Origin of the sequence: Glutamicibacter sp. (genome assembly GCF_050701915.1) — a bacterium.
Taxonomy (GTDB): domain Bacteria; phylum Actinomycetota; class Actinomycetes; order Actinomycetales; family Micrococcaceae; genus Glutamicibacter.
Genome location: NZ_JBOGEG010000004.1, coordinates 1 through 55,615 on the forward strand (window position 1 = coordinate 1; position 55,615 = coordinate 55,615).

Here is a 55,615-nt window from a genome sequence, read left to right on the forward strand (position 1 = left end):
CGCCACTGCTGGCAGCAATTGCTAGATGGAGTATTCCGGAGCTGCCCAGACAACAACTTCCGGGTGCTCGTAGAAGCGGTAGCCCTGGCCGCGTACGGTGCGCACGGTATTGGCCAGGCGTCCCAGCTTGGAACGCAGGCGACGGATATGCACGTCGATGGTGCGCTCGTTAGGGACTTCTTCGGCATTGCGCCACAGGTTTTCCAGCAGCTCTTCGCGGCCTACGGTGCGGGTGCCGTTTTCCACGAGGAAGTTCAGCAGCTCGAATTCCTTGAAGGTCAAGTTCAGGGTTTCGCCATCCAGGTAGACTTCGCGGCGCGAGAGGTCGATCAGCACGCCCGATGGGCGCGGGGTGGATGGGCGAGCTTCAGCGCGTGGCCGGCGGGAAATCGTCGGATCGCCCAAAGCCTGGCGAACAACATCGATTGGCTCGCCCTGCGCGCTGGTTGGAGCCAATGCTACGGCGGCGTGGGTCTGCGCTTGCGGCGACAAGGTAGCCAGGAAGGCGCGTACCTGGGTGGCAAGCTTGCCCAGCGAGGTACCCTGCGCCTGGGCGGCAGTTTCATCCAGGCCCACGTAGAGCACGAAGCCACGTGCGGAGGTGTCGGCGCTTGGCTGGCTGGTTGGCTGCACTGGAGTGCTAGTCGGCTGATGCGATGCATCACGAGTTTCATGCACATTGGAAACTGCGCGCAGTGGGCGGTAGCCCGCTGGTGCATAGCTGCCAGAAGCTGCACGCTGCGCAGCTGCTGCGCGGTTCTGCGCATTGCGAATTGAAACGTGGACGTATCCGGAACCAGCCGACATAATCTTTTCCTCTTTTAGTGCGAAGGCCAAGTGGTTTGGCGCTCATGCTTCGGGTTTTGCTTGCGCTGTTCGCGGCCTTCGTCCACGTTCAGCAGTTGGGTTTCCCGTCAACAACTCCCAAATTCGGATTACAAATCACTCATAATTCGGCTTGGGAGCCATGGACGCCGAGCATTCGTTGAGAACGATCTTGGGCAACTCGAAGTTGGAATCCGAGGTGCTTTTACCGTTCTGCGCCGTACTCACACCTCTAGTTTCCTCGTAACATTGGCAACTTGCAAGTAACAATGAACACCTGCGTCCACATAGTGAGACGAATGTTTCCAAACGTGACGCACGCCACTTTAGACAATTCTGGGCTACCTAAGCGCTTAACTAAACAATATGCTCAACGTATCAATAGAACTTCGTCATTATGTCCGGTCCATTCATTGTCCTGAATATTCATTCACCACTATGGTCCGTCCACGCTTCAATCATTCGTCGTTCTTAGGGGTTGACCAAATTAACCACTATCGGTTCGGGTTTTCCCCGCATAAAATCGACTTATAGTCATAGCTGGCACACAGGAAAAACATATTCTCGGCCCATGGCAATAGGACAAGCTGATAAACATGAATGAATCTCGATTTTCACCTTCGCAATTGCCTCGGCTGACGCACCCTGATGGCACGGCAATCAAAGTTCTCGTGGTCGATGATGAACCTTCATTGGCGGAATTGGTCGCCATGGGAACCCGCATGCTCGGCTGGGAAGCCACGATGGCCCACGACGGGCCAGAAGCAGTAGCCACCGCACGCGCCCTGGCCCCTGACGTACTGGTTCTGGACTGGATGCTGCCAGGGTTCGACGGCCCCGAGGTGCTGCGCAAGGTACGCACCCATTTCCCTGAAATCCCAGTCCTTTTCCTCACCGCCAAGGACGCGGTTGAAGACCGTATCGAGGGTCTGGGGGCCGGGGCAGACGACTACGTCGCCAAGCCTTTCAGCCTCGAAGAGGTCCTGATCCGGCTGCACCGACTCGTGGAACGTTCCGGCGCGGCCACCGCAGATTCCGCTGAATTGGTGGTCGGCGACCTGGTGCTGAACATGGACTCGCACGATGTATCCCGTGCAGGCCGCGAAATTTCGCTGACCGCCACCGAATTCGACCTGCTCAGCTACCTGATGAACAACGCCCGCCGCGTGGTGTCCAAGTCGCAGATCCTGGACAACGTCTGGCACTACGATTTCGACGGCCAGGCAAACATTGTCGAACTGTACATCTCGTACCTGCGCAAGAAGATTGACATTGACGCAGAGCCGATGATCCATACCGTGCGTGGCGTCGGCTACGTGCTGAAGCCGGCTGCATGAGTTTCTTTTCCCCGAATACCAGGGTGAGCTCGCCGCACGCGCTGCAGCGCAAACTGCTGCTCATCCTGCTGACCTCGGTCACCGCAGTATCTGTCTTGCTCGGCCTGCTCTATAACGCGGGCATGCGCCAGACCTTGATGGACCAGCTCAACAGCCAGCTGCGGCTCACCACCGAACGCGCGCTGAATTATTCACAGGGCGCACCAGCGGTGAACTCCCGGCTTGATGCCCCCGGCCAGTCCGCCGGCACGCTGACCGCACGATTCGTCGACAAATACGTCTTCAACGGCGGCGTGCTGGATGAACGCACCGGCGTGCTGAAGCAGCTGAGCCAGGAAGATGCCATCCCGATGGTGGATCTGGAGCTGAGCACGCTGCGTGCCGGCGGGCAGTTCAAGCCGGTACGTGCCCACCTGACAGTGGGCGACTACTACCTCGTCGCAGTCAAGGACTCGGGCTCCAACGGCATCCTGATTGTCGGATTGCCCTTGCACAGCACCGATCTGGCGTTGCGCGGCATGGCCTGGCTGACGCTGTTCATTGCCTTGATCCTGATCGCCGGTGCGGGCCTGGCCGGCTCGTGGCTGATCTCCCGCTCGCTTGCCTCGCTCAAGCGCGTGGCCACCGTGGCTGCTTCGGTTGCCGCCGAGGAACTTGATTCGGGCAAGGTGGACCTGACCCAGCGCGTACCGGCGCAAGATGCAATCCCCGGTACCGAGGTGGGCAATGTCGGCAATGCGTTGAACGCGATGATCAGCAACGTCTCCACCGCACTTACCGCCCGCGAGAAGTCCCAAGCCCAGATGCGCCAGTTTGTCGCCGACGCTTCGCATGAGCTGCGCACTCCGCTCTCGGCGATCCGTGGCTACACCGAGTTGCTCTCCGCCACCGAGCATTTCTCCCCTGACGGGCAGCGCTCGGTGGACCGGGTTCTGCAGCAAAGCAGCCGAATGAGCTCACTGGTGGAAAATCTGTTGCTCCTGGCTCGCCTGGATGAGGAAAATGCGTTCAAGCGCAGCAAAATCGATCTGTGCTCCCTGACAGCGGATATCACTGAAGACTTCAAGCTAACCGCGAGCGACCACCATTGGGAGTTCGACTGCCAGGCGCCGCAGACCTTCGTCCACGGTGATTCGGCTTCGCTGCGCCGGGTGATTACCAACCTCTTGGCCAACGCACGCAAGCACACCACCGCCGGGAACACCGTCACGGTATCGGTGGACCGCGATGAAGACAGCGATGAAGCCCTTGTCCGGGTGCACGACACCGGTGAAGGCATTGCGCCAGAATTCCTGCCCCGGGTCTTTGAACGTTTCACCCGCGCCGACAAGGCGCGTTCGGGCTCCGATGGCACTACCGGGTTGGGCCTGCCGATCGCCAAGAGCATCGTCGAGGCCCACGGTGGCACCATCTCCGTGACCTCCCAGCCAGGAGATACCGTCTTCGAGGTCCGACTGCCGCTGAGCGTGCCCGAAACTGATGAAGAAACACCGAAGGCTGCGGTGTAGTCACCGCAGCCTTCGGGCACATCGCTTAGCTAGTGCTAGGCAATAGGTGGGGTCACGCCATAAAGGCGGTCACCGGCATCGCCCAGGCCTGGGATGATGTAGGACTTCTCGTCCAGCTTCTCGTCCATCGCCGCCAGCACGATGTGCACGCGATTATCGCCACCGTGGATTTCCTTCAGTCGCTCGATGCCCTCAGGAGCAGCGATCAGGCAGATGCAGGTGACGGATTCTGCGCCGCGCTCGAAGATGAACTTGATGGCCTCGGCCAGGGTGCCGCCGGTGGCCAGCATCGGATCCAGCACGAAGACCTGGCGGCCGGCCAAGTCATTTGGCACGCGGTCAGCGTAGGTGATGATGTCCAGGGTTTCCTCGTTGCGGGCCATGCCCAGGAAGCCAACCTCAGCGGTCGGAACCAGGCGGGTCATGCCTTCGAGCATGCCCAGGCCTGCGCGCAGGATGGGGACAACCAGCGGGGTTGGCTTGGCAATGGAGGTACCGGTGGTGGCGGCGACCGGGGTCTGCACCTCAACGTTTTCGGTTTTCACCTCGCGGGTGGCCTCATATGCCAGCAGGGTGACCAGTTCGTCGGTCAGCTGGCGGAAAATCGAGGATGGGGTGTTCTTATCACGAAGAACCGAAACCTTGTGTGCCACCAGTGGGTGGTCGACTACCTGTACGCGCATAAGTAGAAATCTATCAGCACCGCCTCAGGCAAATCGAGAGATATCCCCGATTTCCCGCCGTTAAAGCACTTTGGTGTGCCCAAGGAAACAGCAAACTTCAGTGCAGTGCGCAGTGCACCACACTCCGGACGCCCGGCAACCGTCCCAATACACGTAAAGTGAAAGGCACTATGGTGCACGAATTTGATGCTTGGATGGACCTCGCCTTGGCTGAAGCGCGCAAAGCGCTGGCCACCGATGACGTTCCCATCGGCGCCGTCATCCTCTCCCCCGAAGGAGAAGTCCTGGCCACCGGACGCAACGAGCGCGAGGCAATCAAGGACCCCACGGCGCATGCCGAGGTGGTCGCCATCCGCAATGCGGTCAAGGCCTTGGCAGCCAAGGGACAAGATGATGGCTGGCGCCTATCCGACTGCACGCTGGTGGTGACCCTTGAGCCCTGTGCCATGTGCGCCGGGGCAATAGTCCTTTCACGCATTCCCAAATTGGTCTTCGGAGCCTGGGACGAGAAGGCCGGCGCGTGCGGCTCGGTCTTCGATATCGTCCGTGAACCGCGCTTGAACCATTGGGTCGAGGTGTACTCGCGGGTCAAGGAAGAAGAATGCGGTGACCTGCTGCGTGAATTCTTCCGGAGCAAGCGCGGCTAGAAGCCGACGTTGATGTGTTTCGGAACACTTCGGGCCAAAAACAGCGCTCTCGTTTTTGTTTTCACCTGATGTTCGTTATAGAGTTATCAGGTCTGGTGACGTGTCCGAGCGGCCGAAGGTGCAACACTCGAAATGTTGTGTACGGTAACCCCGTACCGTGGGTTCAAATCCCACCGTCACCGCCAGAAAAACCCCGGTAATCAATGATTACCGGGGTTTTGCTTTGCCTAGAACTAGTTCGCGAAGGTATCGGTGAGCTTGCCCTTGGCATCCCACAACGCCAGCGAGTCGCCACCGTTGTTCAAGATTCCTGGTCCGTCCACGTAGTAGGCTTCATCGCTGTTGGTACCCGGACCCGAGTACACGCGCAGCTTCTCCCCTGGCTCCAGCTCATATCCTTCGCCAATTTCCAGGATGTTGTTAGCGGCATCGCGAATGATGTAGCCGCTGACATCGATGGTGCGCTTTCCGGTGTTCTCCAGGATCACGTGCTCGCCATTTTCTGGGGCGATGTCATCTCCCGGCACATCATTGATCGCGTTGGCAATCACCACGCCATTGTTGGCAGGGAAATCTTTCTGGCCAGCGACGTGGCGGTTCACCTGCGCTGGGAAGTCGCCGGTGATTCGCTCGACACCCAGGGCCAGTGCAGCATCGGCTGCTTCGACGGCGTTGACAGTGTAGACGCCCAGGCCCAAGCCTGCGTCCTTCACGCGCTGTGCACCGGCGGCATCAAGGGTGCGGTAGCTAGTGCCGAAAGAATCCGCGTAGGTCGCGTAGATTGCCAGTTCGGCGGCAGAAGGCACGGTTCCGGTCAGCTGCTGCAGTGGTACTTCCGGCGCCAGCTGGGCAAAGATCTGGTTGGATGCTGCGTCGAAGCTGAGGACCTCGATCTTGTTCGCCTCTGCGAGTGCCTTCCATTCAGGATCCTCAGCCAGCGCGTCGGCTACCAGCTTCTCTACGCCAGGGGACTTGGCTGGATCCTTGATTTCGATGAAGACACCCGTTCCACCGGTCAGTGCACCTGGAACCTCATCGAAATGGGGAATCTTGGTTCCCTCGAACTCGTCTGAGAAGTAGGAACCCGCATCGAGCTGCTGCAGTTCTTCCCAGGTAAATGACGTGATGGGGTCATTGACGCGGTCAGGGAAAACCTCTGCCACGTTCGTGGTGCGGGAGGGCGTTCCGTCATGGAAGATGAACGGTACCCCGTCCTTGGACAGCTGCACATCGATCTCGATGAATTCGGCGCCGGACTGGCTGCCTGCCTTGATGGCCGCCAAGGTGTTCTCCGGTGCCACACCTGCGGCTCCGCGGTGGCCGATAATCAGTGGATCAGATCCAGTCGGTTCAATCTGAGCAGCTCCGGCAGGAGCGGCCAGGGTGACGGCCAAAGCCAGGGTTGCCGTGCCAAGGGTGATATTGCGCAGTTTCATGGAGCACTTCCGTTGGTGTCATGGGTGTACACCGGCCATGTTTCCGCGCGCTGATGACAGCGACCCCACACTGAGCTGAATCAGAGATTAAGCTTTTCTACTCAATCTCATGCGTGCTGAATTGGGTTTCCAGATTCGTCCCGTTCAATTCAAGGTAGATTTGCCCCTCAGTCACCGAGACGGACATGGTATTGCGGCGGGTCAATGCTTGGGCCGCTGCATCAATGAATTTGGGGTCGAAGGAGCGCACCATGATCTCCTGCGACTGGTGGATCGTCTTGCCACGCCAAGAAGCCAGAAGCTTGGCAGGATCGCGGTGCGTGTAGACGGCGGTGCGGTCTGCCCGCTTGCTGCCCAAATGCAGGCGCTGGGCATCAGGAGCGCCCACTTCAATCCACGCGGTAATGAGTCCGGTCAGGTCCTTTACCAAAATGGCTGGCTCTTCCCCTGTAGAAACGCCTCCGGCCGAGAAAGCAATGCCTTCTTCATGTTCGAGGCAGTAGGCCAGTACACGGGTGACCATGTAGGCATCGGTTTCGGAAGGATGCTGTGCAACCCGCAGCGAAAGATCCTCGTAAACCCCGCGATCCACATCAGCAAGTTGAATTTCAAAGGTGTGCATAGTCGCGCCGATAGCCATAGTTCACGAGTTTACCGCGAACGCCAGGGCTTCATCGACGCGCGGCTTGTTGGCTAGGCTTTCGCCTCGCGGCTTCGAGCCACGAAGAAACCTGCCAGAGATGACAAGCTGGCCACGGCCGCAAAGATGCCAACCATCGGATTCCCGCTAAAGGAAAGTACCGAACACGCAGCAAAAAGAATGGCAGAAACAACGAATAGAGTCTTCATAACTAAATCCTATTTGATACAGCTCGCAGATAAAAGATTTATTTAGCGGGTGGCAACTTTCCACTCAACCCCTTGAGCCAATGGAAAAAGAGCTCAACGGTATCCGGCATATAGCTACCCCGATTGCGCTCGATATCTGCCAGCAACTCACTTTGCTCCATCCATCGTCCGCTAGCGACTTCGTCAGCTTGCAGGCTGAGCTCTCCGCAGGCAATCGTCCAATACCGAAAGGCCCGGTATCGGGTATGCGCATCTGCATAGTTCGATTGATCCAAGGGCACGAGATCGCTATCGATGCCCAATTCTTCCTGGGCTTCGCGTCTTGCCGATGCATCGGGATCTTCGCCTGCTTGAATCACACCGCCAGCGGCGAAGTCGAGAAGTCCGGGGTACACGTCTTTGGTCATCGTGCGCTGATGCACAAAGACCTCGCCTTCCGGGTTGAACACCAAAATTCCGGTAGCGCCGTGACGCAAATTTTCCGCTCTGACGCGCGAGCGCGGCGCCTGCCCGATCTCCCGGCCGCGCTCATCAAACAACGCCGCTTGTTCTTCCACGATCTATATTCCATCACGAGCCCTGGTGCCGCGCAGCATGCCGGCAATCACCAAAGCGAAAGTTCCCACGAGCACAAGCAGCCAGAGGCCCAAAGCGTAGGAGTTGGATTCAGCCTGGTAGGTAGCACCCATGGCCAGCGGCGGGAAGTATCCTCCCAAGCCACCAGCAGCCGCCACGACGCCGGAAACCGCTCCAACCTTTTCCGGGGGTGTCGACGGGCCTATCCAGGCGAAGACCGCACCCATTCCTAGGCCCATGGCCGAAGCCATCAGGATGAAGGTCACACCGGTCAAGATGCCTTCAGCAGGTTGCTGGCCAACGATATAGGCGAGCGAAACGATGCCGGCTAGCGAGATCAAGGCGATTATCTTCGCGCCGAACTTATCGGCCAAGACGCCCCCGATAGGACGGGCAATTACCGCTGCCACTGCGAACAACGCGGTACGCGTACCCGCGCCAATCGGGTCCACATTTTCCGGATAGATGGTCATCAGGTATTTGGGCAAGAAGGTCGAAAAAGCGACAAAACCGCCAAAGACTATGCCGTAGAGGAAGGACATTTCCCAAGTTATAGCCAGCTTCAAAGCGCCGAAGACCTTCGGGAACAACGGTTGACTACTCGGCTTCCATGCCGGGGACTCGCGCATGAAGAGCCACACCAAGATCGCGACGACGAGCAGAAGCCCCGCCAGGAATAGGTGTGTTCCCCAGTAGCCGGTGTCTTGCAGCAGACGCGGAGTCTGGAAGGCCGAAATGGCGGTACCAATCATGCCCATGCCAAAGATGCCGTTAGCGAAGCCACGCTTATTGGCCGGATACCATGCACTGGCGAACGGAACGCCAACGGCAAAGATTGAACCGCCAACGCCAAGGTAGGTTCCGGCGATAATCAGCAGCACAAAACTGCCCAGGCTGCCGGCGAGCGCCACCAGCAGCACCGCCGGAATCGTTGCCAGCAGCACTGCGGTGAACATTTTCCGGGCACCAAAGCGGTCGGTCAGCGCGCCGGTGAAAATGCGTCCAATAGCGCCTACGAGCACCGGTGTTGCAAGCATCAGCGACACCTGCCCCTCGCTCAGGTCCATCCCCTCGGCATAGAAACGCTGGATCGGTGAAATGAGCATCCATGCCCAGAAGCCCACCGCGCTAGCAAAGGTGGCCAACATCAGTTGGAGGAATCCTCCCCGTAAATCGGGCTCATTCACCGCGATGCTTGCGGCAGATCCTGCGCTCATTGGGCCCCCTGATGGCACGGTTCGCTTGACGGTGGCAAGCCTTTTAAGCCAGTAGTCTATTCCTCTCCACCAAGGAATTGGAAGTGTTATTCAGATTTATTATTTGTCGAATGACAGGGGCAAACATTAAGGAATATTTTGAATAACACTCTTGAAACTCGCGCCCCAAAGGACGAAGCTTGGAATACTAGCCACAGTTAGAGAGAGCCAGCAATGAGCGATAGGCCAAACCACACACAGCCTGCCACTGATGGACCGCTTGCTGATTCACTGCTTTCGATGGGAAAATTCCTGCGCCGCGGTGACACCAGTGACGACTTGCGCGCCATGTTCCTATCCGGCGGGCGCAAGGGCGATGTCTTCTACCGCGACCGATGGTCGCACGACAAGGTGGTGCGCTCGACCCACGGGGTGAACTGCACCGGTTCCTGCTCATGGAAGGTCTACGTCAAGGACGGGATCATCACCTGGGAGACACAGCAGACCGACTATCCCTCGGTCGGCCCGGACTCCCCCGAATACGAGCCGCGCGGTTGCCCGCGCGGCGCTGCGTTCAGCTGGTACACCTACTCCCCCACCCGCGTGCGCTTCCCCTACATCCGGGATGTACTCGCCGAGCTGTACCGCAGCGCGAAGAAAGAGCACCCGGATCCGGTAGACGCCTGGGCATCGATTGTCGAGGATCCCGCCAAAGCCAAGCGCTACAAGAAGGCCCGTGGCAAGGGCGGGCTGATCCGCACCACCTGGGATGAAGCATTGGAAATCGCCAGTGCCGCCCAGGTCTACTCGGTAAAGAAGTACGGACCGGACCGCATTGCAGGCTTCTCCCCCATCCCAGCCATGTCCATGGTCTCGCACGGCGCAGGTTCGAGGTACATGAACCTGGTCGGCGGCACCATGCTCTCCTTCTATGACTGGTATGCCGACCTTCCTGTGGCCAGCCCGCAGGTCTTCGGCGACCAGACCGACGTGCCGGAATCCGCTGACTGGTGGAATTCGCAATACCTGATCATGTGGGGCTCAAATGTTCCGGTTACCCGCACCCCGGATGCGCACTTCATGGCCGAAGCGCGCTACAAGGGCACCAAGGTGGTCACGGTATCCCCGGACTACACGGACAACACCAAGTTCGCCGACGAATGGGTAGCCTTGCAACCCGGCACTGATGCCGCCCTGGGCTTGTCCATGGGGCATGTGATCCTCAAGGAGCACTATGTAGATAAGCGCACCAAGGCCTTCGAGGACTACATGCGCGCCTACACCGATTCCCCATTCCTGGTCGAGATCGATGCGGCCACCGGCATCCCGATTCCGGGCAAATTCCTCACCGCGGCAGACCTCGGGTTATCCGAGGAGGAGAACGCCGACTTCAAGCCGGCCCTGCTGGATCTCGATGGCACCGCCCGCGTCCCGCGCGGCACTCTGGGCCACCGCTACTCCGAGAAGGACAAAGGCAAGTGGAATCTGGACCTGGGCGATATCACCCCCGCCCTGTCGGTGATGGACCTGGAAAGCTGGGATGGCGCAGCGGCAGAGATCAGCCTGCCGCGCTTCGACCTGGCCGCGGAACCGGGCCAGGAGCATGCCGGAGGCTCGGGCGTAGTGCAACGTGGCGTCCCGGTAGTGCAGCGTGCCGGCAAGACGCTGACCACGGTCTTCGACTTGATGCTCGCCCAGTACGGTGTGGGCCGCGAGTCCCTTCCCGGACTGTGGCCAGAGGACTTCCTGGACGTCTCCACCCCGGGCACCCCCGCCTGGCAGGAGGAGCACACCGGGGTGCCGCCAGAGCAGGCAATCCGCATTGCCCGCGAATTCGCCGATACCGCAGAGAAATCCGGCGGGCGTTCGATGATCCTGATGGGTGCCGGCACCAACCACTGGTTCCACTCGGACACCATCTACCGCACCTTCCTGGCGCTGACCATGATGACTGGCTGCCAGGGCGTGAACGGCGGTGGATGGGCCCATTACGTCGGCCAGGAAAAGGTCCGCCCGCTCACCGGCTACCAGCAATATGCCTCAGCCGGAGATTGGAACCGCCCACCGCGCCACACCATCGGTACCGCCTTCTGGTATCTTGCCACCGACCAGTGGCGCTACGACGGGCTGCCGGCCAACCAACTGGCTTCCCCGCTGGCTCGCGGCCAATTCGATGGGCGAACCACCGCGGACTGCTTAGTCGATTCGATCAAGCGCGGCTGGATGCCGGACTATCCGACCTTCAACCGCAACCCGCTGGACCTGGTGGACGAGGCCGAGGCGGTTGGCAAGGACCCGGCGCAGCATGTGGTCGATTCGCTGAATGACAAGTCGCTGTCCTATGCCTGCGAGGACCCGGATTCCCCGCAGAATTTCCCCCGTGTGGCGCTGATCTGGCGGGCGAACATCCTCGGCTCCTCCGGCAAGGGCAATGAGTACTTCCTCAAGCACTTGCTGGGCACCGACGCGTCGGTGCGCGCCCCGGAAACGGCCGACGGGCACCGCCCGGTGGACATGGCCTGGCACGATGAGGCCCCGGAAGGAAAACTGGATTTGCTGGCCACCGCGGATTTCCGGATGACCAGCACCACCTTGTTCTCGGACCTGGTCTTCCCGGCGGCCACCTGGTACGAGAAGTACGACCTGTCCTCCACGGACATGCATCCGTTCATCCACTCCTTCAACCCGGCCATTGCCCCGCCGTGGCAGACCAAGACCGACTTCGAGCTCTTCGGCCAGATGGCCAAGCGCTTCGGCCAGTACGCCGCCAAGCACCTGGGCAAGCGCAAGGATTTGGTGGCTTCCCCGCTGCAGCATGACACTCCCGATGCCATGGCCACCGTCAAGGGCCGGGTCGCCGACGGCGCCCCGTTGGTGCCGGGGGTCACCATGCCCAAGCTGAAGGTCGTGGAACGCGACTACCCGAACCTCTACGAGCAATGGAGCACCTTAGGTCCCCTGACGCAGAAGCTGGGAATGGTCACCAAGGGCGTCAATTACCAAGTGGGTCCGGAGATCGAGGTGCTCAAGCATGCCAACGGCGTCTCTGCCAAGGGCGCGGTGCTACTGGATACCGACAAGAAGGCCTGCGAGCTGATCCTCGCCTTCTCCGGCACCTCCAACGGGCGCCTGGCCACCGCGGGGTTCCGGCAGCTCGAGGAGCATACCGGGCAGAAGCTGGCTTTCCTCTCCGAGGAGCATGAGGGTTCGCGGATTTCGTTCCAGGATGTGCAGGTCCAGCCGCGCAGCGTGATCACCTCCCCGGAGTGGTCCGGCTCCGAGCACGGCGGCCGGCGCTACACCGCGTTCGCCATCAACGTGGAGCATCTGAAGCCATTCCACACGCTGACCGGGCGCATGCACTTCTACCTGGACCACGACTGGATGTCGGAGCTGGGCGAGAATCTGCCGATCTACCGTCCGCCGCTGGACATGCACCGGTTGTTCAACGACGCGAAGCTGGGCACCACCAGCATGCACGAGTCGGGCAATGCCGAAGTAGCGGTGCGCTACCTGACCCCGCACTCCAAATGGTCCATCCACTCCGAGTACCAGGACAACCTGTTCATGCTCTCCCTGTCCCGTGGCGGGCCGACCATCTGGATGTCGCCGCAGGACGCGGCGAAGATCGGGGTGCGCGATAACGAGTGGATCGAGTCCTACAACCGCAACGGCGTGGTGGTGGCCCGTGCCATCGTCTCGCACCGCATGCCAGAGGGCACCGTGTTCATGTACCACGCCAAGGACCGCACCGTGGACGTGCCGCTGGCAGAGACCAGCGGCAAGCGCGGCGGCATCCACAACTCGCTGACGCGCATCCTGATGAAGCCCAGCCATTTGATTGGCGGCTACGGCCAGCTTGCCTGGGCATTCAATTACCTCGGCCCCACCGGAAACCAGCGCGACGAGGTCACCACGATCCGCCGCCGCAACCAGGAGGTGCAGTACCGATGAAGGTCATGGCCCAGATGTCCATGGTGATGAACCTGGATAAGTGCATTGGCTGCCACACGTGCTCGGTCACGTGCAAGCAGGCATGGACCAACCGCACCGGCGTGGAATACGTGTGGTTCAATAATGTCGAGACCCGCCCCGGCGTCGGCTACCCGCGCACCTACGAGGACCAGGAGAAATGGCGCGGGGGCTGGACGCTGAACAAGCGCGGCCGGCTGACCCTGCGCGATGGCGGACGCTTCAAGAAGCTCAGCCGCATCTTCTCCAACCCGAAGCTGCCCGAGATCCACGACTACTACGAACCGTGGACCTACGACTACGACATGCTGCTGAACTCGCCTTCCGGCGAGCACACCCCGGTGGCCACACCGAAGTCGCTGCTCACCGGCAAGGACATGAAGATCGGATGGTCGGCGAACTGGGACGACAACCTCGGCGGCTCGCTGGAGACCATGGACCAGGATCCGCTGCTGGCCAAGATGAGCGAAGAGGTGAAGGCCGAGTACGAGAAGGCGTTCATGTTCTATCTGCCGCGCATCTGCGAGCATTGCCTGAACCCCTCTTGCGTGGCCTCCTGCCCATCCGGGGCGATGTACAAGCGCGCCGAGGACGGCATCGTGCTGGTGGACCAGGACGCCTGCCGCGGCTGGCGCATGTGCGTCTCGGGCTGCCCATACAAGAAGGTGTACTTCAACCACCGCACGGGCAAGGCCGAGAAGTGCACCTTCTGCTACCCGCGCATCGAGGTGGGCCAGCCAACCGTCTGCGCCGAAACCTGCGTGGGCCGGCTGCGCTACCTGGGCCTGGTGCTCTACGACGCCGATGCGGTGGCTTCCGCGGCCAGCGTCGAGGACGAGCACGAGCTGCTCGATGCCCAGCGCGGTGTGCTGCTCGATCCGCACGATCCTGCGGTGATCGATGCCGCTCGGGCCGAAGGCATCCCGGAAGACTGGATCGAAGCCGCCCAGGCCAGTCCCATCTGGAAGCTGATCCGCGATTACCAGATCGCCTTGCCGCTGCACCCGGAGTACCGCACCATGCCCATGGTCTGGTACATCCCGCCGCTATCCCCGGTGGTGGATGTGGTCTCCAATTCCGGCAACGACGGCGAGGATGCGGATACCCTCTTTGCCGCCATCAACAAGCTGCGCATCCCCATCGGCTACCTGGCCGAGCTGTTCTCCGCGGGCGACACCGCACCGGTGGACCTCTCGCTGCGCAAGCTCGCGGCGATGCGCTCCTACATGCGCGGGGTGTCGCTGGCCGATACCCGCGACGAGTCGATCGCCAACGCGGTAGGAATGAGCGGCGGGCAAATGGAAGAGATGTACCGCTTGCTGGCCATCGCCAAGTACGAGGAACGCTACGTCATTCCGCCAGCCCATGCCGAGCAGGCCCACGACCTGGAGGAAATGGGCTGCTCGCTGGACTTCGAGGGAGGCCCCGGCATGGGTGGCGCCGGGCCCTTCGGTTCCTCCTCGGGCGAGTCGGTTCCGGTCGCGGTGGAGAACTTCCAATCGCTGAAGAACCGCCAGACCGCGGACCGTCCTTCATCTGCGGGACGGGTCAACCTGCTGAACTGGGACGGCAATGGCACCCCGGATGGCCTGTTCCCGCCGGAGGATGGAAAGTGATTCCCCAGCTGTTCAACCGCGCGACCCCGCGCCGCCGCCTGCCTGGCACCCTCGAACCGGTGTCCATGAAGCGCGATGCGCGCGCCCGGGTCCACATGCTCGTTTCCTTGCTGCTCGATTACCCGGACCAGGCATGGTTCGACCGGCTCGATACGCTCGAATCGCATCTGCCGGAAGTTCCCGTGCAGATCGCGCAGCCGCTCGGCTCGTTCATCGTCCAGGCGCGCGGCTTGGGCCCCACCGAGGTGCAGCGCTTGTACGTACAGACCTTCGATCTGAAGCGCAAGTGCAGCCTCTATCTGAGCTATTTCGCTACCGGGGACACCCGCAAGCGAGGTACCGCCCTGGTGACCTTCCTGGAGGCCTACCGGGCCACCGGCTGGGAATTCAATGCCGATGAACTGCCGGACTACCTTCCGGCGGTGCTGGAATTCTCCGCGCGCTGCGATGACCCGATCGCCGAGGCGTTGCTGTCCTCGCATATCGAGGGCATCGAGGTGCTGCGCGCGGCGCTGGAATCCATGGGCAGCCCCTGGGCCCCGCTGATCCGCAGCATCACGCTCTCGCTGCCCCCGGTCGACCTGGAAACCCGGGAGCGCGTGTTGGCTCTGGTCAGCGAGGGACCGCCGACCGAAACGGTCGGATTGTCCTTCCTGGGCAATCTTCCGCCATTCAGCCCGAGGGGGAACGCATGAGTACGTCAACGATTCTGCTGTGGGTAGTGCTTCCCTATGCCTGCGCGGTGATCTTCATCGTCGGGCATATCTGGCGCTACCGCTACGACAAGTTCGGCTGGACCACCCGTTCAAGCCAAACTTACGAGAACCGCCTGCTGCGCTGGGGTTCGCCGATGTTCCACTTCGGCATCCTGATGGTGATCGCCGGGCATGTGGTGGGCCTGCTGATACCGCGCGAATGGCTGTATGCCATCGGCATCACCGAGCACATCTACCACCTCGTGGCGACCTGGATGGGGACGGCCGCCGCGATCCTGACGCTGGCCGGGCTGGCAATCCTGATCTACCGCCGGCGCACGGTCGGCCCGGTTTTCCTGGCCACCACGGCCATGGACAAGGTCATGTACGTATTCCTGGGCGCAACGTTGCTCTTCGGCACCTTGGCCACGTTGGTGTACCAGGTCTTCGGCCCGGGTTTCTCCTACCGCGAGTCCATTTCCCCCTGGGTGCGCAACATGATCATCTTCCAGCCGAAGCCGGAAATGATGCTGGAAGTTCCGGTCTTCTTCCAGCTGCATGTGGCTACCGCCTGTGTGCTGTTTGCGCTGTGGCCCTTTACCCGGCTGGTCCATGTGTTCTCGGCGCCGATCCCGTACTTCTTCCGCCCTTACATCGTCTACCGTTCCCGCGATGAGTCGCGCGGGGCTGGTTCGCGCCCAGTGCGCCGAGGCTGGGACCCGGTGGCCGCGCCGCCGCAACCGCGCGGCAAGCGCGGTGGCAAGATCAAAAGCTAATCCGCTGCTGGGGATCCGGCCCGGAGAGTTGCTGGATAGCTTTTCGCCGGTAACAGTACCCGGGGCCGCGTGTACGATTCTGGGGTGAAGACTGTGCATTGGCCGCTGGCCGGATTCAGCTGGGACGCCGTATCCGCTGCGGTGCTCATCGGCTTGTCATTCGTCTCCGGGGTGGCACGGCAGGGCCTTGAACTGGCGGACTCCCCCAATCACCCGCTGAATCTGCTTGGCATAGTGCTCATCGTGTTCCAGGGCGGCTCGGTGGCGGTACTGCGCCGCTGGCCGCATTGGTCTTTGGCCCTCGCCTTTTCGTCGTTTGCCGCTTACCAATTGCTCGGGTTCCCCACCACGTTCGCGGCGCTCGGCCTGCTGGTGGCCCTGATAGGCGCCGGCGCGCTGGCGCAACGGCACCGGACGCTGACCGTATCGCTGCTCCTAGCCGGCTACGTCCTGCTTGTCGCGGCCCTGATTCGGATTGACCCCACGCTCACGGGACCCGACGCCTTCGCCTTCGGAGCGATGCTGGCGGCGCTGTGGATCTTCGGTTCCTGGCTTCGGGCGCAGTCCGCGATGCGCCGGCGCCACACCGAAATGCTGGAAAGGGAGATCATCCTGGCCGAGCGGACGCGCATCGCGCACGAACTGCATGATGTGGTCACCCACCATGTCACGGCGATGGTGGTGCAGGCCGAGGCCGGAGGGTTCCACCCGCAGCTCGATGCCAAGACGCAGCAGCTGCTGGCTTCCATCGCCGACGGGGGCCGGAAAACGCTGGCGGACTTGCGCAGCCTGCTCGGGGCACTGGACGGGAAAGCGGAAAAGCCGCGGGTGCCCGCCGAGCAGCAGGCCGCCGAGGTCATCGCTCGGGCACGGGCTTCTGGCCAGAATGTGGAATTCGCGGAGCAAGGCGAGCCCTACCCGCTCACCGGGGCTACGGGACTGGTGGTTGTCCGGGTAGTCCAGGAAGGCCTGACGAACGCGCTGAAGCATGCGCTCGATGGCGCTGCAACGGTAGGCATCAGCTACGGCGAGGATGAGATCATGGTCGAGGTGGCCAGTTCTGGCCGCCGCGCCAAGGGCTCGGCATCGAACTCTGGAGGCCGGGGGATCATCGGGATGCGAGAACGTGTGGAACTGGCCGGTGGCCAATTGCAGGTCGAACAGCTCGCTGAGCAGTTCGTGGTCAAAGCGAGGATCCCTCGATGACCTCCACTCCAACGAACATGCCAATCCGCGTGGTCATCTGCGATGACCACGAACTTGTGCGCGCCGGATTTTCCACCATCATCAACGCCCAACCCGATCTCGTGGTTGTCGGCGAGGCGGCGGATGGAGAGGAAGCGGTACGAGTCACCCGCCGCGAGCGCCCGGATGTCGTGGTGATGGATATCCGCATGCCGCTGCTGGACGGAATCGAAGCGACCCGGAGAATTGCCGGGCCGCAGGCCTCCGACGCGGCGCGAGTCCTGGTGGTGACGACCTTTTCCCTGGACGGCCTGGTGTATGACGCACTGCGCGCCGGCGCGAGCGGCTTCCTGCTCAAGGATGCCCGGCCCGCGGAGCTGGCCGCGGCCATCCGGAGCATTGCCGCCGGTGACTCGCTGATCGCCCCGGCGCTGACCCGCTCCTTGATCGGCCGCTTCGGCGACCGGCTGCGGCCCTCGGCAAAGGACGCCGCCATCTTCGAGGCGCTAACCGCGCGCGAACGCGAAGTGCTGCAGCTGATCGCCGAAGGCCTGTCCAACGCGGAGATTGCAGCGCAACTGGTGATCAGTCCCGAAACGGTGAAAACCTATGTGTCTCGCATCTTGTCGAAGCTGCAGGTGCGCGACCGGGTGCAAGCTGTCGTGCTCGCGCACAAAACGGGATTCGCCGACTGGTCCTGACGCGCTGGTCCCCCGAACGGGGGATCCCAAGTGCCTGCCCGCGGGTGATTTGCCCCGCGCCCCAACGCCGTAGCGTCTTGTTCACACCCACTATCGGGTAGCGAACAAGGAGCAAGAATGACAGAAGCTACGCAGAATTCCCCCTCCCTCAGGCAAAAAACCTGGATCTCCACAACCCTGATGGTCACTGGAATGGCCATAGCAATGCTGATGGCCAATGCCCTGGCCGCGTGGCCGCGCAATCCGGTGGCAGCCTTGATCATCGGACCCATCCTGGCCGTGGTGATGATCGGCCTGTTCAGCATTGCGGGACAACGAGTCGAACGCCGCAAGGTAGAAGAATTCCCGAGGCGCAACGGCGTCCGCCATGTGCTGGTCGGAACGGGGCTCGGGGTGCTGATGTCCGGCGCTACAGTAGGCATCCTCGCCCTCTTCGGCGCGTACACGATCACCGGCTGGGGCTCCGTTTCCGGCATGCTGGCCGTCGCCGGAATGATGTGCGCGGTTGCGGTGTCGGAGGAAGTGTTCTTCCGCGGTGTGGTCTTCCGCCTGCTGCGTGGCCGTTGGGGTACCACGGTGGCGCTGAGCGTCTCGTCAATCCTCTTCGGGCTCGTCCACCTGGTGAATCCGGACGCGTCGCTGTGGGGTGCCTTCGCTATCATGATCGAAGCTGGAATCATGCTCGGCGCCGCCTACCTCGCCACCGGATCGCTATGGCTGGCGATCGGCGTGCACTTCGGCTGGAACTTCGCGACCACCGGCCTTTTCGGCTCGGTCACCTCGGGATCCGAGGCCCGCGAGTCGCTGGTCACCGCAGTGACCAGCGGGCCGGACTGGCTGTCCGGAGGAGCCTTTGGACCCGAAGCCAGCATCGTGGCAATCGTGGTCTGCTCGGTGGCAACCCTCGTGTTCTTCGCTGTCGCCCGTCGCCGTGCCGCAACCGTCTGAAGATTCCCGGCCTGCACCCCAATGCGCGTCACGCATTCGGGCTGCAGCCGAGGATCCACCCGTACAGCTCAAGCTGGCTCGGGACAGCCTGAGGGCTACTTGCGCTCGGGATTTTGCGGATCAAACACCGTTTGCGACAGCGGCGCATAGGCGTACCAACCAGGATGCTCCCCACGCAGAGCCCTTTCCCGGACTTCCGCAATGTCCGCTTGGAACTGGTTGTTTTCCACGACAAAAGCCTCGAAAGCTTCAGCAGCCTGCGGATTCTGAGCTGTACCGCTCGCCTGGAAGCTGCGCGCAGGGCAGTCATCGTCTTGAGCGCTCAAATCGATGATGAATTTGTTGCCGAGTTCATCGGCTACGCGCTGTGCCAGCAGTAAACCTTGGGCATAGAACTCGCGACCGAGCTCCGCTAAGTTCCATTCATAGTCGCGGTCCAGGCCTTCATAGAAGAGCTCTTCCCATCCGATAAGATCGGCTGCCAGTTCAGGTGACAGCCCTGCCGCGTCATAGGGAACCGGGTCTGGAAACCATAAAACCGTATCCGCATGGTCCGGAAACATTCGGACCGTGCGGGACTCGGATTCGTCCATGGAACTGTTCATGGATAGATCATACCGATGACGATGCGGCGTTCCTGCTCAGCTGAGAACAGGGTTCAACTGGTCGCTGAGTTTCCCGAGCATGGCACCGAGCCCGGCTGCCAGGACGTGCGCCTGTGCCAGTGGTAGCCACCAGCATTCCCAGGACTCGGGTGTGCCGCCATGCGAGGGATCTTGTTCACCGGCTATCCAACGCCGTGAAAGATCTTGCCGGGGAACACTGAGTTCGAAGTAGTGCCGGTTAGCAATTTCGACTCTCATGGGCCGTAAGTCATAGGCCATCGTTCCAAGGTCTCGTGTAACGAAGCCTTCTATTCCAGTCTCCTCGAAGAGCTCACGTACGGCCGCTCGACCGGGGGTTTCACCCGGCTGGAGGGTTCCAGCCGGCACTTGGACTCCGGTGACATGCATGGGGTGCTGCAAATGCGTGAAGACCAGCAGGTGATCGTCTTGGACAACGTAGCAAACTGCTTTTTCTATCACGCTCGGCATTGCTTGATAATACCAACAGCACCGGCTGGCCTAGCCGGGAGCACAGTCCGTCCCTCATCGGTTTCGCGCCAGGAGCCATGCATTCAGCATCGGGCATTGCCGCTAGCGCTAGGTCGATGTTGGGTTTGAGCTGCACGTGGTTCCTCACCATTGCAGCCGCTCAATCGACGAACTGAAGTGCCGGGGAGTCACAGGTCCCTTATTTCAAAATATCCAGCAGGGTTCTGGTTCGGGGATCTCCGCCGCAAGCCTGCCGGACGACAGAATCAGCACGCCGGTAGAACTAGGCGTTCTCGGCTAGCTTTTTCATCTGCAAGCGTTGTTCTTCCCACTGGTCGGCAGTGAGCTCTGGCAGGTTAGGTGCCGATGGCCGTAGACCGACGAAACCGTCCAGCTGCTCCCGGACGATATCCAAGTGCCCGGCATGCCGGTGCGACTCTGCGATCATATGCACCAGGAGCCGTTCCACCGTGGTGTGCCGATGCTTTCCCCACCATGGCACTACAGCCGGTGAACCCAGCTCCAGCTCGTCAAGCACTCCATCGGCTGCGGCAATCGCTTCCTTGTAGAACGTGACTGCATCATTCAGAGTCATCCCCGGTGGCGGGAGGAAGTCTGCTTGCGCGTCATCGGAATCGGAGATGCTCCGGATAACCGGATTCTGAATTTCGCGGCCCAGGCATTCGATGAAGTACCCGGATTCGGTGACGGCCAGGTGGAGCAGCAGCCCCATGGCGTGGGTACCTGTCGAGGTCATGGGCGTTCGCGCTTGGGCATCGCTCAGCCCTTCGCATTTCCACAAGATGGCTTCGCGGGCCTCGTTGAGATATTCGCGCAGCAGCGCGCCGCGGTCACTTTTATCAATTGGCATGAGCCGAGTCTAATGCCGCGATGGAAGCAGGAACATAGGCCGCTGCAGGACGGTGCACAGCAGTGACTGCTCGCTCTAATGCCTAGGTAGCAAGCCCGAGCATCAAGGTGACGTTCGCAGGACGGTTTCAGGGAAATCCGGCTACTTGCAAGATCGAAAGGTGGGGACATTACGCCATTATCCAGTCCGGCCTCGGGTGCAGGTCCAAGGAGAGCCGTGGTTTCCCCGTAACGGCGGCTACAGGTTGCACGCGCAAACGCAGAATACGAATAGGAGTACATCCCGTATGTACAGCATTCGCAACTCCCAGGACAGGATGGATATCGCATTGCCGTGTCAGTTGCCATCAGCTTGCCCAACCACCGGTGCCAAGCCTTCCTTGGCCGTTGGGCCGCTTCCGCGCCAGCGTTGTTCAGCACGTGCACCCCACCACGTGGCCCCCAGGAGTACAGCGGCGCCCGCATATCCGAGTGCGCCTATCGGATCTGAGGCCAGGAGCACTCCTGCCAGCAGTGCCCATCCTGGTTCTGTGCCAAGAAGCATGCCCGCACGTGACGCCGAGGTGTGCTTAGTGGCCCACAGCTGCCCAAGAAAAGCGAAGATGGTGCAGCCCAGGCACAGATAGGCGATGGTGAGCCAATTTTCGATGCTGAAACCCGGAAGATGCTCGAGCAACGAATTGCCACCCCACGCGGCGAAGATCGCAGCTCCGAACACTATCTCGACCGTGGTTAGTCCCAGCACATCAGCGTTCCTGCCAATGGTAAACCGTGCCTCGGCAACTCCGAGCAGGGCCCGGGTTACCGCCGCAAGGAGCATCAGGCCATCGCCAAGATTGGCCCCGGAGAACCCCTGCCCACCCACGAGCAGCGTAATCCCGACCAGTGCAAGAAGAACGCTGGAGACCAGAGATGGGGAAAGCCGTCTTCTCGTGAGTGCGGATTCGATCAACGGGGTGAAGAGAATGGAAAGGGCAATGATAAGTCCGGCATTGGTGGCACTTGTGAGCGTGACACCAATGGTTTCCAAAGCGATAGTCGCCGCTCGCATGGTCCCGAGCAGGACTCCGGGCAAAGTCGAGTCCCGGAGCCGCATGTTGGAGCGGGCGAGATTCACGCAGAGCAAGATTGCCGCTGCGGGCAGGAAACGGGCGCACATCACCGCGGCAGCAGACGAGGCCATCGCGAGATCTTGGGTTGCCAGGTAGCTCCCGCCCCACATGATTGCGATGATCATCAGGATTATATCGGGAAGAAAGCGATGGGTCGCGCGGGGATTTTCTGGCATGCTTTCACTTTAGGAAGGCAAACCATGCAGAACAACGGCCAGTGTCTTCACTATCCCGTAAGCTAAGCTTCATGGAAGTGCATCACCTGCGAACCCTGCGCGAGCTCAGGGACCGGGGCTCGGTAACTGCAGTAGCCCAGGCTCTGCACCTTTCGCCGTCTGCCGTATCCCAGCAGCTTGCAGCGCTGCAACGCGGGATGCCAGTTGCCCTGACCGAGCCGCGCGGCCGCGTGCTGGTGCTCACCCCCGCTGGGGAGCGGTTGGCCGACGCCGGCGGAGAAGTACTGGAGTCTCTCGCACGCGCAGAGAATTCCGTCTCCGAATACCTGCTGGCACGTCAAGAGCCCGTTTCGGTCACCGCTTTCCACAGTGCCGGACTGGCCTGGTTTCCGCCGCTCATCGCCAGCAGCCTGAGCGATCCAGACGGCCCCATGGTGCATTGCCGGGACGAAGACGTGTCTATCAACGGGTTCGTCGATCTGGTCGGGAACCATGATCTGGTCATCGCCCACCGCCCGCTGGCCTCAGCTGCATGGCCGGGCAACAGGGTGCACGTCACGCCCGTCCTGCAAGAGCCGATCGACGTGGCACTCCACCGGGAACACCCGTTAGCGCAGCAGGAAACGGTGCGCTTGGCCGATTTGGTGGGCGAAACCTGGGTCGCAGCACACGAGGGATTCGCACTGGAACCGTTGCTGGTCCAAGCGATGTTTGCCAGTGCCGGAAACCCGATTCAGATCGCGCATCGCGTCAATGAATTCAACCTGGTGGCGGCGATCATCGCCGAAACCCGCATGCTTGGGTTGCTGCCTCGATATACGGGGCTGACCCCATATTTCCGCGAGCACGTAGTGCTGCGTCCCCTGGCAGACCTCTCCCTCGGCCGCCATATCGACATCTTGACCAGGCCCGAAGCACGGACCCGGGTGAGCACGCGCACCGTGATTGACCGGATCATCAAGATTGCCGACCGGACTCGCCTCCACGCGGAAGAAGCGTTGCCGAAAGGCCACTAGCCTCGCTGCAAGCAAATAGCGCATTCTGGTCGTCTGCTCGTCCTGCGAGAAAATCGCGACCAGGAATCGGGCGATTACTGAATCCCGGGTATTCAAATTATCGAAGCTTCCTTGATTCCCTGCCTAAGTCAGGGCTCGGCGAAAAGGCGCACGCCCCGAAGCACTCCCAGGATCTGTAATTAGCGGTCAGTCCGGCAACAAATCGAAAAGGGCCTCTCTTCAATTCGCTCCAACCGTACGCACAATCTCACTGGTATTGCACTGCGGTCTCAAAGGATTCATGGCTTACGTTGTTCCTTCAGGATGCTCATCAGCCCAGCGGTGGGCACGCGAGACCAGTTGCTCGGACAAGCCGGACAAGTCTCCCTTGCCGCTGCCCATGGCCAGGCCGAGCAGGAAAGTGCTCAGGGGCGCTGCAGGCCGGGCCACCTCGTGAGCTACATGCTTGGCAACATCAAGCATGGTAGCGATATCCACCTCGCCGGAGTCCAAGCCCAGTTCCTTGGCGGCTGCTTCCAGCCAATCGTTCAATGCTTCTGGCGGCAGATGCTGTGCCATGGCTTTCCTTTCATTCCGGCGGGCGATTTCCAGCGCCTGCGGCGTATCAATATCACTGCTGGTTTCATCATCCACCGGGACCCGCGCCAATTGCAGCTGATTCAAGGCTCGGCGCACCGGGGCATTGACCACGTTCTCGCCCAGCTCTGCGCAGACCGAGGCCAGTGCCGCGGTGCGATAGATTCCAGCCAGCCACTGGGCATGCCCTTCAGCGTCAACCAGCAATAGGCCATCGGCTGCGCGTTGTCCAAAGCCATTGATCAACGCGCTGGCCACGGCGACCGGCCGTTGCAGGTCGCAGGCCAGGACCATGGTCCATTCGCTGTTTTCACTGCCAGCAAGTTCAGCAAGCCCGGCAGAGATACCCGCCAAGGGGCCGGCGAATGGCGGATCCTCCCTGATGACCGAATCAGCCTTGGTGCCGGTGGATTCCGGGCCGACCACAACTACCCGTTCTGCGCCGGTCTTGCGGGCCGCGGCGACCACGCGGTCAACCAGGCGCTGGCCGTGCAGCTCTATTTCGGCTTTGCCTTCGCCACCAAGGCGAGTGCCCCTGCCACCGGCCAGCACCAGGGCATCGAAGCCGACGAGCACCGGGGCGCTCATGGAATCATCCTCAGTACTTCGACTTCATCGCCCGGGTGGACCTGGCCGATGCCAGCCGGGACCAGCGCGTAGCCTTGGGCAGCGCCGAAGCCGCCCACCGAATGGGAAATGCTGCTGGCTTGGACCGCCGGGGCGCACCGCAGTTGTTCCCCATGCTCGAAGACTACCGGGATGACCTGCATGCGTCCGGCTGCGGCTTTCCATCCCACCGCGGCGATGGCGCGCAAAGTTGGGCGCAGCACCTCGCGGTGGCCTTGCATGGCCCGCAGGCAAGGGCGCACGAACAGCTCGAAGCTGACCGCCGCGCTGACCGGGTTGCCCGGCAGGGCGAAGACCATCGCACCGGCCTCCAAACGGCCTGCGCATTGCGGCTGCCCGGGGCGGATCTTCGCCCGGGCTGCCTGCACCCCAGGCTCTGCTTCCAGCACCTGGCGCATCACATCATAAGCACCGGGACCAACTCCCCCGGTGCTCAGGACGACATCATGGGTTGCTCCAAGCAGGTCCAGCTGTTCGCGTACCGCTGCGGTGTCATCCACGCAGTGCACCACGGTAGCTGCCTGGATGCCGGATTCGGACAGGAGCCCTGCCATGAGCAGCGAATTGGTTTCCGGGATTTGCCCGCGCGACAGCGTTTTTCCGGGCGCAAGCAGTTCCGCCCCGGTGACCAGCACCGCCACCTTGGGCATGACGCGCACCGCCAACGTGCTGGCACCGGCTGCAGCCAAGGCAGAAAGACGGGCGGCGGTGAGCTGCTCGCCGGCATAGGCCACCAGGTCTCCGGCGGCCTTGTCCTCGCCGCTGCGGCGGATGTCCTTGCCTGCTGGCACCGGCACATGGATCTGCACGGTAGAGGCATCCCAGCCCTCTGCCGCGGCTGAAGTATCCTCGATGCGCACCACGGCATCGGCATCCGTCGGGATCGGGGCACCGGTCATGATCTTCACGCACTGGCCCGGTCCCAGCTTCGGGTCCCAGCCGCTGCCCGCCGGCACTTCGCCGATGACTTCCAGGGCAACTGGCGCCACAGCGGTGTCATCCGAGCGCACCGCATAGCCGTCCATCGCCGAGTTGTCCCACAAGGGCAACGGGTGGGTGGAGGTGACGTCTTCAGCCAGCACCGCCCCGTGCAGGGCGGCAAAACCGCCAGCCAACTCGATCTCCTGCGTGGCCAACGGCACGACCTGCGACAATAGCCGAGTACGGTGCACTTCAAGTTCTACTGGTTCATTGCGGGTGCTCATGATTGCTCTTCCTGGATGCTCCTCGGGTGCTGCGCTGGCAGGGTGGCCACCACTGCGCGCACAAAGCGGTTGGCCGGGTCGGCGAAGACCTGCTCAACTGTTCCCTGCGCAATAATTCTTCCCCGCTCCAGCACCAACAGGTCATCGGCGAGCGCCAGGGTATCGGCGGCCGAATGCGAGACGACAATGGCGCTGGTCGCCGTGCGTTCCAGTTCTTCGCGCACCAATGCGCGCATATCCATGGCGGCTTCGACATCCAGCGAGGCGAAGGGCTCGTCGATCAGCAGGATCTTGGGCTGGGCGGCCAATGCCCGGGCCAGCGCGATGCGTTGGCGCTGCCCGCCGGAGAGGGCCTCTGGCCGGTGCGCGGCGATTTCTTCCAGTCCCAGCCGCCTGATCCATTCGGCGGCCACGGCCTTGGCGGCAGCCTTGTCCAATCCCCCGGCCCGGGCGCCAAAGGCGATATTCTTCAGGGCATCCAGATGCGGGAACAGGTGCGGGTCTTGGCCCAGCAGTCCGACTTCGCGCAGGTGCGGCGGGCGGTGCTGCTTCGCATCGGCCAGCAGGGAACCGGAAAGCTCGATGCGGCCCCCGGCAATCTTCTGGATCCCGGCAATGGCATGCACAATGGTGGACTTGCCCGAGCCGCTGGGGCCCATCATCGCCAGCGTGCTTCCGGCAGGCACCTGGAATTCGACGTCTACGTCGAATCCGGTGCGCGGCACGCGCAGCGCAACCTTCAATGTCATTTCAACGCCCCCGGACGCCAGGCGCGCACCAGCAGCAGCACCACCACTGCGGTAGCCAGCAGCAAGAGCGAGAGGGCAACGGCCGAGTCTCGCCCGGTTCCGGCCCCGTTGAACGCGGTGTAGATAGCCAGCGGCATGGTCTGGGTGATCCCCGGAGCGTTGCCGGCGAACAGCGCGGTGGCCCCGAATTCGCCGATGGCCCGCGCGAAGCACAGGATCACTCCGGCCACTAGGCCCGGTGCCGCCAACGGCAAAGTGATGCGGGTGAGCACCATCCAGCGCCCGGCACCCAGGGTGGCGGCGGCCTGTTCGTACCCGGCGCCGGCGGCACGCAGCGAGCCTTCCACGGAGAGCACCAGGAACGGCAGGGCCACGAAGCTCTGGGCGATGACCACCGCGGCGGTGGAAAAAGGCAGGGTAATCCCCCACATGGAATCGATGAATTGTCCGATGGGGCTGGTGCGCCCAAAGAGGAAGAGCAGGGCCACGCCGCCGACCATGGGCGGCAGCACCAGCGGGACGGCGATCAGGGCCCGCAATAGCTGAGCCACCCGGGCCGAGCTGCGGGCCATCAGCACCGCCAGCGGCACGCCGAGCAGCACGCACAGGGCGGTGGCCGCCACCCCGGTGCGCAAGCTCAGCCAGAGCGCCGAGAGGGCTTGAGGACTGGTGGCATCGGCCACCAGCGTGGACCAGCTGGCACGGGTGACCAATGCAAGCAGCGGCAGCACCAGCAATCCCACGCCCAGCAAGGCCGGCGCAATAGCGAAGCCTGGAACCCGTACCCCGGTGTCGCTAGCCATTGGCCTGCGCAGCCCCGGTGCCGAAACCGTGCTCTGCCAGGATTTCCTGGCCCCGCTCGCTGATCACGAAGTCCACGAAGGCCTGCGCGCCGGGGTTCTGACCCAGCGTGGCGATCGGATAGGTGTTCACGACCTCGTCAGCTCCTTCCGGAACGATCGCGGCGACGTTTTCGTCACCCAGCACATCGGTGGCGTAGACCAGTCCGGCATCCGCTTCGCCGGCGGCCACCTTCTGCAGCACCGCGGTGACATTCTGTTCCTCGCTGGCCGGGGCCACTTCGACACCCTGGGCCTGAAGCAGCTGGCGGGAGGCAGAGCCGCACGGCACCTGCTGCGCGCACAGCACCGTGGTGGCCTCTGCAAGGTCTGCCAGCGAATCGATATCCGCCGGGTTATCTTGAGGCACCGCGATCACCATGGTGTTGCTGGCGAAGATCACCGGCTCGTGGCCGAACCCGGCCTCCGTCACCTCTAGCATGTTGCGTTCATCGGCCGAGGCGAAGACATCCACGTTTGCGCCTTCAAGAATCTGTGTGGCAAGCGTCGAAGAACCGTCGTAGGAGATGCTGGCAATGCGCACCTCCGGGTGTTGTGCGGTGAATTCCTCGGAGATCTGCTCGAAGGCACTCTGCAGGGAGGCTGCCGCGGAGATGGTGATGGGTTCGGAAGCAGCCTGATCGGAAGAGCCGCTGGCCGAACAGCCCGCCAAAGCCAGCACGGCCGCCGCGAGCCCGGCAAGGGCTCGGAGCCGTGGAAACGGGCGGTGCTGCATGGGTTCTCCTTGAAATCGGGGGCTGGTGCCAATGCTACCGTCGCGCCAACCGGGGCCGATCCATTTGCGTACTTGATTTGTTACTTTCAGGTTAACCGTCTTCCACGCAACGGTGCCGGAGGCTACTGTGGAATGTATGAAAGCACAAGCGGCCGGCACCCTGGGCGATGCCCGTGGACGGCCCCTGCACGACCTGCGGATTTCGGTGACAGACCGCTGCAATTTCCGCTGCGTGTATTGCATGCCCAAGGAGATCTTCGGCCGCGACTTCGTCTTCCGCGAGCGCTCCGAGCTGCTCAGCTTCGAGGAGATCGAGCGGTTGGCCCGCGTCAGCGTTTCGCTGGGGGTCACCAAGCTGCGGTTGACCGGCGGAGAGCCGCTGCTGCGCCGCGGCATCGTGGATCTGGTGGCGATGCTCTCCAAGCTGCGCACTCCTGAGGGCCAGCCGGTGGATCTGGCAATGACCACCAACGGGTCGGCGCTGCCGGTGCTCGCACCTGCGTTGAAGGAAGCCGGGCTGAACCGCGTGACCATCTCGCTGGACTCGTTGGATGACGAAAAGTTCAAGGCCATCAACGACGTGGATTTCCCGGTCTCCCGAGTGCTGCACGCCATCGACGTGGCCCGCGAGGTCGGCCTGGGACCGGTCAAGGTCAACACCGTGGTCAAGCGCGGGGTCAACGATTCGGAGATCCTGTCGCTGGCCGAGCACTTCCGTGGCAGCGGGGCGATCCTGCGCTTCATCGAATACATGGATGTGGGCACCACCAACGGCTGGAAGCTGGATGAGGTAATGCCCTCCTCCGAGGTCGTGGCCATGGTCAACGAGCGCTGGGCACTGGAACCGGTCACCAAAACCGAGCCGGGCGAAACGGCCAACCGCTGGCGCTACAAGGACGGCGCCGGGGAGATCGGCGTGATCTCGAGTGTCACCAATGCCTTCTGCGGCAACTGCTCGCGCGCCCGGGTCTCGGCCGAAGGCCAGCTCTACACCTGCCTGTTCGCCGGCTCCGGCTACGACCTGCGCCAGCTCATGCGCGACGGAATCAGCGATGAGGATCTTGCCAAGGCACTGACCGGGCACTGGCGCAAGCGCGATGACAACTACTCGGAGCTGCGCGCCGCGCTGACCCCAGGCAACCGCAAGCGCATCGAGATGTCCTACATCGGGGGCTAGCCCATCGATTTCTGCCCGTCCAGGGATTCGCGGATGATATCCGCATGCCCGGCATGCTGCGTGGTCTCGGCGATGATGTGCAGCAGCGTCCGGCGCACCGACCAGTGCGTGTCGGTGAACCACGGGGCAGAAGGAAGCTCATGGATGACGTCCAGATCCGCTTCTGCCAACAGGGCATCGGTGCGGGCGGCTACCTGCGTGTAATTCTCCAGCAGCTCATCCAGGCATTCGTCCGGCTGCATGCGGAATTCGTTGTAGAAGGCTACGATGGCTTCGGGCGGCATCTGGCTGAAATCCACCCCGTCCCAGGCCATGGCGGCACGGCCCTTGACCATGAATTCCTGCCACTGCTTTTCCACGGCGCTCACATGCTTGATCAATCCCCCGAGGGTCAGCTCGCTCACCGTGGTGCGTTGCGCTGCCTGCGGATCACTCAGCCCCTGGACAGTGAAACGAAGGAAATGCCGGGCGTTGGCCAGAGCCTGGAACAGGTCGGCGCGTTCCCCGGTGAGGGTGGTGTTGGTGGTGGCCATGGTGCTCATGATTGCCTCCTGGCATAAGCTGCAGCCGGTATTTCCAGCTGGTAATAATCAGATTAGAAGTGAAAAGTGCCAGTTTTTGTCCTAAATCAAGACAGACTTGTTGCATGAGTACCAGCACCAGATTCTTGCGTTTGCTTTCCTTGCTGCAGACCCACCGTTACTGGTCCGGAGACGAGCTCGCAGAACGCTTGGATGTCAGCTTGCGCACCGTGCGCCGGGACATCGACCGGTTGCGCGACCTGGGCTATCCGGTACAGGCCGATCGTGGTGTGGGTGGTGGTTACCAGCTGGCGTCCGGTACCGCGCTGCCTCCGCTAGTGCTGGACGATGGGGAGGCCGTGGCCTTGGTGGTCGCGTTGCAGTCCACCGTTCATGGAGGATCCTCTGCACTGGCCGAGGCCGCGTTGCGGGCCATGGGAAAAGTCGTGCCGGTGCTTCCGGCCGGGCTCCGAAAGCGGGCGCAGGCGTTGACCGCGAGCACTGTCCCGCTCAACTCCAAGTCCTCAGCACCGGATCCAGTGGATCCGGCGGTATTGGTGGCTTTGGCCCAGGCGTGCCGCGACCGTGAACGAATCGCCTTTGACTACAAGGATGCCAAGGGGGCAGCAAGTTCGCGCCGGGTAGAACCTGTCCAGCTGGTGAATGTGGGCAACCGCTACTACCTGGTGGCATTTGATCTGGACCGCGATGATTGGCGCAGCTTCCGCGTGGACCGCGCGCAAAACCCCTCACCGAGGGCATTGCGCTTCACGCCCCGCCCAGTGCCAGGTGGCGATGCGGCGGCTTTTGTTCGCGCAGGATTGCGCGGGAGCGGGCAACCGGAAGTGAGCGCGCGTGTTCACGCCAACGCCAAAAAGCTGGAGCCGCTGATCGGTCGCTGGTTCCAGATCCAGCAGATCGATGAGAACAGTTGCCTCGTGCGCACCGAGAATATGGATCTGAGGTGGGCGGCATTCGGTCTGGCGATGAGCGAGGCCAAGGTCAGCGACATACAGCCGAAAGAACTGCGAAAACTTCTCGATTCGTGGTCTTCCAACCTCGCCCCGGTGTTCTGAGAATGACAAATGAATACCAATCGCAGTACATTACTGAAGACGAGCAGTTCCTCGCTAGGGGATTGATCTCCGTTCACCTATGGGCTCGACAACTTCGTACCTACGCAGGCGCGAAGACATTTTCGTGGCTTTTATTGCCCATACCTACGGCCCACAAACTAGGCGTCAGCATAATTCCACAAAATAACTACCGATAAGATACGTTATGTAAAGCAGTAAAGAATTTATTTGCTTTACCGCACATAACGAACTTTCGGGTAACGCATCGCATCGAACCCCAACTCTGCCTTTGCCTGGGATTTATCAAAAAGGACTATTTGCAAAATAGGCGAACTGGGAGCCGATAAGCCTTACCTTTCGGCAGACCTTTGTCAACAGCTTAAATGAGCACCTCTTCTATTGCCCCGTCGCTTGCCGAAGCCCGTACCTTCAACGTCGGAACGTATCTTGCACGATAGTCACCTCCTGGTTCAATCGGGTCCGAATCGTCCCATTCATAAACGACACATCTTAGAGTATTGGTCAACCGTCCAACGAGGAGTGCCAACGGGAATGGGCAACGCAGTAAAATGTGTGTCTGCGCGTTATTATTTTCATTCGATATTGCACGGATATGCGCCGCGATCTCAGAAGCAATACGGCCAGCGTCTCTCGGGTCTATGAGCGAGTTATCTAGGTTTGAGATATGACGCCAAGCCACAATAAAATCACGGCTTTCCTCAAGGAACCGGTTGAACGCAGTATCGCTACGTTGAGGTAGGAGATCAATGTATATGGCAACGGAAGGCCTACCTAGTGAGATAGCCGATTGGTTCTTCCCTTCGTCTAGAATCTGCACCTTTGACATATCATGTAAATTCGATTCATTTTGGCTTTCCCAGTCGACCCCTTTTTGATCAATAACCACCATTTTGCCAACTCGCGACGAAGGAAGCGCTGCGCCAACGGCGAATCCGACTGATAGGTGTCCTCCTCCCCGAATGCAAAGACGATGCGCACCTGAACGAGTAACCGCATCTGGTAGCAAGCCTATAGTGTCCTTAAGATCATGTAAGCCCTCGGCATTTGGAAGACGTTCGTGGTCAGAGGGACGTAGACGGATGTCTAGCTCGGCTCCAGTACGGTCATACACCTGCGGAGTGTTTCTAGTCTGAAGACTAAGATTGAAAGTCTGTTCACGATTTTCAACTCGTTCTCGTAGAGAAGCAACTCGATGCCACACTAGACCGCGCGTCAGAGCTTTAAGCCCCTCGCGAGTAGCTGGATTTTGATCTACACCACTTAACTGTCCAGGCCGGCGTTCCAGGAGCCGGTCTGGAGCATCATAGTCCGTTCGCGACTCAACGTTTCGGACTGAATTCGCGATTCCTAGTACGAAATTCTGATGGCGTTGATGTAACTCAATAAGACGAGGCGCCTCGACCATTTTGACTACTCGACTGTTTACGACGTCCGGTGTAACAACAAGAATTCCGCCCGAGATCCCTGCAGCAATTGCCTGATCAAGGCGGGCTTCGGTATCTCCTGGCGGCAAATCATCTCGATCGCGCCACACTGGGATCCCCGCCGTTCGAAGAATCCATGCAAGTTCTGCTGTTATCGCAGTTCCGTCATTCTGCCGGTAGGAAATAAAAATCGGGTCTGAAGGATCGAGCGTTTGGTGCCTACCAGTCATGGAACTTCCTCTTAATTATTCCTGATTAATGACCCGAATATTATTGGGAAAATAAATTAATTCACAATTCAGTGTCGTTCAGTTTTTCCATCTTTATTTGCTGAATATGCTTGCGATCAATTAACCAAGTAGCGATAGTGGTTCGATCTGATGAATCGATGCATGCAATGATGGCAACGAATCGTGCAAATGCGAGTTCCCTATCGTGTAGATGACGCAAATACGAGTGCAAATCTACGCTACTCGGTGATAACGGTCCAGAAGGATGAGTGTGCCATTCCCCAATCCACTCGCTTTTGTCAGTATTCCAAGCAGTTTGAGCTAGTTTTTGTGCATGTTCGAGATCACGTAGGAACGTATTCTGACCGCGCTGCGCTCCTGGACCGGGGTCCCCGGCATGCCTAATTATAATATTTCCGTTCCTGGTTTCGGTTCCAAGTAGAATTCCACCTGTTTCTAACCCGTCATAAGAGCGCTTCGCTTCGCGGTTGATTGAAGCACGCGCCGAATCAGAAATTTTTATTTGGCGCATCTTTACATGGCCTTCTCTCAAGGGAAGCAAGTCGGACATGATGGGCGTGGCTCTGGCAATGAGGACCATCGAATGTCGCATGCCCGACTTATATCAAAGGGAGCCGACAAATCACCAATAGGACGGAGACCGACTGTGGCAAGCTCACCAGGTAACTGTTGCGTGTGGTCACCATGAATCGACTCAAGCAGCGTAGCCACTGCCATTTTGGCGGCGAGCGTACCAATGTAGCGCAGATCTGGCGGTACGGCAGTCATAGGACGGTGAACGTGCCCGGTTCCGTAGTCCAGCTCTTGGTCTGCCTCAGCATCCATAGCCCCGTGGTCGGAGAGATGACGACGTAGGCATAGCAGGCAACCAAAGCGAGGAGTTGGGCGAAACCTAACAATCTCACCCACAGCGCCACCGTCTAGAACGCAGGCCATAACCAAAGGCTTTTTAGCATATCGTGCGAGATGGCTGACTACACGTCTAGGAGCAATGCCATCCGCGGCGCATATCACCATGTCGACGCCTTTAAGAAGGGGAGCAAAATAATGAGCTTGATTAACAACATTTAGCCGATGCGTGGCGACTTGTTGGCTTGGCCATCGTTTGGCAAGGTAATCTTCCATGGCCGCTACCTTGAAGCGCCCTACGCTTTCTGGGCCGAGTATATGGCGAAGCGTGTTATGCCAAAGCAATCGATCTGGATCAACTAGTTCGACCCGCCCAACTCCGTATCCAGCTAAGGATTCAATAGCGGAGCTACCGATGCTTCCACAGCCCACTACCATCACACTGTTAGTAGCCAGTAGTTCGATAGGCCATTTACCGGAAAGCTGACCCAACCCAATTTCGTCTGGTTCAATTTCGAGCTGAAGTGGATATACCTGATCTCGACTGATCAGCCATCCTACGAATTCCGCAATCCCTACTTCCTTTAGTTCTGAAGGAATATTGGGGTCTTGCGTAACGACAATATTGAGTGTATTCCCAGGATCCATAACGCCCGGGACCATTCTTCTGAAGGCATCGAAATCGAATGCAGTACCGGGACGGCTGGCCAGAGAAAAATGATGGATGTGGGCATCATTCTCTGAAAGCCTTATCCACTGACCAACCGCAATATTGTCACCGGAACGAAGTGTGGTGTATTGGCGATCAATTACTACTTGTTGGCGTATGCCTTTGGCTGTTTCAACCGCGTGAACTACATACATATCATCTGCGGGAACACAACGAAGTGCCAGCGCACCACGAGCTAACGTGGAGTCTGAGATCTTAGACTTTGCGTCGCTGGTCATCAATACGTATGGGTCATGGTTGGGCATCCGGACACCTGTCATGATCCGCTATTTTGGTTGATTTTAGGCTAGCCACTGCCTCCGCGATCAAATGGTCGTAGGAAGGATCTGAGACAATTCCATTGACCGACATCTGATTGATAGAGCCGGACTTCATGAGTGCATACTCAATTCTCCATCCCGCGGCCTTGAGTAGTAGATCGACGATGCTGGCTTCCGGTTGCCATCCGCCAAGGCTTTGGAGAAGACATAGAGACCCGTCAGGCGCTACGTGCCAGGCTGACTGAGTCCTTTCCCAAAAAGTCGGTGTGGGATTTAGAGGGTAGATGACTGGTGGAACCATGGGATGTGCAGAAGAATAAGAGAGATAGATTTCGAGCTCGGATTGTCCTAACAGGTCACCCAGAGCCGCTGGGCGCGATCTTTCGAATGGCCAGCAAGGGATCTGCCCTATCCATCCTCCATGCAACGACCCCTCGTGGGAGGGGCTTATATATTCAAGGGATGGAGTGAAATCATGGACTTCTCGTTGATCACGCGCTAGGCGTGCTGGATCCCGTTCCATCCAAGAAACCGGGACAAATTCAGTGGCGTCTGAAGCTGGTATGTCCACTTCATTCATCCCTGTGGCGTGTCCTTCACCAAGCGCGGAGTAGCCGGCAGGGTTGCAGGTGCTAGGCCTCCTCTTGACTTTGGCGGTTTAGGGAAATCGTCACCAAAGACCTCGCCCCAATATTTAATAGCATTAGTTGAGTCATTGTTAATCTGAGCTCGTACTGCTTTGATCGTATTTTCTCGTGCAGACTGCAGACAGTCACTAAACTGAGAATAGTCGAGGTCAGGCTGAATCGGACCGCACAATCCAGCGGGATCGTGGACTTCATTTCCTCCTGCAATTTGATAGGAGGCGCTGACAAAAAACTGATTAATAGCTGATGGCTGATTACTGTTTGTTGGCAAGCAATCAAGCGAAAGAACCTCTGTTACAAGCGACTTGATCTTTATTTCCTGTACCGAGGCCCACCACTTAAGCATTCGGACTGTTTCAGTAAAATCGTTCCACTCGTTCTGACGAGTTGCTACCTCAGCAATAAGGTATTCGGGATCGCAGAAAACCCAATCCTTTGAGATCGCTTCCGGAATTAATAGCTTTCCCTCGCGCCTCAGTGCGGGCATCGCATCTACAGTAAAAGCATCCGGATCATTCGGGTCATCCAGAAAACATTTGACGGCATGATTACGCCAACGAGCAAGCCGGACTGCCTTCTCATACGTCCCGTTAGTCGCACCGAGTAACGCATTGACTCGCTCACGCGTGTGGTTGAGCGCATCAGATGCTGACTCTCCAGGACTTCCCCAGTCTGGGTGGTCGTCCTCGTTGAAAATGATAATCACGTCAACATCGTGGATAGGATCTTTGTGAGTCCCGCGAGCGAAGGATCCGGAGGGTACGACCTCTTTAACGTCTTGCTCCGCCTCGAATGCTCCAGCAAAGAGATCACGCCTGATACGCGCCTCGCGGACATTTTCACTGTCCGCATTGACAACTTTCTGGAACGCATTAAAAGCTTCTGCCACGTTCATATCGACTCCCCCAGCCAACTCGAATGTTTACTGCCCATCATAGCCAGAAAATAGTTGCTATAGCTCTTCCATTATGAGTTGATCCCCCGTTCGCTCGATCATCTTGTGGTCGATGAAAGAAGCGTTATCAAAAGATGGATGAGGGAACCAATTCTGAGTTTCCAGGCGACTAGTGATCAACAACCTTACCCACGAGTTGGAAACGATTCTAGATATGTCAAAATCATTCATTTTTTGACACACCGTTCAACTGCTCCGGACGAAAATTCTTGAGGGTTGAAAATTCCACAGATTTCCGAGTCGTTTCATCGCAAAACCCAGTGTCACAAACTATGTTTCGTAAGTACATTCGCTTCACGAATATTGATATATAGGAAGCTACGGGACACCTCCTCGGATACACCTGTGTCTCCACCAGCGATCAAGACACGCAATTCCAACTCGATGCACTGGCTAAAGCAGGGTGGTTGGGGCCGCAACTGGACTGGTCCCCCGTTCCAGAGCCAAGACACCCCTATCCTGAATTCATGACTAATCACTTCCCAGGCCATAATCCAGAGAATGTTGATGAAGCAATCAAGCTCATCGACCAGTTACGTGAAAAAATTACCTTGATTCCCGCAACTCCGGAATCTGGTAGCGATTTAGCAAACGATGAGATAGCAACCATTCCTCCCGTGCACCCTGCTCAACTCGTCAGCCTTATGCTTGCCAATGCCTGGAGTTGTCTAGATAGTGCCCGAGAGATCTACCAGCCGGGATCGAACCGGCGAATAACTGCTATTGAAACGCTTCTACGGACTGCGCTGATTGCAAGTGCGAGAGCAGCATTTATTTTGATTCCAGAAGATCCTAAAGAACGTCAAGACAACGCGACCCGTGTCGCATATGCAAGTTTCCAAAGTGGTCAACGTGCGTGGAACGAACTTGGAAATTTCAAGCATTTAATTGATGATGCTCAGGGCGGTAAACGAGTTTTTGACGATGTCTTTGAGTATTTCAATGATAAAAAATACCCTCGTGGCGAGGAAAAATTGATCAAAGACATGCTGAAGTTGCTCGTTCCATACTTACAGGATTCTGGAGATGAAGATTTCCTCTATGAGTATCTTCTTCTCATGTGGCATGGGTACAGCGGCGTTGCTCACGCAAATCACTGGCAGTTCTCGCTTTCGCAACACCTTATGGAAGGGAGCGGATCCATAGCTGTTGGAGATATTACCTCCAACCTTCTAACTGTCGCTCAAGTGGCTGATTACAGCGTAGACCTCTACTACTGGAAATCTATCGATCGTAAATCAAGAATGGAAAAGAGCTAACCTGCTCTTCAACATTTGTAGTAGCGGAGTCCTCATGGGCATTTGAGAGGGACGCCACTTGCTCCTGGATCTTGCTGGAGGCTGCCCCGGTCTGCTCGTCTGACTTTTTCATGGGGGGCTATTCAGGGTTTTAGAAGGAAGACGGTTATGGTGTTGGCACGCAACCTAAGGGTTGCGAGGCGTGTCGCCACACACCGATTCTTCAGACGAAAATCCTTGAGAACTCAAGGCTCAGATTTCTTGCAACCATGTGTTGCAACCACCTTCATAAATTCGTGAATCAGCTATCCGTTGCAAGACACTGCTTGTGTCCCCATCACCGTTAATCCGTGGTTCGTTCTCTACCGTCAGAGGAGGTATCCGTGCTTTCTCCAACGTTTCTCGTTACACTGCGCTCTTATGAGTTGAAAACCTGCTCACTATCAACTCATGCGCGCTAGATAGGTCTATCCCGCACGGACCCGGATACTAGTCGTTTTAAAGCACTGAATCATACACAGCCCATCTAGCTTTACCTGAGTACAAAAGGCTAGAGCCCAACCCATTCCGAGCTGCCGGAAGTGAAGTGCTGCTTCTTCCAAATCGGCACCTCAGCTTTGATGCGCTCCACCAGGTTCTCAATTGCGTCGAAGGCTTCCTTGCGGTGCGCAGCCGCCGAGGCAGCCACCAGCGCGGCATCGCCAATCTTCAGCGGACCCACGCGGTGCACAGCCGAGAGCTTCAGGCCGGTGCGTTCTTCTTCTTCGGCAATAATCTTCTCCAGGAAGTCCTGCGCCTGCGGGTGACGGGAGTAGTCCAAGGAATTCACCGACTGGCCACCATCGTGGTTGCGAATGATCCCGTGGAACATCACCAGCGCACCGGCGGTATCAGACTGCACGGCATCGCGGACGGAAGCCTCGTCGATAGGTTCTTCGGTAATCAGCGCATAGCTCATGAGCGGGTTCCTTCGGTAGGTGCGGGTTCGGCCAGTAGCTGCGGTGCCACCGCGGCCAGTGCGGGAAGCCCGTCTTCAAGATAGTTTGTTTTGATGCCTCGTCCGGCGAGCAAGGACGCTGCGCGTTGCGAGCGTGGGCCACGGGCGCAGTAGACCGTCACCTGTGCTGGTATCTGTTCCAGATCCGAGCCGGATTCGATGGCTGCTTCCAGCTGGGGCAGCGGCAGATGCAAGGAACCGGCAATATGCTGTTGTGCGCGTTCGTCATCATTGCGCACGTCCAATAAAACCGGGGCATCGGAACCAACTAACAATTCGGCGAGCGCCTCGGCGCCGATGCCTTCAGCCTCAGGTAGTGCTCCCGAGCAGAAGAGCACGTAGTCGATCAGCTCGGTGACTTCGCCAGCTTGAGGATCACGGGAGAATTCGAGGGTGCGGGTGCTTGCAGCCAGCGCATCGTAGATCAGCACCTTGCCCACCAGCGGGGCACCGATTCCGGCGATCAGCTTCAAGGCTTCGGTAGCCAGCAGCGAACCGATGGTTCCGCACAATCCGGGCAGCACTCCCCCGGCGGCACAATCCGGAACGGTGCCCGGGGCCGGCGGGACCGGGAACAGGTCGCGGTAACCAGGGCCATGCTCATGCCAGGCCACGGAAACTTGTCCGTGATGCTGCAGGATCGATCCCCAGATCAGGGGAATGCCGGTGAGCTGCGCTGCGTCATTGGACAGATAGCGGGTAGGGAAGTTGTCGCTGCCATCGATGACGAGGTCATAATTCGCAAAGATCGCCAGCGCGTTCGATGAATCCAGTCGCAGATTGTGCTCGATGATCTTCACGTTGGGGTCCAGCGATTTGGCGGCCTGCGCCAGGGAAGCGGTCTTGGCCAGGCCGATATTCGCGGTGGTGTGGGTGACTTGGCGGTGCAGGTTGGATAGCTCCACCATGTCATCATCGACGATGCCGATGGTGCCTACCCCTGCCCCGACCAGATACGGGACGCTGGCGCTGCCTAGTCCTCCCGCGCCGATAACCAGTACCCGGGCGGCAGCCAGCCTGCGCTGCGCAGTGTCATCAAATCCGGGCAACGAGAGTTGGCGTGCAGCGCGAGCAGCCTGTTCGCCGCTCAGTGGCGGCCCGGGGGCCACAAGCGCGGGAAAGTCGCGTTCGCTTTTCATCGTGCTCCTTATCGCCTAGGCGCGATAGCATGAAGTCATGTCGAAGATTACGATACGCTACTTCGCTGCCGCGGCGGCAGCAGCGGGCTGCGAGCAGGAGAGCTGGGAACGCCCCGATACACTCGCCAGGCTGCGTAGCGAACTGATCGATTCCTACGGACCTGAAATGGCCCAGGTTTTGCGCGCCGGAAGTTTCCTGATCAACGGCGTGGTGCGCCGCGATGCCGGCGAGCTGGGCACTGCCGACGATCTGACCGTGGATGTCCTGCCGCCGTTCGCAGGCGGATAGTCCATGTCCTGCACTCTGGAAAGCCATCGCGCGGAACTTGAAGAGCTGCTGTCCCCGGTCTTCGCCTGCCTGGACAATGAAGTGCTGCCCATCGATAGCCCTGAGGCCAGCGATCGAATCCTCAGCGAGGACCAGTACGCCCTTTTGCCCATCCCTGCGTTCACCAATTCGCAGATGGATGGCTACGCTGCGCGCAGCGCGGATCTGGCAGCAGCCTCGCTCCGCTCCCCCATCTCTTTGCCATTGGGTTTCACGGCTGCTGCCGGCGACCGGCAAATATCCCTGGCTGAAGGCACGGCCAGTCCGGTGATGACCGGTGCGATGATCCCGCTGGGTGCTGACACCGTCATCCCCATCGAGGAAAGCGGCTCTGGCGCTTTCCCGGAATTGGTTCGTGCCGGCTTTGGCACCCCCAGCGGCCACGCGGAATTCTCGGCCCCCAGCGCCGCGGGCCGCTTCATCCGCCCCGCCGGCGGTGATCTCGAAACCGGCGCCTTGGTGGCCAAGGCCGGAACCCGGCTGACCCCGACCATGATTGCTGCACTGGTTTCCAGCGGGCTGCGTGAAGTACCGGTGCGCCGGGCCTTGAAGGTGGCCGTGTGCACTACCGGCGATGAGCTCAGCGATGGGCAGCGTTCCCAGGGCCAGATCCCGGACTCGAATTCCCCTATGCTCGCAGCCTGGCTGCGCCGCTATCAGGTGCAGGTGCGCACCTTGCAGCTGCCCGATGATCCGCAGCGCTTCGCCCTGGCCATCGATGTCTTGCAGGAACAGGTTGACCTGATCGTAACCGTGGGCGGCATCAGCGCCGGAGCCTACGAGGTGGTCCGCCAAGCCCTGTCACCGCTAGGCGGCAGCTTCCATCATGTGGCAATCCAGCCCGGCGGCCCGCAAGGATTCGCCCAACTGCCCAAGGCGGCGGTACTGTGCTTCCCGGGCAACCCGGTCAGCGCCCTGTTATCGGCAGAGCTGTTCCTCGCCCCGCTGCTGCGACAGCTCAATGCCCTGCCCGAGCCGGTGCCGCAGCACTACCAATTAGCGTCCGATGCGGCCTCACCCGAGCACAAGCACCAGGTGCGCCGGGCCGTGATCCGTGATGGGATGGTGGAAATCCTGGATCCGGGATCCCACCTGGTCCATGACCTGGCCCGCGCCGACGCGCTGGTGCACATCCCGGTAGGCGTCAGCCAGCTGGCTGCCGGCCAAAGCATTGAAACTTGGAGCATGAATGTCTGAGAAACTCACCCACCTGCGCGAAGACGGCAGCGCCCACATGGTCGATGTCAGCGACAAGGCCGTCACCAAGCGCGTGGCCACCGCCGAAGCCATCTTCGCCACTCGCCCGGATGTTGTCCCGATGCTCATGACCGGAAACCTGCCCAAGGGCGAGGCATTGGGAACCGCGAGGGTCGCTGGCATCATGGCGGCCAAGCGCACCTGGGAACTGATTCCGCTGTGCCACCCGCTGCCGATTTCCAAGGTGTTCATCGATTTCACCGCCGAGGAATCCGCCGTGCGCGTCACCGCCCAGGTGACCACCAAGGGCGTCACCGGGGTGGAGATGGAAGCGTTGACCGCGGCCAGCGTTGCCGCCTTGACCCTCTACGACATGGTCAAGGCCGTGGACAAGCACGCCGAGGTCCGCTCGGTAAAGGTCTTGGCGAAGTCCGGCGGCAAGAGCGGTGACTGGGTTCGTGGAGACTAGCCGCACGGCGGCCGTGGTCGTTGCTTCGACCAGTGCCGCAGCAGGCGCCGCCGAAGACAAGACCGGCCCGCTGATCGCCCGGTGGCTGTCCGAGCGCGGTTTCGAGGCCGGCGAGCCGACGGTGGTGGCCGACGGGCAGCCGGTGCGCTTTGCCGTGGATGATCTGCTGGCCAACGATGCGCAGGTCGTGATCGTGACCGGCGGGACCGGGGTCTCACCACATGACCAATCCCCCGAAATGGTTGCCCCGCTACTGGATGTCCAGCTGCCCGGAATCATCGAGGCCATCCGCCGGCGCGGAGAAGCCTCGACCCCGCTGTCCATCATTACCCGCGGGGTTGCAGGATTCGCCGGCAGCAGCTTCGTCATCACGTTGCCCGGATCCACCGGCGGGGTGAAAGACGGGCTGGCCGTCCTGGATCCGATTCTGGAGCACCTGCTGGTCCAGCGCAGCGGCGGCACCGGGCACGGCCCGCGATAAGTTTTCTAGCATCACGATTGATCAGAAAGGCCACCAGGTTGAGCATCGAACCCGGAATTTACCAGCACTTCAAGGGACAGCGCTACGAGGTGCTGGCCGTGGGAAAGCACAGCGAGACCGAGGAGCCGCTGGTCTTCTACCGCAAGCTCTATGATGACTACAGCTTCTGGGCTCGGCCGCTGGAGATGTTTGCGGAGCACGTTGAGCGCGATGGCTACAACGGCCCGCGTTTCGCCAGGATTGCCTAGGGCAAGTTGCAGATTTCCCTGCGCCTATTGCGAGTCGGCAACGTTATAGCGTTCCAACGCCTCGGCGAAGGCCGAGATCTGCTCTTCGCTCCAGCCCGCTAAGCGATCGGTTACCGCGGCGCGGTGCACTGCGGCCGAGGCCTGCAGCCGCTCCCGTCCCACCTCAGTCAGTTCCAATACGCGGCCGCGCCCGGATTCCGCATCGTCATAGGCGATATATCCCAAGTCCAGCAGCGTGCCTACCTGCCGGGAGACCGTCGAGCGGTTCAGCGAGAACGCTTCGGCAATGTCGGTGGCCCGGGTTCCGGGAGTATCGGCAATGAAGCGCAGGAGGGAATGCTCCACGAGTGTCAGCGGCTCGGCCAGTTGGCGTGAGCGCGTATTGGCACGTCGGGTAATCATTTGCATGTGGTGGAAGATCGATTGGATATCGGTTTCCCGCTGTTCCTTGCCCATGTTTCGAGTCTAGTACGCGGGGCTTCGCCAAGCCCCTAGTGTTGCATAATGCAACATTGGGGGTATTCTTTAATGCTGATGACTCTCACCGACAACGCCCCGCGCCAATCCTCCGATTCCAAGCATGCCGTCAACCCGGCTGCAAAGAAGTCCCCCGCATCCAAGCCGGCACCGCTGGGCTGGGGAAAGCTGGTGCTGACCATGCTGATCCCGTTCTTCCTGTGCGCAATCATGGGATTGTTCTATCTGGGGGCCTTCCACGCGCCCAGTCCGCACAACGTGCAGGTGGCAGTGGTGGGCGATTCCGCGCAGTCCAAGGTCTTCGCCCAGACCCTGCAGGATGGGTCCGACGGGGCATTGAATGTGCGCACCGTCGACGATGCGGACCAGGCCCGGAAACTGGTCGAGCAGCGCGAGCTCGTGGCCGCCTACGAAACCAGCGGCGGCACGGCGACGCTTTACAGCTCCAGCGCCGCGTCGGAAACTTCGGCGAATATCGCCCAGAAAATCTTCTTGGACGTGGCCTACGAACAGGGCCAGCCATTGCGCATCGAAGATGTAGTGCCCACCGGAGAGCAGGACACCACCGGGCAGGGCCTGTTCTTCCTGCTGGTCGCCTTGAGCATTGGCGGCTACGCCAGCGCCGTGCCGCTGGCCGGGTTCATGGGCAAGGTCAAGCTGCCCGTGCGCTTCGCCATGGCGGCGGTTGCCGCCGCGGTGGTTGCCACGATCGCAGTGCTGGTCGCGGGCCCGGTCTACCGGATCATCGAGGATCACTTTGCGGGCATCTGGCTGATTTCCTGGGTTTACGCCGCCGGCATCACCCTGCTGGGCCTGGGCCTGCATCCGCTGCTGCGCCATTGGACCACCCCGGCGCTGACCCTGTGCTTCGTCGCACTGAACTTCACCAGTTCCGGCGGCATCTTCCAGCCCCAAATGCAGCCCGGATTCTACGGTGCGCTGAATACCTTCTGGAATGGAGCCGGGTGGCTGCACGCGGTGCAGACCCTGGTCTACTTCCCCGAGCAGTCCATCGGCATGGATATCCTGCGGCTAATCCTCTGGCTGGTCCCCGGCATCCTGCTGGTGATCCTGACCCACGCCTGGAGCGTGCGCAGAACCCGCGTGGCCGATGAAAATGCCAGGATCCGGGACGTCGAGGAAACCGTCGCCGCGTAGCGGCACGCGCCGCGGGGATTGCTCCCTGCCAGATGCCGCTCCTAGCTGCGCAAGAGCCAGGAGCGCGCGGAGCCCAAGGCTCGGCGCAGTCCGCTCACCGCGTCATCCATGACCGCGGTTCCCACATCCTGGAAAGACCCCATGCCGCCGCGATAGAGCTCCAAGGCCTTCCGGGCAGCCTCTCGCAGTTGCTCTCGGCTTTCGACATCCTCGAAGAGACCATCAAGCCAGCGCGCCGCATGGGCGCGTTGCGCGTCATGGTCCTGGGCCGCTGCGAGATGCAGCTTCTCGATTGCCGCGCGGATTCTGCCCAGTGCTTGCTCAACATTGTCCATGGCACAAGGTTATCCCGGCCGGCGGGCCCTGCTGCCCGCCAGCCGCGCTTCAGGACTTGCCCAGCGGCATCGGGTCAAGTTGCGCGGTGATATGGCTGCGCACGTCGTTTAGTTCATCCATGTTGATCCCGTGGGCTAGCCCCGGGTAGGTGCGAGCGGCAAGGGTCGAGTGCTCGGGCAGGAAGCCGGCGGTGCGCTCGATGGCGACCGGGGCAATGACCCGGTCTTCGGTGCCGCGGCCCCAGAAAACCGCCGGGCGCTGCGCGGCGATGATTTCATCGGCCGGCTGCGTGCCGCCCAGGACGAATCCGCCCAGGATCGTGGTCGCCAGAACCCGCTCGGGCCGGGTGCGCAGCAGCTGGCTGGCCATCAGCCCACCCTGGGAGAAACCTACCGGGATGATCCTGGTGGCAGGGTCCACGTTGGCATCGATCCAGGCCCAGATGGCGGCGGTAGCCGCTTGAACCGGCGCCGCATCGGGGACGCCCGGAGTGGTGATCTGGAACCAGGCGGCCCCGCCATGGCCCAATTCCAGCGGAGCGCGCAGCGAAGCCCAGGGCAGATCCAATCCCAGCGGTTCGGCCAGCGAGCCCAGGTCCTGCTCATTGGAGCCGAAGCCATGCAGGAACACCAGCACGGCACCGGATTCCGGGGTGCTGCTCCAATTGTCCGAACGCACATCGCTCAACAAGTTGCTCATGGCAGGCCAACTCCTCAAAAGTTGATTGCGGGCGGTGCCCGGTGGTGGGATCGCAGCCTTCGCGGCGGCGCTCCGGAACAAGATCCGATACCCCAAGCATACTGCATTTGATTGAAGATACAAGTAAATTTCTTTGCATCAACCCGTCACATTGCCCCGCGTCGCACCTGCACGGAATTCCTGAAGCGAATCGCACCCAGGCCTGATTCTCGTCGCTTGGATCACGAAAAGGCACCATCGGAAGCCAGCTGGTCAAACCCGATAATCCCGGCACAAAACAGGCTGCATCCAATTGCGAAGGCTTGAGGATTTCCGATGGCGATATCGAGGAATCCGGAGGGATCTCATCCCACTTCACGCAAAACTTTGCCGCCAGAAAACCCTAGACAGCGATCAAAATTGCTGTGATCATTTCGTGTTACTACCGGCCAGTAGCAAGTGTCTCCCACCTTTTATTCGAAGGACCACCATGCAACGACGCATATTTTCCGTTCTGGGCGCACTGTGCCTGGCCGCTGCAACACTCACCGCCCCGGCCATCGCGCCGAGCGCGGGAAGCACCGCACAAGCCGAAACAGTTTCGTCCCTGAACATCAGCCCATCTGGGGCCAATGATTGGGATTGCGCACCCGATGCGGAACATCCCTATCCCGTGGTCCTCGTCCACGGGACCTTTGTCACCATGGACGTCAACTGGATCTCGCTGTCCCCCAAGCTCAAGCGCAACGGATATTGCGTTTTCGCACTGAACTACGGATTTGAAAACGGCATCTCGGGTGCGGCCCATGTCCCCGACTCGGCAGCCGAACTGCGCGACTTCATTGACCGCGTCCGCAAGGCCACCGGCGCCAATAAGGTGGATATTGTCGGGCACAGCCAGGGCGGAATGATGCCTCGCTGGTACATGGGCCACATGGGCGGTTCGAAGCACGTCAACGATTTGGTGGCGATCGCCCCGTCCAGCCACGGCACCCAGGGCATCCTGGTGCCGAGCGCCACCGGAGTCAAGATTGCCGGTAACTATGCTGGCTGGATTTGCGATGCCTGCGCCGACCAGGTGGCGGGCAGCGAGTTCATGACCGAGCTGAATTCCATCGGCGACACCGTCGCTGGCCCGGACTACACGGTCATTTCCACGAGGTACGACGAGGTCGTCATGCCGTACAAGTCCCAGTTCCTCCAGGGAAATAGCGCGCAGGTGACCAACGTGCTGCTCCAGGACAAGTGCCCGCTGGACGTCGCGGGGCACGCCGGCGTGGCAGTTGATCCAGTCGTCCACCGTTGGGTGCTCAACGCCCTGTCCACGGACGGACCGGCAGATCCGAGCTACCGCCCTTCTTGCTACCTGTAAGCGGGCAGGGGGCATCCCGGCATCGGTACCGGTGCCGGGATGCCCCACCCTTTGCTTTGCCCTAGGCAGTGCGCCGGCCAGCCACTAGATTGGTGGCCATGGACGTACTTTCCAGCAGGGTGCTGCTGCGGCCAGTTGACCTGGCCGCAGCCCAGCAGTTCTACAGCGATGTGCTGCAATTGGCCGTGGCCCGGGAATTCGGCCCGGCCGAGCAGCCAGGTCTGGTGTTCTTCCTGGGCAATGGCCTGCTGGAGGTCTCCGGGCACAGGGCCCCCGGTACGCCGTCCACGCTGGTGCTGTGGGTGCAGGTGCGCGATGTGCAGGCCGAGCTGGAACGGTTGGCGGCCCGCGGTACGAAGGTGCTCCGGGAGGCACGCCAGGAGGACTGGGGCCTGATCGAAGCGTGGATCCAGGATCCCGACGGCACCAGGATCGTGCTGGTGCAGGTACCCGGAGGGCACCCGATCCGCCGGGACGTGCGCGAGCCCTAGAAATTAGTGCTGGCCTGCGCGGCTTGCCCGTGGCAAGCTGAAATCGAGCGCTGCTGAAGTGTTCAGCGGCCCGCGGAAAAGGGGCATCCCATGAGTTTCGACCCGTCCAGGACCGCAGTGGTTTCCATCCACAACCAAGGGGACATCATCGGACCCGATGGAGCCTTCGCGGAATTGTTCTACGAGCAGATCGCCCGCCGGGACGTGGTGGGCCAACTGGCCGGGTTGCTGGAGGAAGCCCGCGCGGCCGGCGCCAGCGTCATCTACACCCGCATTGCCTTCGCCCCCGGCTTCAGCGACCTGGTTCCCAATTCCCCGCTACTGCAGATGGTCCAGCACGCCGGCTGCCTGGTGGACGGCACGGATTCAGCAGCCATCATCCAGCCGCTGCTCCCGGGACCCGGCGATGCGGTCATCACCAACCAGCAGGTCGGCGGCTTCGGCACCGAACTGGCAGGACTGCTCGAATTCCGCGGCATCGACACCTTGCTGATCGCCGGGGTGGCCACCAATATCTCGGTGGAGAGTACGGCGCGGGCGGCCGTGGATCACGGCTACCGGGTGGCCATCGTGGAAGATGCCTGCTCGGCGGCCACCGAAGCGGCCCATGCCGCGAGCATCGAATCGCTCGGGCTGCTCGCCGCGATCACCACATGCGCCGAAGTTGACTGGGAAACGGTCTAGCCTTCGACGTCGCATTAAAGCGATTCGTCCAGAGGAGGGCTGCAGGTCTGTGCATTCCTCGTTGACTTGTCGGCGAACTACTGCTGTTGCCCGATCTTTGAAACCAGCACATACCCCGCCGCGTTCGCGTCGCGGCATTGATATTCAAATGATCCTAAATTGGGACTTATAAGTATTTCAGTTCAGCATGCTTTCGAGGATAGATTCGAGAGGACCCACAATTTGTGTGGTGCTTCACAGTCCTGGTCGGGTTAGCCCAGTGACCACGCCAGCGAAGGGAACCGCGAGCCTGCTTCAGGCGGAGCACCGTAACCGCCCGCACTGCAGACGCATGCATTGCTGTTTTTCTCGCACAGCCATTTAACTAGCCATACCTTCACCGGCGCAACCCGGACACCAAATTTGCGGGCCGTGCGCACGACGTCGACCAGCACCCCTGAACGCTTAAAAACAAGGATTTACCACATGGATTCCCTCTTCAGGTACCTCAGCAAGCTCCCCGGTGCGCTGATGATTGTTCCCCTATTCCTAGGCGCCGTCATCAATACCTTCGCCCCCGACATCCTGGAAATCGGTAGCTTCACTACCGCTTTATTCAAGTCCGGGGCGCCGGTCCTAATTGGCCTGTTCTTCATGTCCATTGGAGCCCAAATTGACGTCAAGGCCGCAGTTCCTTCGCTCGAAAAGGGCCTGGCCCTGATCCTAGGCAAGTACCTAGTGGCTATAGCCGTCGGCCTTGGTGTCGCCTTCCTCACTCCCGAGGGCACCCTGTGGGGTCTGGTGCCGCTGGCCATCATCGCCGCGATGTCCAATTCCAACGGATCGCTGTATGTGGCGCTGACCAGCCAATTCGGCAACAAGACGGACAAAGGCGCCATCTCCGTCCTGTCCATCAACGATGGCCCCTTCCTCACCTTGATTGCATTGGGGGCAGCCGGGCTCGCCGACATGCCGCTCATGGCACTGCTCGCGGCTGTGCTCCCGATGATCCTGGGCTTCGTCCTGGGCAACCTGAGCAAGATCTTCCGGGAATTCATGGCGCCTGGCGAAAAGTTGATCATTCCCTTTGCAGCCTTCGCGCTAGGTGCTGGCATCAACTTCGGCGTCTTATTCTCCTCCGGAGCCATCGGCATCGCGCTTGGTCTCGCCACCGTCCTGCTGTCCGGCGGGATGGCAATTCTTTTCCTCTACCTTTGGCACATCATTCGCCGGCACCCGCGTCCCACACGGAACCTGATCGCCGGAGCAGCAGAGGCGACCACGGCAGGCAACGCGATTGCCACACCAGCAGCCGTGGCGGCCGTGGACCCCAGCTTCCTAGCCATGCAGGATGTCGCTACGTCACAGGTCGCCGCTGCCGTCGTGACAACCGCCTTCGTGGCCCCGTTCCTTGTGGCCTATGTGAACCGTTGGCAGCGCCGCCGCGGCATTTCCCCCGAAAACGAAGAGGCCCTGTACGCCACTGGCCCCTCCGCCGAAGCATCGGAAGGTGCTTCGGCTTCGGCGCGGTGAACACCGCCGTCGCGGCCTGAGCGCCGGATCCTACGATAATCAGCGCAGATAGCGATCGACATCCGTTGCCTCAATAAGGGCAATGGATGTCGCGCATATCCCTCCGAACACGGGCATTATCGGCATTCTTGCGGTTATCAAGTGGAACGCGGCCCGCAAGAAGGATCTCCAGGGCTGCACGAGTCTGCGTGGCGGTTCAACTCGGAGCCCGACTATTTCAAGGCCCTGGAGTCCTCACGTTCGAGAACCGTTCCAGATTTAAGATCCAGGGCAGATCAGCGGCTGGCGGCCAGTGCCTCGCGCACCTGCTGCGCGGCCTGGAATAGCCTCGGCAACACCGCTTGGGCGGCCTCTTGCGCGGTTTGCGCGGCATTCGGATGCACACTCATCGACACGTTCATCGCGGCGACCACGGTGCCATCCGCGCTGAATACCGGCACCGCCACCGAGCGCAGGCCGATCTCCAGTTCCTGGTCCACCACGGCGTAGCCCTGGGCGCGGATCCTGTCCAGTTCTTCGCGCAATGCCGCCGGGTCATCAATGCCCAGCCCGGTCATCGAATGCACGCCGGCGGACAGCACGGCCTGCTGGACCTCAGCTGGCTGGTAGGCCAGCAGCACCCGGCCCATGGAGGTGTTGGCCGCTGGGAAGCGGGTGCCCACCGAAATGCCCACCCGCATGATCGAACGGGTATGCACCCGGGCGATGTAGACGATGTCCGAACCGTCCAGGATGGAGGCGGAGGCCGATTCGTGCACGGCGGCCGACAGTTCCTCGAGCACCGGCTCGATCAGTTGCGGCAAGGTGGCGCTGGACAGGTAGGCATAGCCCAGCTGCAGGACCTTGGAGGTCAGCTCGAAATGCTTGCCGTCGGTGCGCACATAGCCCAGCTCCACCAGGGTCAGCAGGAACCGCCGTGCGGTGGCCCGGGACAGGGCGGTCCGTCCGGCGACCTCGGAGAGGGTCATCGACGCGTGATCGGCATCGAAGCTGCTGATCACTGCCAATCCCCGGGCCAGGGACTGGACCGATGTGGTTGTTGCTGCCTGCTCGCTCACCGTGCTCCTTGCGCGCGCTGGAAATGATTGCGGGGTGCGCTTCCGGGAATCGGATGCGCACCCCACTAATCTACTGTGTCTTCTAGGCCTGGGTCAGTTCCACGGGCACCTTGGCGGCCAGCTCCTCGAAGCTGATGCCATGGGTGGACCGCACGAAGACCTTGGAATCGCGCAGCTCGAAGACGGCTACTTCGGTGTAGATCCGCGATACGCAGCCCAAGCCGGTGACCGGGTAGCTCAGCGCCTGAACGAGCTTGGATTCGCCGGTCTTGGTGAACAAGCTCATCATCACCCAGGTCGCCTTGGCGCCAATGGCCAGGTCCATGGCCCCGCCCACGGCGGGGATGGCGCCTTCGGCACCGGTGTGCCAGTTGGCCAGGTCGCCATCCTTGGAGATCTGGAAGGCACCGAGCACGCACACGTCCAGGTGCCCGCCGCGCATCATCGCGAAGGAATCCGCATGGTGGAAGAAGGAGGCGCCGGGCAGTTCGGTGACCGGGATCTTGCCTGCATTGATCAGATCCGGGTCGATGTCCTCGCCGGTGGCGACCGGGCCCATGCCCAGCATGCCGTTCTCGGTGTGCAGGGTGACGCCCTGTTCCTTGGTGAGGTAGTTCGAGACGTTGGTCGGCTGGCCGATTCCAAGGTTCACGAATGCTCCGGCCGGGATGTCGGCGGCAACGATTTGCGCCATTTCATCGCGGGTGAGCTTTGCTTCGGTGGTGGTCATTGCGCTCATTACTTTTCCCCTCCCAGTTCCACCACGGTATCCACGAAGATGCCCGGGGTGATGACGTTTTCCGGATCGATGGAACCGGCTTGGACGACCTCGTCCACCTGCACGATGGCCGACTTGGCCGCGGTGGCCATGATCGGGCCGAAGTTCCGCGCGGTCTTGCGGTAGACCAGGTTGCCCAGCGTGTCGGCCTTCAGCGCCTTGATCAGCGCGAAGTCGGCGTTGATCGGGGTTTCCAGGACGTAGCCCTTGCCATCGATCACGCGGGTTTCCTTGCCTTCGGCCAGCAGCGTGCCGTAGCCGGTAGGGGTGAAGAACCCGCCGATGCCGGCGCCGGCGGCGCGGATGCGCTCGGCCAGGTTGCCCTGCGGGACCAGCTCCAGCTCGATTTCCCCGGCGCAGTAGGCCTCATCGAAGTGCCAGGAATCGGACTGGCGAGGGAAGGAGCAGATGATCTTCTTGACCCGGCGTTCCTTGATCAGCAGGGCCAGGCCCGCGTCGGCCTGCCCGGCATTGTTGTTCACGACGGTCAGGTCGGTGGCGCCGCACTCCATGAGCGCGTCGATCAGTCCCATCGGCTGGCCGGCGTTGCCGAAGCCGCCGATCAGGACGGTGGAACCGTCCGTGATCCCGGCGACGGCGTCCGCGGCCGAGGTGGCAATACGTGGTGCCATGATGCTGCCTTTCTAAAAGCTACTTGGTTGCGTTCACGTTCTCGACGACCACGGCCAGGCCCTGGCCCACGCCGATGCAGATGGCGGCGATGCCGAAGCGTTCGCCGGATTCGGCCAGCCGGCGGGCGACGGTGCCCAGGATGCGCAGGCCCGAGGCGCCCAGCGGATGGCCGATGGAGATGGCCCCGCCCCAGGGGTTGACGATTCCCGGGTCGATATCCCAGGCGCGGATGCAGGCCAGGGACTGGGCGGCGAAAGCTTCGTTCAGCTCGACAGCGGCGATATCCGACCACTTCAGCCCGGCCTTGGCCAGCGCCTTGTTCGCGGCCTGAACCGGGGCGAAGCCGAAGAACTGCGGGTCCAGGGCGGCGGCGCCGTTGGAGACGATGCGGGCGATCGGTTCGGCGCCCAGCAATTCGCCGCCGCGCTCCGAACCGATGAAGGCCGCCGAGGCGCCGTCGTTCATCGGCGAGGCGTTGCCGGCGGTGACGGTGGCATTCTCCCCGGTGCGGAAGACGGTGCGCAGCTTGGCGAGGGTTTCTGCGGTGGAATCAGCGCGGATGGTCTCGTCGCGGGTGACTTCGGTGCCGCGCTTGTTCGCCGGCGGAACCGGGACCACCAGGTTCTCGTACTTGCCGGCTTCCCAGGCGGCCGCGGCCTGCTGGTGGGAGGCCGCGGAGAACTCGTCCTGGTCCTCGCGGGAGATGTTGTGCTTCTCGCGAAGCTGCTCGGTGGCCTCGCCCAGCGAAACCGTCCATTCCCCCGGCATGGCCGGGTTGACCAGGCGCCAGCCCAGGGTGGTGTTGGCCAGTTCCAGGTTGCTCATCGGGAAGGGGCGCTCGGTCTTGGGAAGCACCCAGGGGGCGCGGCTCATCGATTCGACGCCACCCACCAGGACCAGGTCCGCGTCGCCGGTGGCGATCTGGCGGGAGGCCGCGATCGAGGCATCCAGCGAGGAGCCGCACAGGCGGTTCATCGTGGTGCCCGGCAGCGAGGTGGGCAGCCCGGCGAGCAGGGTGGCCATGCGGGCCACGTTGCGGTTTTCCTCGCCGGCGCCGTTGGCGTTGCCGAAGATCGACTCGTCGATGTCCGCGACATCCAGCCGCGGTGCACGGGCTACCAGCTCGCGCACGACGTGGGCGGCCAGGTCGTCGGGGCGGTGGCTGGACAGTGCGCCGCCGATCTTGCCGAAAGGTGTGCGGATTGCATCGTACAAGTAGGCCTGCTGCATCGTCTCACTGCTCCATCACTTCGGAATGTTCACATTGTGAACTTGTGTTCGTATGTTGAACTTTAGCAGTTGGCGCCTTCAACTTCAACAGATTTCCCGCGCCGAAGCAGCCCGGACAGCAAAGGTGCCCCACCGCCTGGGCGGTGCGGCACCTTGGGTTCACGTTTTCCTACTGCGCGTTGAACGTGACATTCAACGGCTGCCACCCACTGGTTTCGTCAAACACTGGCTCCTGCACAGCCAGGCTGCAAATGGTCCCAATAAAGCTTCCGTCCTCGCCATAGGCGATCTCGTCCCATCTGGCATCAAGGTCCTGGCAGGACACCGGATCGATTTCACTGCCCGCATTGCCGCCGGAATCGAGCACCTCGCCGGCGGCCCGCTCCAGCCCGAAGTTGGCAAAGGCGACCATGTCCTGGCCGTCCTCTTCCTGGAATTGGTCCAGGCTGCTGGAGATTTCCGTGATGCTGAATTGCCCAGCGGCGATGCTCCCGCCCCCGGCGTAGGCCTGGTCAACCTGCGCGATCTGCTCCTGGCACAGCGCGCAGTCCGGGGCGGAGAATTCCTTGAGTGCGGCAGTATCACCGGTTGCCACCGCATGATTCAGCAAGTCCACCCAGTAGCCGATGGCAGCCTCGAGGCCTTCCCCGGAATGCTCTTCGAGAACCTGGGGCCGCTGCGGAACTTCGGCGGCCTGCTGCGTGGAACCCGGGCCAGCTGCCGCCGTGGCGCCAGGCGGATTGCCGGATCCTTCCTCGGATACGCTGACGCAACCGCTGGCGGCCAGCATGAGCGCAGCCGACAGTGCAACAAGCTTCACTTCGCGAATTCGAACCATAACCGCCCGCTTCCAGTAGGTACACCCCCATCCGCAACCGACATTACATCAATCATTTGGAAAATAAGATGGCCCGGAGGTTAATTTTTGGATTGCATGCACCACCATCGCGCACCCTGCGCGATTCCATGGGGACACGAATGGCAAGCTCGACTGAAGTTCTTGAACCGCTGCCGCCAGCGGCTCGTGCTCCCCTGGCTATCCGGCCTATTCGTTGTTCCCAGGCGATGCCGGCGGTGCCTGCCCGCCTGGCGATTTGCCCGTCCCCGGCTCCGGTTCTTCTTCCGGGTCCTGTACCCGCGGCACCATGCCGGTGGCCGGACGCGGCGGGGTGAGCACCGAAGCGTAGTCGTGCTCATCGGAGTACTTCAGGAACGACAGGTGCGCCTCGTAGCGGTCCAGCACATCGTTGATGACCTGGTCGCGTTCCAGGCCCATCAGGTCGTAGCCTTCGGTGCCCGTCTGCGAGAACACTTCCAGTCGGTAGTACACGTCGATTTCGCGTGACATCGTGCGTCCGCCGAAAGCCGGCACCGGGGCCTCCACGGCCGACACCTGGTAATGGAAGCTGCGGTGGTTCGGGATCTGGACCACCAGCGCCTGCTCCGGGATCTGCGTCTGCTCGTTGGGGGTCGTGGTGAGATCGGCCAGGTAGCCCAGCTCGGTGAATTCCTCGGCCACCTCCGCCAGCGCCGGGTGGATGACTTTCTCGGCGTACCGGGCCACCTGCTTGTTCGACGGGTAGGAGCGCAGCTGCGCCAAGCGCTGGCGCCAGGTCTTGTCCGGTGTGGATCCGCCGTGGACCGCCGTGGCCCGCGGTCGGCTCATGCGGCCCTCGCGCTCGGCGCGCTCCATGCGCAATACCTTGGAGAAGGAGGCCATCACCAGGTAGGCGATGATCGTCACCGGCAGCGCGAAGATCAGCGTGGCATGCTCCATGGTGGTCACCCCGCCGGCCACCAGCATGGCAACGGTCAGCATCGCGGTGGCCAGGGCCCAGAAGATCCGCAGCCATTTCGGCCCGTCCTGCGACGGGTCGGGAATGGTGGAGGAGAAGTTGGACATCACCATGGCGCCGGAATTGGCACTGGTCAGGTAGAACAGCAGCCCGGAGAGCGTGGCCAAGCCGATGAGGAAGGGCGCTCCGGGGAACATTTCCAGCAGCGAGTACCAGCCGTGCTCCGGGGATTCGATGGCTTCGCTGGCGAAGTCCGTGTTGCCGTCCACGACTACCTTCAGCGCGCTGTTGCCGAAGATCGAGACAATGAAGAAGTCGCACAGCACCGGGGCGGTGATGGCGGCGATGACGAATTCGCGCAGGGTGCGGCCACGCGAGATGCGCGCCAGGAACAGGCCCACGAAGGGTCCCCACGCCAGCCAGAATGCCCAGAAGAACAAGGTCCAGCTGGCCATCCAGGCCGACCCGTCCTCCTGGTAGGCGAAGGTCTGCAAGGTGCGTTCGGGCAGGGTGAAGACGAACCGGCCGATATTCTCCACCAGCGCGGTGAACAGCAGGGAGGTCTTGCCGGTGACCAGGATGTAGAGCATCATCGCCGCCGCGGACCACAGGTTCAGCTCGGAAATGAGGCGGATGCCCTTGTCCACCCCGGAGGTGCAGGCGGCGATGGTCATCACCACGGCCACTCCGACCAGCGCGATCTGCAGGGCCAGCCCCTCGGAGAGGCCGAAGATCTGGGCGAAGCCCACATTGAGCAGCACCACGCCGATGCCCATCGAGATGGCCACGCCGAAGACGGTCCCCACCAAGGCGAAGATGTCGATGACATCGCCGGTGGCACCGCGCACGCGCTTGCCCAGCAACGGGTAGAGCGCCGCGCGGATGGACAGCGGCATGCCCCAGCGGTAGGCGAAGTACCCCATGGCCATGCCCAGCAGGGCGTACATGGACCAGCCGGCGATGCCGTAGTGGAACATCGTCCAGACCACCGCGTCCTGGAGGGCTTCGGTGGATTCCGGGTCCATCGCCGGTGGCGCGATGTACTGGGTGATCGGGCCGGTGACCGAGTAGAACAGCATGTCGATGCCCACCCCGGCTGCGAAGAGCATCGCCACCCAGGTGACCAGCTTGTATTGCGGGCGGGAATGGTCCGGCCCCAGCCGGACGCTGCCCTCCTTGGAGAACGCCACCCACAGCACGAAGACGACCACCAGCGTCACCGTCACCACGTAGAACCAGCCCAGGTTCGTGGAGATCCAGTCCACCTCAGAGCTCATGGCGGAGGCGGCATTGCCGGGCGCCAGCATGGCCCAGGTGGAGAACGCCACGATGACCACAGCCGAAATCACGAAGACCCGCCAATTGACTTTCGGCCCGGCGTGCTCAGCCAGCTCCCCGGGGCCCTTGCTCAGTTCCGAGCTGGTCATCGGTGCGCGGGATTCTTCTGCCCCGAT

General features: G+C 61.0%; 56 protein-coding genes and 1 tRNA gene (1 of these 57 cut by a window edge). 25 read left to right on the forward strand and 32 right to left on the reverse strand.

Annotated elements, in window-relative coordinates; all coding sequences use genetic code 11:
- Positions 1-21 precede the first annotated feature (21 nt).
- The gene (locus ACRDT3_RS04575) at positions 22-807 is read right to left on the reverse strand and encodes a winged helix-turn-helix domain-containing protein (RefSeq protein WP_431491851.1); all 786 of its coding nucleotides are present in this window, start codon (positions 805-807) and stop codon (positions 22-24) included.
- A 614-nt stretch (positions 808-1,421) separates the two neighbouring features.
- Between ACRDT3_RS04575 and ACRDT3_RS04580 the strand changes: the two genes are divergently transcribed.
- Positions 1,422-2,162 carry a response regulator transcription factor gene (locus ACRDT3_RS04580; RefSeq protein ID WP_431491852.1) on the forward strand — a complete coding sequence of 247 codons (741 nt, stop codon included), beginning with the start codon at positions 1,422-1,424 and terminating at the stop codon, positions 2,160-2,162.
- The gene (locus ACRDT3_RS04585; protein WP_431491853.1) at positions 2,159-3,670 is read left to right on the forward strand and encodes a sensor histidine kinase; all 1,512 of its coding nucleotides are present in this window, start codon (positions 2,159-2,161) and stop codon (positions 3,668-3,670) included. The genes ACRDT3_RS04580 and ACRDT3_RS04585 overlap by 4 nt, the downstream gene beginning before the upstream one ends.
- A gap of 35 nt (positions 3,671-3,705) precedes the next feature.
- Here the strand turns inward: ACRDT3_RS04585 and upp are convergent, their stop codons facing one another.
- A complete protein-coding gene (gene upp / locus ACRDT3_RS04590; RefSeq protein ID WP_431491854.1) occupies positions 3,706-4,353 on the reverse strand; it encodes a uracil phosphoribosyltransferase in 648 nt (215 codons plus the stop codon).
- 170 nt (positions 4,354-4,523) lie between these two features.
- On the opposite strand from upp, the gene tadA reads away from it, so the two are divergent.
- Complete coding sequence (tadA, locus tag ACRDT3_RS04595) at positions 4,524-5,000, forward strand: tRNA adenosine(34) deaminase TadA (RefSeq protein ID WP_431491855.1); 477 nt, start codon at positions 4,524-4,526, stop codon at positions 4,998-5,000.
- A 94-nt stretch (positions 5,001-5,094) separates the two neighbouring features.
- A tRNA-Ser gene (locus ACRDT3_RS04600) sits at positions 5,095-5,185 on the forward strand.
- A gap of 48 nt (positions 5,186-5,233) precedes the next feature.
- Here the strand turns inward: ACRDT3_RS04600 and ACRDT3_RS04605 are convergent.
- From ACRDT3_RS04605 to ACRDT3_RS04625, 5 genes are all read right to left on the reverse strand, one after another.
- Positions 5,234-6,436 carry a glycerophosphodiester phosphodiesterase family protein gene (locus tag ACRDT3_RS04605; RefSeq protein ID WP_431491856.1) on the reverse strand — a complete coding sequence of 401 codons (1,203 nt, stop codon included), beginning with the start codon at positions 6,434-6,436 and terminating at the stop codon, positions 5,234-5,236.
- A 97-nt stretch (positions 6,437-6,533) separates the two neighbouring features.
- On the reverse strand, positions 6,534-7,076 hold the full coding sequence (locus tag ACRDT3_RS04610; protein ID WP_431491857.1) for a YaeQ family protein: 543 nt from the start codon (positions 7,074-7,076) through the stop codon (positions 6,534-6,536).
- 53 nt (positions 7,077-7,129) lie between these two features.
- On the reverse strand, positions 7,130-7,285 hold the full coding sequence (locus ACRDT3_RS04615; RefSeq protein ID WP_431491858.1) for a hypothetical protein: 156 nt from the start codon (positions 7,283-7,285) through the stop codon (positions 7,130-7,132).
- Positions 7,286-7,323: 38 nt separating this feature from the next.
- The gene (locus ACRDT3_RS04620) at positions 7,324-7,842 is read right to left on the reverse strand and encodes an NUDIX domain-containing protein (protein WP_431491859.1); all 519 of its coding nucleotides are present in this window, start codon (positions 7,840-7,842) and stop codon (positions 7,324-7,326) included.
- A 3-nt stretch (positions 7,843-7,845) separates the two neighbouring features.
- Positions 7,846-9,078: an MFS transporter gene (locus ACRDT3_RS04625; RefSeq protein ID WP_431491860.1), complete on the reverse strand. Its 1,233-nt coding sequence runs from the start codon at positions 9,076-9,078 to the stop codon at positions 7,846-7,848.
- Between the two features lie 213 nt (positions 9,079-9,291).
- Between ACRDT3_RS04625 and ACRDT3_RS04630 the strand changes: the two genes are divergently transcribed.
- The 7 genes from ACRDT3_RS04630 to ACRDT3_RS04660 all read left to right on the forward strand — a co-directional run bounded on the left by ACRDT3_RS04630 (position 9,292) and on the right by ACRDT3_RS04660 (position 18,950).
- Positions 9,292-13,011 (forward strand): nitrate reductase subunit alpha, encoded by a 3,720-nt coding sequence (locus ACRDT3_RS04630; protein WP_431491861.1) that lies wholly within the window; start codon positions 9,292-9,294, stop codon positions 13,009-13,011.
- A complete protein-coding gene (gene narH / locus ACRDT3_RS04635) occupies positions 13,008-14,645 on the forward strand; it encodes a nitrate reductase subunit beta (protein ID WP_431491862.1) in 1,638 nt (545 codons plus the stop codon). Before ACRDT3_RS04630 ends, narH begins: the two co-directional genes overlap by 4 nt.
- Positions 14,642-15,340, forward strand: coding sequence for a nitrate reductase molybdenum cofactor assembly chaperone (gene narJ / locus ACRDT3_RS04640; RefSeq protein WP_431491863.1), 699 nt, complete (start codon positions 14,642-14,644; stop codon positions 15,338-15,340). Before narH ends, narJ begins: the two co-directional genes overlap by 4 nt.
- On the forward strand, positions 15,337-16,116 hold the full coding sequence (gene narI, locus ACRDT3_RS04645; protein ID WP_431491864.1) for a respiratory nitrate reductase subunit gamma: 780 nt from the start codon (positions 15,337-15,339) through the stop codon (positions 16,114-16,116). The genes narJ and narI overlap by 4 nt, the downstream gene beginning before the upstream one ends.
- Positions 16,117-16,200: 84 nt before the next feature.
- Positions 16,201-17,322 (forward strand): sensor histidine kinase, encoded by a 1,122-nt coding sequence (locus ACRDT3_RS04650; RefSeq protein ID WP_431491865.1) that lies wholly within the window; start codon positions 16,201-16,203, stop codon positions 17,320-17,322.
- Positions 17,319-18,002, forward strand: coding sequence for a response regulator (locus ACRDT3_RS04655; RefSeq protein ID WP_431491866.1), 684 nt, complete (start codon positions 17,319-17,321; stop codon positions 18,000-18,002). The genes ACRDT3_RS04650 and ACRDT3_RS04655 overlap by 4 nt, the downstream gene beginning before the upstream one ends.
- Positions 18,003-18,119: 117 nt before the next feature.
- The gene (locus tag ACRDT3_RS04660) at positions 18,120-18,950 is read left to right on the forward strand and encodes a CPBP family intramembrane glutamic endopeptidase (RefSeq protein WP_431491867.1); all 831 of its coding nucleotides are present in this window, start codon (positions 18,120-18,122) and stop codon (positions 18,948-18,950) included.
- Between the two features lie 95 nt (positions 18,951-19,045).
- Here the strand turns inward: ACRDT3_RS04660 and ACRDT3_RS04665 are convergent, their stop codons facing one another.
- The 4 genes from ACRDT3_RS04665 to ACRDT3_RS04680 all read right to left on the reverse strand — a co-directional run bounded on the left by ACRDT3_RS04665 (position 19,046) and on the right by ACRDT3_RS04680 (position 22,151).
- Complete coding sequence (locus tag ACRDT3_RS04665; protein WP_431491868.1) at positions 19,046-19,555, reverse strand: hypothetical protein; 510 nt, start codon at positions 19,553-19,555, stop codon at positions 19,046-19,048.
- 36 nt (positions 19,556-19,591) lie between these two features.
- Positions 19,592-20,044, reverse strand: a complete 453-nt coding sequence (locus tag ACRDT3_RS04670) for an NUDIX domain-containing protein (RefSeq protein ID WP_431491869.1) — start codon at positions 20,042-20,044, stop codon at positions 19,592-19,594.
- Positions 20,045-20,327: 283 nt separating this feature from the next.
- Positions 20,328-20,915: a DinB family protein gene (locus tag ACRDT3_RS04675; RefSeq protein WP_431491870.1), complete on the reverse strand. Its 588-nt coding sequence runs from the start codon at positions 20,913-20,915 to the stop codon at positions 20,328-20,330.
- A gap of 336 nt (positions 20,916-21,251) precedes the next feature.
- The gene (locus ACRDT3_RS04680; protein WP_431491871.1) at positions 21,252-22,151 is read right to left on the reverse strand and encodes a DMT family transporter; all 900 of its coding nucleotides are present in this window, start codon (positions 22,149-22,151) and stop codon (positions 21,252-21,254) included.
- Between the two features lie 122 nt (positions 22,152-22,273).
- Between ACRDT3_RS04680 and ACRDT3_RS04685 the strand changes: the two genes are divergently transcribed.
- Positions 22,274-23,218 carry a LysR family transcriptional regulator gene (locus ACRDT3_RS04685; protein WP_431491872.1) on the forward strand — a complete coding sequence of 315 codons (945 nt, stop codon included), beginning with the start codon at positions 22,274-22,276 and terminating at the stop codon, positions 23,216-23,218.
- Positions 23,219-23,503: 285 nt separating this feature from the next.
- Here ACRDT3_RS04685 and ACRDT3_RS04690 read toward each other — a convergent pair whose 3' ends face one another.
- Genes ACRDT3_RS04690 through modA form a run of 5 tightly spaced genes read right to left on the reverse strand, consistent with a single transcriptional unit; the run spans position 23,504 to position 27,950 of the window.
- The gene (locus ACRDT3_RS04690; protein ID WP_431491873.1) at positions 23,504-24,382 is read right to left on the reverse strand and encodes an NTP transferase domain-containing protein; all 879 of its coding nucleotides are present in this window, start codon (positions 24,380-24,382) and stop codon (positions 23,504-23,506) included.
- Positions 24,379-25,626 carry a molybdopterin molybdotransferase MoeA gene (locus ACRDT3_RS04695; RefSeq protein WP_431491874.1) on the reverse strand — a complete coding sequence of 416 codons (1,248 nt, stop codon included), beginning with the start codon at positions 25,624-25,626 and terminating at the stop codon, positions 24,379-24,381. Before ACRDT3_RS04695 ends, ACRDT3_RS04690 begins: the two co-directional genes overlap by 4 nt.
- Positions 25,623-26,375, reverse strand: coding sequence for an ATP-binding cassette domain-containing protein (locus tag ACRDT3_RS04700; RefSeq protein ID WP_431491875.1), 753 nt, complete (start codon positions 26,373-26,375; stop codon positions 25,623-25,625). The genes ACRDT3_RS04695 and ACRDT3_RS04700 overlap by 4 nt, the downstream gene beginning before the upstream one ends.
- Complete coding sequence (locus tag ACRDT3_RS04705; RefSeq protein ID WP_431491876.1) at positions 26,372-27,178, reverse strand: ABC transporter permease; 807 nt, start codon at positions 27,176-27,178, stop codon at positions 26,372-26,374. Before ACRDT3_RS04705 ends, ACRDT3_RS04700 begins: the two co-directional genes overlap by 4 nt.
- The gene (modA, locus tag ACRDT3_RS04710; protein ID WP_431491877.1) at positions 27,171-27,950 is read right to left on the reverse strand and encodes a molybdate ABC transporter substrate-binding protein; all 780 of its coding nucleotides are present in this window, start codon (positions 27,948-27,950) and stop codon (positions 27,171-27,173) included. The genes ACRDT3_RS04705 and modA overlap by 8 nt, the downstream gene beginning before the upstream one ends.
- 136 nt (positions 27,951-28,086) lie before the next feature.
- Here modA and moaA point away from each other — a divergent pair, with 136 nt between their 5' ends.
- Complete coding sequence (moaA, locus tag ACRDT3_RS04715; RefSeq protein WP_431491878.1) at positions 28,087-29,127, forward strand: GTP 3',8-cyclase MoaA; 1,041 nt, start codon at positions 28,087-28,089, stop codon at positions 29,125-29,127.
- On the opposite strand, the gene ACRDT3_RS04720 is transcribed toward moaA, so the two are convergent.
- Positions 29,124-29,669: a DinB family protein gene (locus tag ACRDT3_RS04720; protein ID WP_431491879.1), complete on the reverse strand. Its 546-nt coding sequence runs from the start codon at positions 29,667-29,669 to the stop codon at positions 29,124-29,126. The two genes, moaA and ACRDT3_RS04720, sit on opposite strands and share 4 nt — an antisense overlap.
- 104 nt (positions 29,670-29,773) lie before the next feature.
- Between ACRDT3_RS04720 and ACRDT3_RS04725 the strand changes: the two genes are divergently transcribed.
- Positions 29,774-30,724, forward strand: a complete 951-nt coding sequence (locus ACRDT3_RS04725) for a helix-turn-helix transcriptional regulator (RefSeq protein WP_431491880.1) — start codon at positions 29,774-29,776, stop codon at positions 30,722-30,724.
- 379 nt (positions 30,725-31,103) lie between these two features.
- Here ACRDT3_RS04725 and ACRDT3_RS04730 read toward each other — a convergent pair whose 3' ends face one another.
- From ACRDT3_RS04730 to ACRDT3_RS04745, 4 genes are all read right to left on the reverse strand, one after another.
- On the reverse strand, positions 31,104-32,399 hold the full coding sequence (locus ACRDT3_RS04730) for an SAVED domain-containing protein (protein ID WP_431491881.1): 1,296 nt from the start codon (positions 32,397-32,399) through the stop codon (positions 31,104-31,106).
- A 61-nt stretch (positions 32,400-32,460) separates the two neighbouring features.
- Complete coding sequence (locus ACRDT3_RS04735) at positions 32,461-32,970, reverse strand: Mov34/MPN/PAD-1 family protein (RefSeq protein WP_431491882.1); 510 nt, start codon at positions 32,968-32,970, stop codon at positions 32,461-32,463.
- Complete coding sequence (locus ACRDT3_RS04740) at positions 32,949-34,244, reverse strand: HesA/MoeB/ThiF family protein (protein WP_431491883.1); 1,296 nt, start codon at positions 34,242-34,244, stop codon at positions 32,949-32,951. Before ACRDT3_RS04740 ends, ACRDT3_RS04735 begins: the two co-directional genes overlap by 22 nt.
- A 591-nt stretch (positions 34,245-34,835) precedes the next feature.
- Entirely contained in the window at positions 34,836-35,801 is a 966-nt protein-coding gene (locus ACRDT3_RS04745; RefSeq protein WP_431491884.1) for an SMODS domain-containing nucleotidyltransferase, read from the reverse strand.
- A gap of 527 nt (positions 35,802-36,328) precedes the next feature.
- Between ACRDT3_RS04745 and ACRDT3_RS04750 the strand changes: the two genes are divergently transcribed.
- Complete coding sequence (locus ACRDT3_RS04750; RefSeq protein ID WP_431491885.1) at positions 36,329-37,120, forward strand: hypothetical protein; 792 nt, start codon at positions 36,329-36,331, stop codon at positions 37,118-37,120.
- A gap of 529 nt (positions 37,121-37,649) precedes the next feature.
- Here the strand turns inward: ACRDT3_RS04750 and ACRDT3_RS04755 are convergent.
- Positions 37,650-38,057: a molybdenum cofactor biosynthesis protein MoaE gene (locus tag ACRDT3_RS04755; protein ID WP_431491886.1), complete on the reverse strand. Its 408-nt coding sequence runs from the start codon at positions 38,055-38,057 to the stop codon at positions 37,650-37,652.
- Complete coding sequence (locus ACRDT3_RS04760) at positions 38,054-39,235, reverse strand: ThiF family adenylyltransferase (protein WP_431491887.1); 1,182 nt, start codon at positions 39,233-39,235, stop codon at positions 38,054-38,056. The genes ACRDT3_RS04755 and ACRDT3_RS04760 overlap by 4 nt, the downstream gene beginning before the upstream one ends.
- 37 nt (positions 39,236-39,272) lie before the next feature.
- Here ACRDT3_RS04760 and ACRDT3_RS04765 point away from each other — a divergent pair, with 37 nt between their 5' ends.
- The 5 genes from ACRDT3_RS04765 to ACRDT3_RS04785 are packed head-to-tail and all read left to right on the forward strand — an operon-like array spanning position 39,273 to position 41,958.
- The gene (locus ACRDT3_RS04765) at positions 39,273-39,524 is read left to right on the forward strand and encodes a MoaD/ThiS family protein (protein WP_105658553.1); all 252 of its coding nucleotides are present in this window, start codon (positions 39,273-39,275) and stop codon (positions 39,522-39,524) included.
- Between the two features lie 3 nt (positions 39,525-39,527).
- Positions 39,528-40,760 (forward strand): molybdopterin molybdotransferase MoeA, encoded by a 1,233-nt coding sequence (locus tag ACRDT3_RS04770; protein ID WP_431491888.1) that lies wholly within the window; start codon positions 39,528-39,530, stop codon positions 40,758-40,760.
- Positions 40,753-41,229: a cyclic pyranopterin monophosphate synthase MoaC gene (moaC, locus tag ACRDT3_RS04775; RefSeq protein ID WP_431491889.1), complete on the forward strand. Its 477-nt coding sequence runs from the start codon at positions 40,753-40,755 to the stop codon at positions 41,227-41,229. Before ACRDT3_RS04770 ends, moaC begins: the two co-directional genes overlap by 8 nt.
- Positions 41,219-41,710, forward strand: a complete 492-nt coding sequence (locus ACRDT3_RS04780; protein ID WP_431491890.1) for a MogA/MoaB family molybdenum cofactor biosynthesis protein — start codon at positions 41,219-41,221, stop codon at positions 41,708-41,710. Before moaC ends, ACRDT3_RS04780 begins: the two co-directional genes overlap by 11 nt.
- A gap of 38 nt (positions 41,711-41,748) precedes the next feature.
- Positions 41,749-41,958 (forward strand): DUF1653 domain-containing protein, encoded by a 210-nt coding sequence (locus ACRDT3_RS04785; protein WP_013347838.1) that lies wholly within the window; start codon positions 41,749-41,751, stop codon positions 41,956-41,958.
- 24 nt (positions 41,959-41,982) lie between these two features.
- On the opposite strand, the gene ACRDT3_RS04790 is transcribed toward ACRDT3_RS04785, so the two are convergent.
- Entirely contained in the window at positions 41,983-42,414 is a 432-nt protein-coding gene (locus ACRDT3_RS04790; RefSeq protein ID WP_431491891.1) for a MarR family winged helix-turn-helix transcriptional regulator, read from the reverse strand.
- 72 nt (positions 42,415-42,486) lie between these two features.
- Here ACRDT3_RS04790 and ACRDT3_RS04795 point away from each other — a divergent pair, with 72 nt between their 5' ends.
- Positions 42,487-43,593, forward strand: a complete 1,107-nt coding sequence (locus tag ACRDT3_RS04795; RefSeq protein WP_431491892.1) for a hypothetical protein — start codon at positions 42,487-42,489, stop codon at positions 43,591-43,593.
- Between the two features lie 41 nt (positions 43,594-43,634).
- Here the strand turns inward: ACRDT3_RS04795 and ACRDT3_RS04800 are convergent, their stop codons facing one another.
- Both ACRDT3_RS04800 and ACRDT3_RS04805 read right to left on the reverse strand, forming a co-directional pair.
- Positions 43,635-43,928, reverse strand: coding sequence for a DUF6966 domain-containing protein (locus ACRDT3_RS04800; protein ID WP_013347835.1), 294 nt, complete (start codon positions 43,926-43,928; stop codon positions 43,635-43,637).
- 49 nt (positions 43,929-43,977) lie between these two features.
- Positions 43,978-44,628: an alpha/beta hydrolase gene (locus ACRDT3_RS04805; protein WP_431491893.1), complete on the reverse strand. Its 651-nt coding sequence runs from the start codon at positions 44,626-44,628 to the stop codon at positions 43,978-43,980.
- A gap of 469 nt (positions 44,629-45,097) precedes the next feature.
- On the opposite strand from ACRDT3_RS04805, the gene ACRDT3_RS04810 reads away from it, so the two are divergent.
- From ACRDT3_RS04810 to ACRDT3_RS04825, 4 genes are all read left to right on the forward strand, one after another.
- The gene (locus tag ACRDT3_RS04810) at positions 45,098-45,979 is read left to right on the forward strand and encodes a lipase family alpha/beta hydrolase (protein ID WP_431491894.1); all 882 of its coding nucleotides are present in this window, start codon (positions 45,098-45,100) and stop codon (positions 45,977-45,979) included.
- A gap of 98 nt (positions 45,980-46,077) precedes the next feature.
- Positions 46,078-46,470 carry a VOC family protein gene (locus tag ACRDT3_RS04815; protein WP_431491895.1) on the forward strand — a complete coding sequence of 131 codons (393 nt, stop codon included), beginning with the start codon at positions 46,078-46,080 and terminating at the stop codon, positions 46,468-46,470.
- Between the two features lie 90 nt (positions 46,471-46,560).
- Positions 46,561-47,154 carry a cysteine hydrolase family protein gene (locus tag ACRDT3_RS04820; protein WP_431491896.1) on the forward strand — a complete coding sequence of 198 codons (594 nt, stop codon included), beginning with the start codon at positions 46,561-46,563 and terminating at the stop codon, positions 47,152-47,154.
- Between the two features lie 465 nt (positions 47,155-47,619).
- Positions 47,620-48,666 (forward strand): 2-keto-3-deoxygluconate permease, encoded by a 1,047-nt coding sequence (locus tag ACRDT3_RS04825; protein WP_431491897.1) that lies wholly within the window; start codon positions 47,620-47,622, stop codon positions 48,664-48,666.
- Between the two features lie 275 nt (positions 48,667-48,941).
- Here ACRDT3_RS04825 and ACRDT3_RS04830 read toward each other — a convergent pair whose 3' ends face one another.
- The 6 genes from ACRDT3_RS04830 to betT form a co-directional block, all read right to left on the reverse strand.
- Positions 48,942-49,724 carry an IclR family transcriptional regulator domain-containing protein gene (locus ACRDT3_RS04830; protein ID WP_431491898.1) on the reverse strand — a complete coding sequence of 261 codons (783 nt, stop codon included), beginning with the start codon at positions 49,722-49,724 and terminating at the stop codon, positions 48,942-48,944.
- 82 nt (positions 49,725-49,806) lie between these two features.
- Positions 49,807-50,463, reverse strand: a complete 657-nt coding sequence (locus ACRDT3_RS04835) for a 3-oxoacid CoA-transferase subunit B (RefSeq protein ID WP_431491899.1) — start codon at positions 50,461-50,463, stop codon at positions 49,807-49,809.
- A complete protein-coding gene (locus tag ACRDT3_RS04840; protein ID WP_431491900.1) occupies positions 50,463-51,134 on the reverse strand; it encodes a 3-oxoacid CoA-transferase subunit A in 672 nt (223 codons plus the stop codon). Before ACRDT3_RS04840 ends, ACRDT3_RS04835 begins: the two co-directional genes overlap by 1 nt.
- Positions 51,135-51,153: 19 nt before the next feature.
- Complete coding sequence (locus tag ACRDT3_RS04845) at positions 51,154-52,365, reverse strand: thiolase family protein (RefSeq protein WP_431491901.1); 1,212 nt, start codon at positions 52,363-52,365, stop codon at positions 51,154-51,156.
- A gap of 169 nt (positions 52,366-52,534) precedes the next feature.
- On the reverse strand, positions 52,535-53,185 hold the full coding sequence (locus ACRDT3_RS04850) for a DUF6318 family protein (protein WP_431491902.1): 651 nt from the start codon (positions 53,183-53,185) through the stop codon (positions 52,535-52,537).
- A 225-nt stretch (positions 53,186-53,410) separates the two neighbouring features.
- On the reverse strand, positions 53,411-55,615 hold the 3' portion of the coding sequence (gene betT, locus ACRDT3_RS04855) for a choline BCCT transporter BetT (protein ID WP_431491903.1). It continues 96 nt past the right edge of the window; the window shows 2,205 of its 2,301 coding nt (coding positions 97-2,301); its start codon lies beyond the right edge, outside the window — the gene reads right to left on this strand; it ends in the stop codon at positions 53,411-53,413.

Bases quoted from the DNA above. Each gene is read 5' to 3' on its own strand.
- ACRDT3_RS04660 (WP_431491867.1), top strand. From the start codon at position 18,120: ATGACAGAAGCTACGCAGAATTCCCCCTCCCTCAGGCAAAAAACCTGG.
- ACRDT3_RS04825 (WP_431491897.1), top strand. From the start codon at position 47,620: ATGGATTCCCTCTTCAGGTACCTCAGCAAGCTCCCCGGTGCGCTGATG.
- ACRDT3_RS04795 (WP_431491892.1), top strand. From the start codon at position 42,487: ATGCTGATGACTCTCACCGACAACGCCCCGCGCCAATCCTCCGATTCC.
- upp (WP_431491854.1), bottom strand. From the start codon at position 4,353: ATGCGCGTACAGGTAGTCGACCACCCACTGGTGGCACACAAGGTTTCG.
- modA (WP_431491877.1), bottom strand. From the start codon at position 27,950: ATGCAGCACCGCCCGTTTCCACGGCTCCGAGCCCTTGCCGGGCTCGCG.
- ACRDT3_RS04720 (WP_431491879.1), bottom strand. From the start codon at position 29,669: ATGAGCACCATGGCCACCACCAACACCACCCTCACCGGGGAACGCGCC.
- ACRDT3_RS04790 (WP_431491891.1), bottom strand. From the start codon at position 42,414: ATGGGCAAGGAACAGCGGGAAACCGATATCCAATCGATCTTCCACCAC.
- ACRDT3_RS04750 (WP_431491885.1), top strand. From the start codon at position 36,329: ATGACTAATCACTTCCCAGGCCATAATCCAGAGAATGTTGATGAAGCA.
- ACRDT3_RS04740 (WP_431491883.1), bottom strand. From the start codon at position 34,244: ATGCCCAACCATGACCCATACGTATTGATGACCAGCGACGCAAAGTCT.
- ACRDT3_RS04685 (WP_431491872.1), top strand. From the start codon at position 22,274: ATGGAAGTGCATCACCTGCGAACCCTGCGCGAGCTCAGGGACCGGGGC.
- ACRDT3_RS04815 (WP_431491895.1), top strand. From the start codon at position 46,078: ATGGACGTACTTTCCAGCAGGGTGCTGCTGCGGCCAGTTGACCTGGCC.
- narI (WP_431491864.1), top strand. From the start codon at position 15,337: ATGAGTACGTCAACGATTCTGCTGTGGGTAGTGCTTCCCTATGCCTGC.
- ACRDT3_RS04690 (WP_431491873.1), bottom strand. From the start codon at position 24,382: ATGAGCGCCCCGGTGCTCGTCGGCTTCGATGCCCTGGTGCTGGCCGGT.
- ACRDT3_RS04705 (WP_431491876.1), bottom strand. From the start codon at position 27,178: ATGGCTAGCGACACCGGGGTACGGGTTCCAGGCTTCGCTATTGCGCCG.
- ACRDT3_RS04845 (WP_431491901.1), bottom strand. From the start codon at position 52,365: ATGCAGCAGGCCTACTTGTACGATGCAATCCGCACACCTTTCGGCAAG.
- ACRDT3_RS04675 (WP_431491870.1), bottom strand. From the start codon at position 20,915: ATGCCAATTGATAAAAGTGACCGCGGCGCGCTGCTGCGCGAATATCTC.
- ACRDT3_RS04625 (WP_431491860.1), bottom strand. From the start codon at position 9,078: ATGAGCGCAGGATCTGCCGCAAGCATCGCGGTGAATGAGCCCGATTTA.
- ACRDT3_RS04700 (WP_431491875.1), bottom strand. From the start codon at position 26,375: ATGACATTGAAGGTTGCGCTGCGCGTGCCGCGCACCGGATTCGACGTA.
- ACRDT3_RS04670 (WP_431491869.1), bottom strand. From the start codon at position 20,044: ATGCCGAGCGTGATAGAAAAAGCAGTTTGCTACGTTGTCCAAGACGAT.
- moaA (WP_431491878.1), top strand. From the start codon at position 28,087: ATGAAAGCACAAGCGGCCGGCACCCTGGGCGATGCCCGTGGACGGCCC.
- ACRDT3_RS04840 (WP_431491900.1), bottom strand. From the start codon at position 51,134: ATGGCACCACGTATTGCCACCTCGGCCGCGGACGCCGTCGCCGGGATC.
- ACRDT3_RS04630 (WP_431491861.1), top strand. From the start codon at position 9,292: ATGAGCGATAGGCCAAACCACACACAGCCTGCCACTGATGGACCGCTT.
- ACRDT3_RS04580 (WP_431491852.1), top strand. From the start codon at position 1,422: ATGAATGAATCTCGATTTTCACCTTCGCAATTGCCTCGGCTGACGCAC.
- tadA (WP_431491855.1), top strand. From the start codon at position 4,524: ATGGTGCACGAATTTGATGCTTGGATGGACCTCGCCTTGGCTGAAGCG.
- ACRDT3_RS04810 (WP_431491894.1), top strand. From the start codon at position 45,098: ATGCAACGACGCATATTTTCCGTTCTGGGCGCACTGTGCCTGGCCGCT.
- narH (WP_431491862.1), top strand. From the start codon at position 13,008: ATGAAGGTCATGGCCCAGATGTCCATGGTGATGAACCTGGATAAGTGC.
- ACRDT3_RS04730 (WP_431491881.1), bottom strand. From the start codon at position 32,399: ATGACTGGTAGGCACCAAACGCTCGATCCTTCAGACCCGATTTTTATT.
- ACRDT3_RS04605 (WP_431491856.1), bottom strand. From the start codon at position 6,436: ATGAAACTGCGCAATATCACCCTTGGCACGGCAACCCTGGCTTTGGCC.
- ACRDT3_RS04725 (WP_431491880.1), top strand. From the start codon at position 29,774: ATGAGTACCAGCACCAGATTCTTGCGTTTGCTTTCCTTGCTGCAGACC.
- ACRDT3_RS04610 (WP_431491857.1), bottom strand. From the start codon at position 7,076: ATGGCTATCGGCGCGACTATGCACACCTTTGAAATTCAACTTGCTGAT.
- ACRDT3_RS04585 (WP_431491853.1), top strand. From the start codon at position 2,159: ATGAGTTTCTTTTCCCCGAATACCAGGGTGAGCTCGCCGCACGCGCTG.
- ACRDT3_RS04615 (WP_431491858.1), bottom strand. From the start codon at position 7,285: ATGAAGACTCTATTCGTTGTTTCTGCCATTCTTTTTGCTGCGTGTTCG.
- ACRDT3_RS04835 (WP_431491899.1), bottom strand. From the start codon at position 50,463: ATGAGCGCAATGACCACCACCGAAGCAAAGCTCACCCGCGATGAAATG.
- ACRDT3_RS04800 (WP_013347835.1), bottom strand. From the start codon at position 43,928: ATGGACAATGTTGAGCAAGCACTGGGCAGAATCCGCGCGGCAATCGAG.
- ACRDT3_RS04820 (WP_431491896.1), top strand. From the start codon at position 46,561: ATGAGTTTCGACCCGTCCAGGACCGCAGTGGTTTCCATCCACAACCAA.
- ACRDT3_RS04695 (WP_431491874.1), bottom strand. From the start codon at position 25,626: ATGAGCACCCGCAATGAACCAGTAGAACTTGAAGTGCACCGTACTCGG.
- ACRDT3_RS04755 (WP_431491886.1), bottom strand. From the start codon at position 38,057: ATGAGCTATGCGCTGATTACCGAAGAACCTATCGACGAGGCTTCCGTC.
- ACRDT3_RS04575 (WP_431491851.1), bottom strand. From the start codon at position 807: ATGTCGGCTGGTTCCGGATACGTCCACGTTTCAATTCGCAATGCGCAG.
- ACRDT3_RS04745 (WP_431491884.1), bottom strand. From the start codon at position 35,801: ATGAACGTGGCAGAAGCTTTTAATGCGTTCCAGAAAGTTGTCAATGCG.
- ACRDT3_RS04665 (WP_431491868.1), bottom strand. From the start codon at position 19,555: ATGAACAGTTCCATGGACGAATCCGAGTCCCGCACGGTCCGAATGTTT.
- ACRDT3_RS04770 (WP_431491888.1), top strand. From the start codon at position 39,528: ATGTCCTGCACTCTGGAAAGCCATCGCGCGGAACTTGAAGAGCTGCTG.
- ACRDT3_RS04760 (WP_431491887.1), bottom strand. From the start codon at position 39,235: ATGAAAAGCGAACGCGACTTTCCCGCGCTTGTGGCCCCCGGGCCGCCA.
- ACRDT3_RS04765 (WP_105658553.1), top strand. From the start codon at position 39,273: ATGTCGAAGATTACGATACGCTACTTCGCTGCCGCGGCGGCAGCAGCG.
- ACRDT3_RS04655 (WP_431491866.1), top strand. From the start codon at position 17,319: ATGACCTCCACTCCAACGAACATGCCAATCCGCGTGGTCATCTGCGAT.
- ACRDT3_RS04805 (WP_431491893.1), bottom strand. From the start codon at position 44,628: ATGAGCAACTTGTTGAGCGATGTGCGTTCGGACAATTGGAGCAGCACC.
- moaC (WP_431491889.1), top strand. From the start codon at position 40,753: ATGTCTGAGAAACTCACCCACCTGCGCGAAGACGGCAGCGCCCACATG.
- ACRDT3_RS04735 (WP_431491882.1), bottom strand. From the start codon at position 32,970: ATGTCCGACTTGCTTCCCTTGAGAGAAGGCCATGTAAAGATGCGCCAA.
- ACRDT3_RS04680 (WP_431491871.1), bottom strand. From the start codon at position 22,151: ATGATCATCGCAATCATGTGGGGCGGGAGCTACCTGGCAACCCAAGAT.